The sequence below is a fragment of the Candidatus Izemoplasmatales bacterium genome (assembly GCA_041649275.1).
Lineage (GTDB): Bacteria > Bacillota_I > Bacilli_A > Izemoplasmatales > Hujiaoplasmataceae > UBA12489.
The window spans coordinates 1-45,335 of sequence record JBAZNL010000013.1 but is presented as its reverse complement, the minus strand read 5'-3'; the positions used below and the strand labels follow the sequence as shown (position 1 = coordinate 45,335).

Below are 45,335 nucleotides of genomic sequence, written 5' to 3'. Positions count from 1 at the left end.
GCGGCGTGCCGGCCGCCCGTCGAACCCCTCCGAACAAGAATGAAAGACCCGCACGATAATCATTGACACACCTCGACGTGTGGTGTATAATGTTGTTGCTGCAAAAATAGGAAAATGAGGTTGCGTAAGCAGCCTTATAAAAATGAGACCCTCGCACCACCTGGGTGTGTGGGCACGAAAGGAGGAAATGTTTCATGCCAACAATCAATCAGTTGATCAAGAATGGCCGTCATGACAAAGTCCGCAAATCGAAGGCCCCGCAGCTCAACGTCGGCTTCAACACGCTGACGAAGCGCTACAGCGACCTGCACAGCCCCCAGAAGCGCGGCGTCTGCGTCCGTGTCGCCACGATGACCCCGAAGAAACCGAACTCGGCGTTGCGCAAGTACGCCCGTGTCCGTCTCTCCAACGGCGGCGAAGTCAACGCCTACATCCCCGGCGTCGGCCACAAGCTGCAGGAGCACAGCGTGGTCCTGATCCGCGGCGGTCGCGTCAAGGACCTCCCCGGCGTCCGTTACCACATCATCCGCGGCACGCTCGACACCACGGCTCCCGCGGTCAGAAACCAGGGTCGTTCCAAGTATGGAGCGAAACGTCCGAAAAAAGCGGCTCCGGCCAAGAAGAAGTAACGTCTGAAACAACCAATACGAAAATTCCATCATACATCGAAAGGAGGAATTTCATATGCCTCGCAAAGGTAAAGTCGTCAAAAGAGACGTGCTGCCGGACCCGATCTACAATTCCAAGCTCGTGACCCGTCTGATCAATAGCATCATGCTCGAAGGCAAGAAGGGCTTGGCCCAGAACATCCTTTACAACGCCTTCAACCGCATCAAGGAGACGACCGGGAAGGAACCGGTCGAAGTCTTCAACGACGCCCTCAACAACATCATGCCCGTCCTCGAAGTCAGAAGCCGCCGCATCGGCGGACAGAACTACCAGGTCCCGGGCGAAGTCAAGAGCGACCGCCGCGTCACTCTCGGCCTCAGATGGCTGGTCCAGTACTCGCGTTCGCGCAACGAAAAGACCATGGAAGAGCGTCTCGCAAAGGAAATCATCGACGCATCGAACGGCCAGGGCGCTTCCGTCAAGAAGAAGGAAGACATGCACAAGATGGCCGAAGCGAACAAAGCGTTCGCCCACTACAGATTCTAAATTGGAAGGGATTACGTTATGGCACGTGAATTTACTCTAGACAAAACGCGTAATATCGGCATCATGGCCCACATCGACGCCGGTAAGACGACGACCAGCGAACGTGTGTTGTACCATACTGGAAAAATCCATAAAATCGGAGAAGTCCACGATGGCGCGGCGACGATGGACTGGATGGAGCAGGAACAAGAACGGGGAATCACGATTACCGCCGCCGCGACGACCGCTTTCTGGAAGAACCACCGCGTCAACCTCATCGATACGCCCGGCCACGTCGACTTCACCGTTGAAGTATCCCGTTCGCTCCGCGTTCTGGATGGTGCCGTAACGGTCCTCGATGCCTCCTCGGGCGTCGAACCGCAGACCGAAACCGTCTGGCGGCAGGCCAACGAGTATGGCGTCCCGCGCATCGTCTACGTCAACAAGATGGACAAGACCGGCGCCGACTTCGCCTATTCCGTCGACTCGCTTCTCAAGCGCCTCGGCGCGAATGCGGCCGCGATCCAGTGGCCGATCGGCGCGGAAGACACTTTCGTCGGCCACGTCGACCTCGTCGAGATGCACGCGAAGCTCTTCGACGGCGGCCAGGACGAGGACTACAAGATCGTCCCGATCCCGGCGAACCTCGTCGAGATCGCGAGGGCGAAGCGGGCGGAACTCATCGAGAAGGTCGCCGACTTCGACGACGATCTGATGAACCTCTACCTCGACGGCGCCGAGATCGACGTCAACACCCTCAAGCAGGCGATCCGCAAGGCGGTTCTCACCGTCACCTTCTTCCCCGTCATCTGCGGTTCGTCCTTCAAGAACAAGGGCGTCAAGCCGATGCTCGACTGCGTCATCGATTATCTGCCCTCCCCCGTCGAGGTCGCCCAGATCAAGGGCTTCGACAAGTACGGCTCGGAGATCGTCGTCGAACACGACGACCAGTCCGACTTCGTCGCCCTCGCGTTCAAGGTCATGACCGACCCGTTCGTCGGCCGCCTCACCTTCTTCCGCGTCTACTCGGGCATGGTCGACAAGGGCTCCTACGTCCTCAACACCTCCAAGAACAAGAAGGAACGCGTCGGCCGGCTCTTGCAGATGCACGCCAACAACCGTACCGAGATCGACCAGGTCTACTGCGGCGACATCGCCGCCGCCGTCGGCCTCAAGGACACGATCACCGGCGACACGCTCTGCTCCGAAAAGCACTTCGTCGTCCTGGAATCGATGAACTTCCCCGAACCGGTCATCTCCGTCGCGATCGAACCGAAGACGAAGAACGACATGGACAAGATGGGCGTCGCCCTCCAGAAACTCGCCGAGGAAGACCCTACCTTCAAGACCTACACCGACAAGGAGTCAGGCCAGACGATCATCTCCGGCATGGGCGAACTCCACCTCGAGATCATCGTCGACCGCATGCGCCGCGAATTCAAGGTCGAGGCGACCGTCGGCCAGCCGCAGGTCTCGTACCGCGAGACGATCAAGCAGGAAGCCGAGTGCGAAGGCCGCTTCATCCGCCAGTCCGGCGGTCGCGGCCAGTACGGCCACTGCTGGATCCGGTTCGAACCGAACCCCGGCAAGGGTTACGAGTTCGTCGACAAGGTCGTCGGCGGCGTCGTCCCCCGCGAGTACATCCCGGCCGTCGACAAGGGTCTGCAGGAGGCGCTCGCCTCCGGCATCATCGCCGGCTACCCGATGCTCGACATCAAGGCGACCCTCTTCGACGGGTCCTACCATGACGTCGACTCCTCCGAAATGGCGTTCAAGATCGCCGCTTCGATGGCCCTCAAGGCCGCGAAGGAGAAGTGCCGTCCGACCCTGCTCGAGCCGATCATGACCGTCGACGTCGTCAGCCCCGAGGAATACCTCGGCAACGTCATCGGCGATCTCGTCAGCCGCCGCGGCCGGATCGAAGGCCAGGAGGCCCGCGCCGGCGCCCAGAAGATCACCGCGAAGGTTCCGCTCGCCAACATGTTCGGCTACGCGACTTCGATGCGGTCGAACTCCCAGGGCCGCGCCACGTTCGTGATGCAGTTCTCGCACTACGAGGAATGCCCGAAGTCGATCTTCGAGGAAATCGTCAAGAAGCGCAACGGCTGAGCCGCCGCTTGGCAGTTAAGACTTGCTTTATCGATTGCATTGTTATACAATAATATCGACTGAAAACCCCAAGAAAACATAAAAAATCTGTAAAGGAGAATATCAAAAATGGCAAAAGCTAAATTTGACCGCAGCAAACCGCACGTCAACATTGGCACCATCGGCCACGTCGACCACGGCAAAACCACCCTGACCGCCGCCATCACCAAGGTGCTCGCCGAGAAGGGTCTGTCCGAGTTCCATTCGTACGACTCGATCGACTCCGCTCCGGAAGAGAAGGCCAGAGGCATCACGATCAACACCGCCCACATCGAATATTCGACCGCGACGCGCCACTATGCGCACGTCGACTGCCCCGGCCACGCCGACTACGTCAAGAACATGATCACGGGCGCCGCCCAGATGGATGGAGCGATCCTCGTCGTCTCCGCCGCCGACGGCTGCATGCCGCAGACCCGCGAGCACATCCTGCTCGCCCGTCAGGTCGGCGTTCCGAAGCTCGTCGTCTTCCTGAACAAGGCCGACATGGTCGATGACGCCGAACTCATCGAACTCGTCGAAATGGAAGTCCGCGACCTCCTGAACGAGTACAAGTTCCCGGGCGACGAGACCCCGATCATCGTCGGATCCGCCCTGAGAGCCCTCGAAGGCGACCCGAAGTGGGTTCCCTGCATCATGGAGCTCATGAACGCCGTCGACTCCTACGTCCCGCTGCCCGTCCGCGAGACCGACAAGCCGTTCCTCATGCCCGTCGAAGACGTCTTCACGATCACCGGCCGCGGCACCGTCGCCACCGGCAGAGTCGACCGCGGCATGATCAAGGTCGGCGATGCCGTCGAAATCATCGGCATCAAGGACACGAGAGCCTCCGTCGTCACCGGCGTCGAAATGTTCCGCAAGCTGCTCGACTACGCGCAGGCCGGCGACAACGTCGGTCTCCTCCTCCGCGGCGTCGACCGCGATCAGGTCCAGCGCGGCCAGGTCATCGCGAAGCCGAAATCCGTGACCCCGCATACCAACTTCACCGCGCAGGTCTACGTCCTGTCGCAGTCCGAAGGCGGACGCCACACCCCGTTCTTCTCGAACTACCGTCCGCAGTTCTACTTCCGGACCACCGACGTCACCGGCGTCATCAACCTCCAGGAAGGCGTCGAAATGGTCATGCCGGGCGACAACACCGTCATGAACGTCGAACTGATCCATCCGATCGCCCTCGAGCAGGGAACGAAGTTCTCGATCCGCGAAGGCGGCCACACGGTCGGCGCCGGCTCGGTCGTCACGATCGTCAAGTAACGAATTCTATACACGGAAGGATGCGTAAGCATCCTTTTTTGTTTTCCTTCGCGGGCGCGTGATATAATGGAAGGCGAAGGAGGTGGCGCCATGTACTTCGATTCGCACGTGCATCTGAACGACGACCTGCTCTACACCGACATCGAGAACGTCGTCTCTTCCGCCCGTGCGGCGGGCGTCGTACGCATGGTCTGCGTCGGCTACGACGCCGCCTCGAGCCGGCGCGCGGTCGAACTCGCCGAGCGCTTCGAGGGCGTCTACGCCGCGGTCGGCCTCCATCCGGAAAACGCCCATTTCGTCGGCGAGGCCGATTTCACCGCGATCGAAGGCCTCCTCGACCACCCGAAGGTCGTCGCCGTCGGCGAGATCGGATTCGACCGTTACTGGGACAGGACCAAGGTTGAGATCCAGACCGAAGTCTTCGTCCGTCAGATCGGGATGGCGGCGCGGCACCACAAGCCGATCGCCGTCCACATGCGCGAGGCGACCGCCGAGACCCTGGCGGTACTCGCGAACGTCAAACCCGCCGAGATGGCTGGGGTCATGCACTGCTACGGCGGATCGGCGGCGTCGACGACCGATTTCCTCCGCCTCAACATGTCGATTTCGCTCGCCGGTCCGGTCACCTTCAAGAACGCGCGGATCGCGAAGGAGGTCGCCGCGGTGGTTCCGCTCGACCGGCTTCTGATCGAGACGGACGCGCCCTATCTCGCGCCCGACCCCTTCCGCGGAACGCGGAACGAATCGAAGTACGTCCCCTACGTCGCCGCCATGATCGCCTCGATCCGCGGTGTCGATCCGTCCGTGGTCGAGAAGGCGACCTTCGCGAACGCCTCGCGTCTCTTCGGCCTGCCCCTCGCGGACTAAAACGTTTTCATCAAGATTCTCCTTGCGCGCTCCGTGAAACTTGGTATAATGGTGTCAAAGCGTTGAACGGGAGTAGTAAGGCCGTGTTTCATTCCTAGCGAGTCGGGGACGATGGAAGCCCGATAACGGAACGGCTTGAACGTGCCCTGGAGCTTTTGGACCGGATTTCCGGTTCGGACGCATGCCGGCGTTATCGGCTCGAGAGCCGGAGAAATCCGGAATCAAGGTGGCACCGCGAGAAATCGTCCTTGGCTTTTTGCTGGGGACTTTTTATTTTCTCGCATCCGAACCAGATCCGTTTCAGACGCAGGCGGGCGTTATCCGCATCGAGCGCCGGACGTTTTTACGCCCGGAATCAAGGTGGCACCGCGGGAAACCGTCCTTGGCGAACGTCCGTTCGCCAAGGACTTTTGTTTTCGCGGACGTCCGTAACGATAGAACCTACCCTGAAAGGAAGGAACAACCATGTTCAAGAAGACACTCGGCATCATCCTCGCAACCCTGGCGGTCGCGGCGCTCGCCGCCTGCGCCGACACCGCATCCAACGTCTACACCTACGTCATCGACGAAGCCTACGACGAATATGTCGTGATGGGCACCTCCGCCGACTACCCGCCCTACGAATGGCCCCTCGAGGTCGACGGCAAGACGACGATCGTCGGTCTCGACATCGAGATCGCCAAACACATCGCCGCCGCCCTCGGGAAGAACCTCAAGGTCGTGAACAAGGGCTTCGACTTCCTCCTCGAGGACCTCGAGGCGGGCAAGGTCGACTTCGTCATGGCCGGCATGACCCCCACCGAGGAACGCGCGCTCCGCGTCGACTTCTCCCCGGTCTACTACGAGTCGATCCAGGTCGTCCTCGTCCGCAACGCCGACCTCGCCGCCTATGCCTCGGTCGAGGCGGTGAACGTCGCGACCGTCAAGGTCGGCGCCCAGCTCGGGGCGATCCAGCAGGAACTCGCCGATGCGACTTTCCCGCTCGCCCAGCGCCAGTTCATCCAGCAGGTCCCCGACCTCGTCATCCGTCTGATCGACGGCCAGCTCGACGCCGTGATCATGGAGAAGGCGGTCGCCGACGGCTACGTCGCCAACAACCCGGAACTCGCGATCTCCTCGATCGCGATCGGCGATCCCGACGGCGGATCCGCCGTCGCCGTCCAGAAGGGCGACGCCGAACTGCTCGCGGCGATCAACGCCGTGATCGCGGATTTGCTCTCCGACGGCACGATCAGCACGATCGTCGCCGACGCGATCGCCCTGAACGAATCGACCGCGGAGTAGCATGGATTTCTCGTTTCTCCTGAACGGGCGCTACGTCGGGATCCTCCTCGGAGGACTCTTCCTGACGCTGGTGCTCGCCGTCATCGCCGTCGGGCTCGGGACCGTCCTCGCGCTGGTCCCGGCCTTTCTGCGTCTGTCGAAGAACCGCGTCCTCCGTTTCCTCGGGACGAGCTACGTCGAGGTGATCCGGGGGACGCCGCTGTTGGTCCAGGTGCTCATCATCTACTCGTTCTTCCGGATGCCGGTGACACTCGTCTTCGGCATCGACATGTCGAGTTTCATCCCCGGCATGATCGCGCTCTTCGTCAACTCGAGCGCCTACGTCGCCGAAGTCATCCGCGGCGGGATCCTCTCCGTCGACCGCGGCCAGTCGGAAGCGGCCGCGAGCCTCGGGATGACGCGGGGGCTGGCGATGCGGAAGATCATCCTGCCGCAGGCGGTGAAGAACATCGTCCCGGCGCTCGGAAACGAGTTCGTCACCCTGATCAAGGAGACGTCGATCTTCATGTACCTCGGCATCGCCGAACTGATGTACGCCGCGACGATCGTCCGGACCTCGACCTATGCGGTCAAGGAATCGTACATCGTCGCCGCGATCCTCTATTTTCTGCTCACGTTCCCCACCGCGAAGCTGATGGGGCTCCTCGAAAGGAGGCTGAAGCGGTCCGATGCGCGATGACGTCATCGTCCTGAAGGGACTCACGAAACGCTTTTCCGACGGCACCGTCGCCGTCGACGGGGTCGACCTTGCGATCGCCGGAGGAACCGTCACGGTCGTGATCGGCCCCTCCGGATCGGGGAAGTCGACGCTCCTCCGGATGATCAACCTGATCGAGGAACCCACCGCCGGCAGCGTCCTGTTCGACGGCGTCGACATGCGCGGGAAGGACGTCGACCCCTGCGCCCACCGGCGGCGCATCGGGATGGTCTTCCAGCACTTCAACCTGTTTCCGCACCTGACCGTCCTCGAAAACCTGACGATCGGACCGATCCACGTCCTGAAGAAGTCGAAGGAGGATGCGGAAGCGGCGGCGCGGACGATGCTTTCGAAGGTCGGCCTGTCCGGCAAGGCGGACAACTATCCTTCCCAGCTGTCCGGCGGACAGAAGCAGCGGATCGCGATCGCGCGATCGCTCTGCATGGAACCGGAAGCGATGCTCTTCGACGAACCGACGAGCGCGCTCGATCCGGAGATGGTCGGCGAGGTTCTCGCCGTCATGAAGAATCTCGCCGCCGAGGGGATGACGATGGTCGTCGTCACCCATGAGATGGACTTCGCGCGCGTCTTCGGCGACGAGATCGTCGTCATGGATGGCGGGAAGATCATCGAACAGGGACCGCCCGAAGTCATCTTCGGTCATCCGACGCAGCCGCGGACGCAGGAATTCCTGCACCGCGTCCTCGATCGGATCTGAGGCGACGCCCTCTCCGCTTCGCGGGGGAATTCCGACATGAATTCATGAAGTTCGAACGAATAGATTTTGAAAGCGCTTGACATCGTCATGCGCTTTCTTTTATAATGATGTTAAGAAACCGATTTCCTATTGACTCTCGGAGGTTCATTTCATGAAAAAGATCATCGCGCTCCTCTCCATCGCCCTGACCGCGCTTGCGTTTCTGGCCTGCGACGGGACGACGACTCTCACGACGCTTCTCACGACGACCGGCCTTCCCACCACCGGTTCCACGACGACCGGCGCCACGACGACGCTGCCGACGACCGGCTCCGACACGACGACGGAAGTCACGACCGTTCCCGTCGTCGACGACCGGATCACGCTCAAGGACGGCAAGAACTACATCATGACCGACACCGGGGTCGCCGTCGACCTGTCGGGGTACCTCTACAAGGGGACGTTCGGCGAAGTGGGGCTCGATGAAGGCGCGTTTTCGGACCTGCCGGATTCGGTTACGGTCGCGGGCGGCACGCTCACGGCCACGGAGAAGGGCATGTTCGATCTCTCCTTCACCGTCGGCGACACCACCGTCTCGATCATGCTCTTCACCAAGCTGGCCGAAGAGGACGCCTACGTCGTCTTCCAGGACTCCTACGGCGACCTTCCCGACGGCGCGCTTCCCGAAGGGTATGTCATCCAGACGGGAACCGCCGCGATCAGCGGCGGCAAGCTGCGCCTCGACGGCGTCACGACGACGCCCACCCGGGTGCTGCTTCCCGACTACTTGAAGATGTTCAAGAACTACGTGATCGAGACCGACTTCTCGATCCTTTCCGCCAAGGAACCGACGCGCTGGGCGTCGGTGATGTACCGCTACGGCGCCGAGGGATACTTCCAGATGTGCGTGCGCCAGAACGCGACCGCGACCAACGGCGTCGAGTTCGCCAAGTGGATCAACAACGGCTGGAACGTGCCGAAGACGGTCGCCTTCACCGAGATGATCGATGCCGCCGAGACGTACCGCCTCCGCATCGAACTGAACGGCGACGTGGTGAACGAGTACATCGACGGCGCCTTGCAGCTCACTTACGAGAACGCCAGCGAATTCAAGAACGGCAACATCGGCATGCAGGCGAGCGGCGCGGTCGCGGTCTACGACAACGTGATCGTGACGATCCCCGAGGACTACGTCGACACCTCGTCGGTCGAGTTCACGACGATCGCCGAACTCTATGAACCCGAAACCGGCATCCAGCTCCCGCCGACGGCGATGAAGTTCGCCGCCTCCGCGCAGGACATCCTGTCGATCGCCACCGAGGAAGTCCGCCCGCAGGCTCTCATCCTGACGATCGACAACATGATGAACGTCGTTACCCCCGGCGGCCTCAGGATCATGTCGATCCTGGAAGCGCTGCTGGCGATCGACGGCCGGGTCATCCCGGCGTTCTATGTCCGCAATCGCGACGTCGCCGTCTCGCTCGCGGGCCTTCTGAAGGACTACGGGATCCGCGACGTCTTCATGATCTCGCGCAACACGACCGCGATCACCGACGCCCGGACCGCCTACTCGATGCTCCGCTGCATCCTCGAGATCGACTACGATTCCGCCGTTCCCACACTCGACGACGCGGCCCTGCTCGCGATCCGCGACGAAGTCAACACCGTCGGCGCGATCGGCGCCCTCCTGCCCGAGGAATACGTCTCCCGCGACAACGCCGACTATCTCCAGCGCCGTCTCGTCTCGGTCTACGCGAACACCTACGGCGCCGATGAGGAAAGCGTCGCCCGGAGCGTCCTTTCCGGCGTGAACGGCGTCATCGTCGAGGACGTGGAGTCGCTCTACGGGTTCTACGGCACGTTCCCCGAGAACTCGCTGATCCGCACGCCGCTCGTCATCGGCCACCGCGGGATGTCGACGCGCGCCCCGGAGAACACCGTCGAAGGATCGATGCTCGCCTACGAGGCCGGCGCCGACGTGATCGAGCTCGACATCTATCTCACGACCGACAACCGGCTCGTCGTCATGCACGACGGGACCACGGCCCGGACGACCAACGGAACCCTGACCGTCGAGGAATCGACGCTCGAGCAATTGAAGGCGCTGACCATCCTCGACACCACCGGCAACTTCCCGAACCTGAAGATTCCGACGCTCGACGAGTACTTCGAGACGTTCGGCGACCTCGACGTCCAGATCTTCATCGAGATCAAGAGCACCAAGCTGGAGATCGTCCCGGTCCTCGCGACGCTGATTGACACCTATGGCGTCAGCGACCAGGTCACCGTGATCGCGTTCAGCACGGCTCAGGTCGAGAACATGCGGACGAACCTGCCGAACATCTCCGTCGGCTATCTGAACTCGGGATTCGCGAATGCGAGCAACCTCGAAGGCAGCCTGCTGGTCATCATGAATTCCGTCGTTCCGATCAAGACGACCTTCAATCCGAGCTACAGCGGATTGACCGAAGCGCTGATCGAACAGCTCCATTACCGCGGGATCACCACCTGGCCGTGGACCGTGAACGACGCCGAAGTGCAGTACGAGTACTACTCCATGGGCGTCGGCGGGATCACCACCGACTATACCTGGCGGCTGACGAACGACTGGCTCCGGATGGAAATGAACGACAGCCGGTTCACCGTCGACCTCGCGAACCCGGTCGCGCAGCTCCAGCTTCGCGGCGTCATCGGGACCCCGGGCGGACTCAGCTACAACTACGTGCCGCGCTTCCTGCTGATCGATGACGGCGGCACCGGCATCGCGATCGCGAACAACGCGGTCGTGACCGGCTTCTCGCATGTCGGCTCCGCACTCGTCGCCGTCTGGTTCGAATCGACCTTCGCCGACGGGACGCCGTACCGCATCTTCGACGATCTGGTCGTCATCGACGTCGTCGACAGCCGGCTTTCCGCGACGGCGCCTTCCCCGTGGGTCGGCGCGCTCGCGGTCGCGGTCCTGCCGCCGGCGGCGATCTTCGCCCGCCGGAAGGAACAATCATCCAAAGGATGCAAGGAAACAAGAGAATAAAGTACAGAGGTAACGGGAGGAAAAAATGAAGAAAACGATTGTGACCATGTTCAGTCTGTTGCTTGCGATCCTGTTCGTCTCCTGCGAGACGATCACGACCGCGACGACGGTGTCCACGACCGCCACGACGGCGGCGACGACCACGTCCACGACGACGCAGCCGACGACGACGACCGTCCCGACCACGACCACCGAGGACATCGTCGATCCGCTGATCCTCGGCGCGAACGACCAGGTCATCTTCCAAGGTGACGTCTGGGATCCGATGGAAGGCGTCTCCGCGATCGACGACGTCGACGGCATCATCACGTCGGAAATCGACGTGACGGGAACCTACGACGTGAACGTCGTGGGATACTACACGATCACCTATACGGTGTCCGATGCCGCCGGCAACGAGGCGACGACGTCGATCACCCTACGCGTGAAGGCGGTCGAACTGTCCGGCTTCAACATCGTGAACGGCGACTTCTCCGAAGTTCTCGAACTGCCGTGGGGACACTGGGCGGGCGACGGCGGAGCGAGTTCCGCCACGATCGTCGACGGCGTGCTCAACTATGTCGTCACCGCGATCGGCAACCTCACCTACTCCAACCAGTTCTCGCAGACGGGCAGAACCGTCGAGAACGGCAAGATCTATCAGCTGACGTTCCTCGCGAAGGCGGACGATCCGCGGCCGATGATCATCATGCTCGAGGATCCGGGCAACGGCTACCTCAAGTATTTCCAGACGACGATCGACCTCACCACCGATTGGGTGACCTATTCGATGTACATCGTCGTCACCGGGCCGACGACGTCGACCGGCAAGCTCGGCTTCTTCCTCGGACGGATCGGGACCACCAGCGTCCCGACGACGGTCTACATGGACGACGTCGTCATCACCGAACTGACCGAAGCGCCCGACGACATCACCGCCCCGGTGCTCACCGGCGTCGATGCATACGTCGTCGAACTCGGCAACGTGTTCGATCCGCTCTACGGCGTCACCGTGACGGACGACCTCGACAGCACCCTGACCCTCGACGACATCGTCATCACCGGCACCGTCGATCCCGACACCCTCGGCGTCTACAACCTGACCTACAGCGTGACCGACGCCGGCGGCAACACCGCGATGGTCAACCGTCAGGTCACGGTCTCCGACGTTCCGCCGGCATCGACCTGGATCATTCCGAACGGCGACTTCTCCGTCGATGCGGCCGAACTGGCCGACAACCGCATCTCCGACAACTGGGGATGGCACGCCAACACCGGCCAGATGACCGGCAAGGTCACCGGCGGCACCGCCGTCATCAACATCATCAACGTCGGCAGCGTCGAGTACGGCGTGCAGTTCTATCTCCTGAACCGCGTCATCGAGCACGGCCGCACCTACGAGATCACCTTCCGGATGCGCGCCGACGCAGCCCGCAACGTCAGCCTCGTCCTCGAGAACGGCGTCGGCGGAACCCGAATGTTCGACAACGACTACTCGATCACCACCGAGTGGCAGACGTTCACCTTCACGTACTACCATGCGGGCGCGACGATCACCGCCGGCAAGTTCGCGTTCTTCGCGGGCTACTTCGAAGGCCTCGGCAGCGCCGTCACGACCGTCTACCTCGACGACGTCGCGGTCACTCCGGTCACCACCAGCCCCGACACCGAAGCGCCGGTCCTGACCGGCGTCGAGGACACGCTGGTCGTCATCGGCGACGTGTTCGACCCGCTCCTCGGCGTCACCGTCACCGACGCCCGCGACGCGAGTCTGACCGTGTCCGACATCGTCCTCACCGGGCTCGACCTGTTCGATCCGAACGTCGAGGGCGAATATCTGATCACCTATACCGTCACAGACGCCTCTGGCAACGAAACCAGCATCGTCCGCAAGGTCACCGTCGCGATCGGCGTCGGCGAATCGTCCCTGGTTCTCGCCAACGGCGATTTCACGAAGGATCAGCTCGTTCCGTATCCGCAGCCGGCGACGGCGGGATGGGGCTGGCACGGCAGCGGCCAGTTCGACATCACGATCAGCGGCGGCGTCGCGAAGATCGACGTCTACGACACGTGGAACCTCTACTACGGAGTCCAGTTCTACCAGCAGAACCGCATCCTGACGCAGGGCCAGGTCTATCGCATCAGCTTCCTCGCGAAGGCCGACGCACCGCGTCCGATCCAGCTCTCGATCGAACCGACGGCGTCCGCGTTCGTCTCCTATTTCGACCTGACGACCGAATGGACGCTCTACACCTATGAGTTCGAGATGACGGCGGCGACGATCACGAACGGCAAGTTCGCGTTCTTCGTCGGCAACGTCCACGGCCTGTCGGCCGCGACGACCGTCTGGCTCGACGACGTCAAGGTCGAACGCATCCAGCGTCTCGGCGACGACGAGACGGCTCCCCAGATCTGGGGAACGGAATCCACCGCGATCGTCCTCGGCGCCGACTTCGACCCGATGTTCGGTCTGCGCGTCTACGACCACCGGGACAAGACGCTTCTCCCCGAGAACGTGGTCGTGGTCTCCAACAACGTCGACACCGCCACGGCGGGCGACTACGAGGTCGTCTACGAACTGACCGACGCCTCCGGCAACAAGGTGACCGTGAACCGCCTCGTCCGCGTCATCGCCCCCGAGGACGCGGTCGACAACCGCATCCAGTTCATCGACGGCGACTTCGCGCTCTCCTCGCCGATCACGAACCAGGATTCGAACGTCGGCTGGACCCTCAAGATCAGCGGCTCCGGCGCCTTCGATCCGGCCATCTTCGAGGACGGACACGTCAAGATCAACGTCACCGCGCTCGGCACCGTGCCGCACGGCGTGCAGTTCTTCCAGCGCAACGGCTTCACCGCGGAAGCGGGCGGGATCTACCGTCTCACCTTCCGCGCCAAAGCCGACGCCGCCCGTAACATCCGCGTCAGCTTCGAAGAAACCATGGCCTTCACCGTCCTGCAGTACAACATCGTCGCCGTCGGCACCGAATGGGCCGACTACGAGGTCTACCTCTACAACTACCTCGGCGGCGAAAAGGACGTCAAGGTCGGCTTCTTCCTCGGCCTCGTCGATCCCGAAAGCGTCGTCACCGCCTTCTACTTCGACGACGTCGCCGTCGACCTCGTCGGGTACATCATCGACGAAGCGGCGCCGCGGCTCTCCGCGCCGACCGCCATCGTCGCCAAGGACGCCGTCTTCAACCCGCTGACCGGGATCAAGTACGGCGATCTGCAGAAGAACGTGTCGATCGCCGTTTCAAGCGCCACCGAAGGCCTCGTCACCTACAACGCCGAGACCAAGGTCTACGCCGTGAACACCGCGACCGCCGGTACCTACGTGCTCGTCTACACGCTCGTCGACAGTTTCGGGAACGAACTCGTCCAGGAGCGCACCCTGGTCGTCACCGACGGATCCGAAACCGGAACCTTCGGAATCCTCAACGGCGACTTCGCCGTCGACCAGTTGACGCCGATGGCCCAGCCGGCCACGACCGGTTGGGGCTGGCACGGCAACGGCTCGTTCCTCGTCTCGATCACGGAAGGCGTCGCGAAACTCGACGTCTACGACGACTGGAACCTGTTCTACGGCGTCCAGTTCTACATGCAGAACCGCACCGTCACCCAGGGCGAGATCTACCGCATCACGTTCCGCGCGAAGGCCGATGCACCGCGTCCGATCCAGATGCAGCTCGAACCCGTCGCCTCCGGCTTCACGACCTACTTCGACCTCACGACCGACTGGGTCACCTACACCTACGAGTTCGCGATGACGGCCGCGACGATCACGAACGGGAAGTTCGCGTTCTTCGTCGGCGACATCAACGGCGAATCGGTGCCGACGACGGTCTACCTCGACGACATCGCGATCACCCGGATCTTCGCCAAGGGCGCCGACACGACCGCCCCCCAGATCTGGGGAACGGGCGAGATGAACCTGCTTCAAGGGACCGCGTTCGACCCGCTCTTCGGTCTGCGCGTCTACGACCATTACGACAAATCGCTCAAGGCCTCCGACATCGTCGTCGTCTCGAACGACGTCGATCCCATGACGCCCGGCACCTACCACGTCGTCTACACGCTCGCCGACTCCTCGCGGAACACGGCGACCGTGACCCGGACCGTGAACGTCGTCGCGGCCGAGGACATGGCCGACAACCGGATCGAATTCATCGACGGCGACTTCGCGCTCGAAGCGCCGATCACCAACCAGGATACCAACCTCGGCTGGACGCTCAAGATCAGCGGCACCGGCGCCTTCGCGAACCAGGCCTTCGAGGACGGCTACTACAAGTTCACCGTCACGAACGTCGGCACCGTCCCGCACGGCATCCAGTTCTTCCAGCGCAACGGCTTCGTCGCCGAAGCGAACGGACTCTACCTGCTCACCTTCCGCGCCAAGGCGGACGAGGCCAGGGACATCCGCGTCAGCTTCGAGGAGACGAACAACTTCACCGTCATCCAGTTCAACATCGTCTCGCTCTCGACCGAGTGGGCCACCTACGAGGTCCTGCTCTACAACTACCTCGGCAGTCTGAACGACGTCAAGATCGGCTTCTTCACGGGTCTGATCGATTCCACCCAGCCGGCCCGCAGCGCCCTGACCACGGTCTACTTCGACGACGTCTCGGTCGAGCTCGTCGGCTACCGCGTCGATGCGACCGGCCCGCGGATCTACGCTCCCGACGCATCCGTCGTGCAGAACGCCACGTTCGACCCGCTCGCCGGCATCAAGTACGGCGACGCCGCGAGAACCCCGGCGCTTGCGATCACCAGCACCACCGAAGGCTTCATCACCTACAACGCCGAGACGAAGACCTACACCGTCAACACCGCGACGGTCGGTTCCTACGTCCTCGTCTACACGCTGACGGACCATTACGGCAACGTCACCGTCGAGGAACGCACCGTCACCGTCACCGAGCCGGTCTGATCGGCGTCCACCGCCCGGGAAAGCGGGACGAAATCCCGCTTTCCCAACCGCGCGGAATCTGTCAATGCGGATCGATTCATACGATATCGGATGCGAGGGAACGGACCATGAAAATCACGATCTATGATGTGGCGAAGGCGATGAACCTGTCGCCCGGAACGATCTCGAAGATCCTGAACAACAACGGCTCGATCGGCGAAGAGACGCGCGATCGCGTCCTGCGCTACGTGAAGGAAGTCGGATACGTCGCCGAATCGAGCGCGCGCATCCTCAAGTCGAAGTTCAGCTACACGATCGGCGTGATCTTCTCCGACATCTCCCTCGTCGGTCTCGAACATCCCTTCTTCGGCAGCATCATCCAGCACTTCAAGACCTACGTCGAACGCGAAGGCTACGAGATCGTCTTCATCACCAGCAAGATCGGCACCCACGAGATGAGCTATCTCGACTGGTGCCGGAACAAGAAGGTCAACGGCGTCTTCATCGTCTCCGGCAACATCAACAACGCCTACATCCTCGAACTCGTCGCAAGCGACCTGCCGTGCGTCTCCTCGGACATCATCATCCCGGGGATGCACTCGGTCATCAGCGACGACGCGCAGGGGATGCGGCTCGCGTTCGAGCATCTGCGTTCGCTCGGCATCGACCGGATCGGCACGCTCGTCGGTCCGCAGACGTCGAGGGCGTTCGCGGAGCGCTTCGACAACTACAAGGCGCTCCTGGCCGAACACGGCCTGCCGCTCCGGCCGGAATGGATCTGCGAGTCGCACGGATTCGGATACACCTCGGCGGTCGCGGCGTCGGAAGAGTGGTTCGCGACGATCGGGGACATGCCGCGGGCGATCCTCGCCCAGTCCGACGACATCGCCTACGGCCTGATTCACGCGCTCCAGCGACGCGGCTACCGCGTTCCCGAGGACGTCGCCGTCGTCGGATACGACGACATCTCGTTCTCCCGGCTGTTCACGCCGCCGCTCACGACGATCCGGCAGGACCGCCGGGCGATCGGCGAACGGTCGGCGGCGATGCTGATCGACTACATCGTCCGGGGCAACGGCAAGGGCACCTCGGTCGACCGGGTTCCGGTCGAACTCGTCGTCCGCGCGTCGACGCCTGCATCGCACGTCTGATCGATCATGGCTCCCGATTAAATCGGGAGCTTTTTTTGAGGGCGTTCGATGCTCGGATCGCCCGGGGGACGAAACGGATAGACCGGAAGCACGAAACGAACTCGTCGATGGGGCCGATTTTCGAAAACGGGTTGCGTTTTGGCGAAGCGCGCATATAATGAAAACAGAACAATCAACGGAGGTCGTGTATGAAAAGCAGGATTCGCATGATGGTCATCATTCCCCTGTTCATCATCATCGTGGTCGTCTGGATACTGTACGTCTACGAGAACACGCATCTGGAACAGACGGTCGCCACGTTCGCGGCACTCGGCGGACTGGTCGGCATCTACCTCGAATTCCGTCGATCGAAGCGCATGGCGGAAGCCGAATTCATCACGCGGCTGAACACCGATTTCAACCAGACCGATCGGATTCTGGGCCTCTACGAGAAATTGGAAGCCTATTTCCGCCATCCGGCCGAGAATTCCAACATCTTCGACAAGACCGTCTGCGCCGACTTCGTCGTCTACCTGACGTTCTTCGAGACGCTCTACAACCTCATCAGCCGCAACATCATCGGGATCGATCGGATCCACGATCTGTTCGCATACCGGTTCTTCATCATGGTGAACAATCCGATCATCCAGAAGATCGAACTGGAAAAGTACGACTATTCCTACGTCAACATCTTCAAGCTCTATCGCCTCTGGCTGAAGCACGCATATGAAAAGAGCGGCCGATCGGGACGCACATGGTGGAAGTTCTGGTATCGTCTTCCCGCCAACATCGACGTGATCCTGAAGGAACCGGGAGCCCCGAAACTGGTCGTGCTGCAGAAGCATACGCTGCCGATCATGTCAGAACATTATGTCAAGCTCACCGGCAAGTGAGTTTACGGTCGCGGACCGCGCCGGGAGGACCGCATCCTTCCGTCTGCGCCGCGCCATGCCCGCGGACGTCCCGGCGATCCTCGCGCTCCAGGATCAGGCTGCGGGCGACATGCCGGAACGCGTCTTCGTGCGGACGAAGGAAGCGGAACTGGGGATCCTCGGGGAGGACGGCATCGGTCTTTGGATCGAGGCCGGGGACGGGAGTCCCGCCGCGTTCGGGATGGCGGTCACGGATCGCGGGACCGTCGCCACGCTCCATCGCGACGTCCTCGGACACCTCGGGGATCCGGCGGACGTCTGGATGATCGACACCGTCTTCGTCGCCCCTTCATGGCGCGGCTTCGGTCTGCAGCGTCATCTCCTCGGCCGGTTCGTCGCCCTCGCCCGGGAGCGGGGGATTCCCCTCCTGCTTGCGACCGTCTCGCCGGAAAACCGCCACAGCCTCGACAACTTTCTGGCCATGGGGTTCGCGGAGGTCGGCCGGGGAGCCTACTACGGGGGTTACGAACGCTGCGTGATGGCGAAAAGGATCTGACCGGAGCGTCCTCCGCGCTTGTGAAAAAGACTCCCCTATAGTACAATAGATGGGTAGCCACAAGGGAGTTGAAACGATGGGACTGACTGCAGGCATCGTCGGCCTTCCCAACGTCGGGAAGTCGACACTGTTCAACGCGCTGACGAAAGCGAACGCCTTCGTCGCCAATTATCCGTTCGCGACGATCGACCCGAACGTCGGCGTCGTCGAGGTGCCCGACGCCCGCGTCGACCGGCTCGTCGCGATGTATAGTCCGAAGAAGACGATCCGCACCACGTTCGAGTTCACCGACGTCGCCGGACTCGTCCGCGGCGCCTCGAAGGGCGAAGGACTGGGCAACCAGTTCCTTTCGCACATCCGCAGCTGCGACGCCATCTGCCAGGTCGTCCGCTGCTTCGACGATCCGAACGTCTCCCACGTGGACGGATCGGTCGATCCGCTGCGCGACATCGAGACGATCCGGATCGAACTGATCTTCTCCGACATCGACGCGATCGACAAGCGCCTTCCGAAGATCGAGAAGCGCGCCCAGCTGAAGACCGACAAGGAAGCCATCGCCGAATACGACGCGCTCAAAAAGTGCGCCGCGGCGCTCGCTGCGGAACAGCCGATCCGCGCCCTGAGGCTTTCCGACGACGAGAAGAAGGTCATCAGGAACTTCAGCTTCCTCACCGCCAAGCCGATGATGTACGTCTGCAACGTCGCCGACACCGACCTCGCCGACCATTCGGGAAACCATTACGTGAAGCGCGTCGAGGAGCTCGCCGCCAAGGAAAACGCGGTCACCTGCGTCATCTCCGCGAAGATCGAGGCCGAACTTGCGCAATTGCCCGAGGACGAAAGGGCGATGTTCCTCGAGGAGCTCGGCGTCAGGGAATCGGGACTGCTCGACCTGATCCGCAAGAGCTACGACATGCTCGACCTCAAGACCTTCTTCACCGCCGGCGAGAAGGAAGTCCGGGCCTGGACCTACCGCAAGGGGATGAAGGCGCCGGAATGCGCCGGCATCATCCACACCGACTTCGAGAAGGGCTTCATCCGCGCCGAGATCTTCGCCTACGAGGATCTGGTCGCGGCCGGTTCGGAGGCGAAGGCGAAGGAACTGGGCAAGTTCCGTCTCGAGGGCAAGGACTATCCGATCGCGGACGGTGACGTCGTCCATTTCCGCTTCAACCTCTAGGTGGGCGCCATGAAGGACGAGATCCGTCTCAAGGCGGAACGCCTGGTCCGTCTGTTGCGCGCGCGCGACCAGCGGGTCGCGACCGCGGAATCCTGTACCGGCGGGCTCGTCGCCGGCGCGATCACGGCCGTGCCGGGAGCGTCCGACGTCTTCGGCGAAGGGTACGTGACCTATTCCGACGAAGTCAAGGCGCGGGTCCTCGGCGTCCTTCCCGAGACGCTCGCGAACCATGGGTCCGTGAGCGGCGAGTGTGCCGGGGAAATGGCGAGAAATCTGGAAAAACTGACACATTGCGACCTTGCGCTCGCGATCACCGGATACGCCGGCCCGACGGGCGGGACGGACGCTTCTCCGATCGGTACCGTCTGGTTCGGGGTGAGTCGCGTGGGGCGGACCGAGACTTTCGTCGAACGCTTCGAGGGCACCCGCGACGAGATTCGCGAGAGAGCCGTCCTCAGGATCCTGCTTCACGGACTCGAGGCGCTCAGGAAACAGCCGTGAAACATGCCGGAAGGACGCGAAACGCCCCTTCCGGCGTTTATTTTCGTTTACAACATCATGACGTTATGATATAATACCTTCGCGTGAGAATTTCTCACCCCTTGTCGCGGGAGAGCCGCGGCCAATAGACCATAAGGAGGAACCACAATGAGAAAGTACGATGTGATGTACATCATCCACCCGTCCGTCGAAGCCGAAGCCAGAAAAGCGCTGATCGAAGAACTCAACGCCATCATGACTTCGCGCGGCACCGTGAAGCTCGCGGTCAACGAATGGGGCATGCGGGATCTTGCCTACGAAATCGCCGATCAGAAGAAAGGCTATTACGTGGTGCTCGATGTCGAGATGGAAGCCGATGCCGTCAAGGAACTCGATCGTGTCATGGGGCTCAAGGAAACCGTCCTGAGACACATCATCGTCAACCGGGAAGAAAGATAAGCCGGGAGGGATGCGGACATGTTGAACCGAGTCGTGCTCGTCGGCCGTCTGGTCAGAGATCCTGAACTCCGCTACACCACCAGCAACAACGTCCCCGTCGTTTCCTTCACCTTGGCGGTCAACCGCCCGTTCTCGAGCGGCAACAACGCCGGCGGGAACGACAACAACAACGCCGACTTCCTGCCCTGCATCGCGTGGCGCAAGCAGGCCGAGAACGTCAGCAAGTACGTCCGCAAGGGCCACATGGTGGCCGTCGACGGACGCATCCAGACCCGCGACTACATGGACAACACGAACAATCGCCGGTACGTGACCGAGATCATCTGCGATTCCGTCGTGTTCCTCGAATCGAAATCCCAGACCGACGGATCGCGCCAGAGCGAACCGAAGGAACCCGTCAACAACGACAAGGACGTCGCTCTTCCCAACATCGAAGACGACCTGCCATTCTAAAACCAGGAGGATCCACCGATGTACAATCCCGCTCAGGGCAGCACCAGACCGCAAGGGTCTTCGCAAGGCAACAGAGGATACCGCAAGAAGAGCAAGAAAAGATGCTACTTCACGGACAACAAAGTCACCTACATCGACTTCAAGGACTACCAGCTGCTCACGAAGTTCATCTCCGAGCGCGGCAAGATCCTGCCGCGTCGCGTGACCGGCACGAAGGCGTACTACCAAAAGCACCTGGCGGCGGCGATCAAGCGCGCCCGCTACATGGCGCTTCTGCCATACGTCAAGGAATAGCCCGAAAGCCGCCGAAAGACTCTGTCACAGAGTCTTTTTTTTCGCCCGCGGGGGACTGATTTTGCTTTTCGGGCGGAATATGATATAATTTTCATGATTCATCCGGAAAGGGGGGATGGGCTCTTGAGGAAGCATCCCGTCATCGTTTCCCTCGTCCTCTGGTTCCTGCTTCTGGCCGGCTTCGCAGCCGGTTATTCCTATCTGTCCACCCTCGGCGACCCGATCTATCTCGTCCTTTTCGGCGGCCTCAACCTGGCTGTCGTCGTTTCCATCATCGCCGCGCGCGCCAAGCGCCGTCACCACTTCGGCGCGATCAAGAACCTCGAACTCAAGATCCGCGAAGCCAACCTGCTTTCCAAGCGTCTCCGCAACAGCGAGGACATCGCCCTTTCCTATCTTCCCGTCGGGATGATCCTCTACGACGAGACCCAGACGATCGTCTGGGCGAACGCCGCCGCCAAGGAATACTTCTCGAACATCCTCGTGGAACGCAAGCTCGCCTTCGTCCACGAAGGCCTGAACGCGATGGTGCAGAAGCGCGAGGGCAAGTTCCTCCTCGACGTCTACGGCAAGCGCTTCGAGTTCGTCCACTATCCGAAGAACTTCTGCCTCTACATGTTCGAGGTGACCGAACGCGAGGAGATCAGGCAGCGTCTCCGCGACAATACCGATGCGGTCGGCATCATCAACCTCGACAACCTCGACGAGGCCACCGCCCATCTCGACCTCCAGGTCAAGACCAACCTGCAGGGCAAGTATCTCGGCGCGATCGACAACTGGTGCCGCAAGTACGACGCGTACTTCCTCAACCTCCGCCCCGAGAAGTCGATCCTGTTCGTCAACCGCAGGCAGCTCGAGGCGATGATCAAGGACGAGTTCTCGATCCTCGACGCCGTCAGCGACCTCTCGAACCAGAACGAGGTGCGCGTGACGATGTCGGTCGGCGTCGCCTGTTCCGACCTGCCCCGCAACCAGCTCGGCGAACTCGCCGAGGAAGCGCTCAAGCTCGCGCTCGGCCGCGGCGGCGACCAGGTCGTCGTCAACATCCAGAACCAGCCGGTCAAGTTCTTCGGCGGCAGGTCCAACACCGTCGAGAAGCGTACCAAGATCACCGCGAAGATCAACTCGCGGGCGATCGCCGAACTCATCGACAAGAACGAGCGGACCTACATCATCCCCCACAAGTCGACCGACATCGACGCCTTCGGCGCCTCGATCGGAATGCTCCGGATGGCCCTCGCGCAGAACAAGTACGCCCGCATCGTGCTCGACTTCGACGCCATCGACCAGACCTGCGCCAAGGTCATCAACATGCTCAACCGCGAGTACGTCAAGCTGCTCGACTCGATCATCGACGTCCGCGACGCGCTCGAGGAGGTCAACCAGAACAGCCTCCTGATCGTCGTCGACCACCACAGTCCCGTCCAGACGCTCGAGCCGAAGCTCTTCGAGAAGACCAAGAACATCATCGTCATCGACCATCACCGCCGGATCGACAACCTGCTCACGGAAGTCGCGCTCAACTACGTCGAACCGTACGCCTCGTCGTCGGTCGAGCTCGTCACCGAGATGCTCGATTTGTACAGCCGCGAGATCGACCTCGACGCCTTCGAAGCCACCGTCATGCTCGCCGGGATGATGATCGACACCAACAACTTCACCTACCGCACCGGCGTCCGCACCTTCGAGGCGGCGGCGATGCTCAAGCGCTCCGGCGCCGATCCCTTCAAGGCCCGGCTGATCCTGCGCGAGTCGCTCGACGACATCAAGACCAAGTCGAACCTCGTGAACGCGGCCCAGATCGTCGCCAACCGCTATGCGATCACGGCGCTCTCGCCGGAAACGAAGACCGACCGCGTCCAGCTCGCGAAGACGGCCGACGAACTGCTCGAGATCGACAACATCGTCGCCTCGTTCGCCGTCGGCAACCTCGGCGGCGACCAGATCGGGATCTCCGCGCGTTCGATCGACAAGTTCAACGTGCAGGTCATGATGGAACAGTTCGGCGGCGGCGGACACCTCAACAACGCCGCGGCCCAGATCCAGGGCGGCAACATCGCCGACATCGTCGCGAAACTCGAAACGCTGCTCAAAACGAACATCAAGGAGGAACAGGACATGAAGATCATTCTCGTCAAGGACGTCAAGGGCAGGGGCAGGAAGGGCGACGTGCTCGAAGTCGCCAACGGCTACGGAAACTACCTCCTCACCTCGAAGCAGGCGATCGAGGCCTCGACCGCGAACCTGAAGTCGCTCGAAGACGAGCGCGACCGCACCGAGCGCGAGGCCGAGGCGGAACTCGAGAACGCGAAGCGACTCAAGGCCGAACTCGAGGACAAGCCGATCAAGCTCTACGTCAAGGCCGGCGAATCCGGGAAGCTGTTCGGCGCCGTCAACACCAAGCAGATCGCCGAGGAATACAAGCGCCTCTACAACCTCGACCTCGACAAGCGCAAGATCATGCTCGAGGACAACATTCACGCCCTCGGCGTCTACAAGGTCCCGGTCCGGCTCCACAAGGACGTCACCGCCGAGATCAACCTGCAGATCATCGAAGAGAAATAGCGGATCGCCGCCGGAAGGAGGGACACCATGGAGCAGAAGATACCCCAGAACATCGAAGCCGAACAGGCGGTGCTCGGATCGGTCTTTTTCGAGCAGTCGTCGCTCAAGGCCATCGTCGACAAGCTGAACGACGAGGATTTCTACGCACCGGTCCACCGCGTCATCTTCCAGACCATGAAGGAACTCTTCCAGGAGCACGTGGCGATCGACTACACGACCCTCAAGGACCGCCTCGAGAGCAAGAACCTGCTCGCGAAGGCGGGCGGCGTCGAATACGTCGTCGGCCTCGTCGAGGCCGTGCCGTCCACGGCCAACCTGATCAACTACATCAACATCGTCAAGGACAAGTCCGTCCTGCGCAAGATCCAGGACGCCTGCCGCAACATCGTCGAGGACTCCTACGCCGTTGAGAACGCCCCCGAGTTCATCGACGACGTCGAGACCAGGATCGTGAACATCACGAAGGAGAAGCGCACCACCGACTTCAAGAACGTCGGCGAGGTCGCCGGCATCCTGATGGGGAAGATCGCGGAGCAGTCGCAGGTGAAGTCGACGGTCACCGGCCTCGACACCCGCTACCACGAGCTGAACCGCTACACCCTCGGTCTCCAGAAGTCCGACCTGCTCATCATCGCCGCCCGCCCGTCGATGGGCAAGACGGCGTTCGCGCTCAACATCGCGCTCAACGTCGCGAAGCAGGAGAACCATCCGAACGTCGCCTTCTTCTCGCTCGAAATGGGCGTCGACCAGCTCGTCATGCGTCTGCTTTCGTGCCAGGCCCAGGTCGACAACTTCAAGCTCCGCCAGGGCAACCTGACGAACCAGGAGTGGGAGAAGCTGCAGTTCGCCGTCACCTCGCTCTCCGACCTCAACCTCTTCTTCGACGACTCGGGCACCGTCAAGGTCACCGACCTGCGCTCGAAGTGCCGCAAGCTCGCCGCCGAGGACAAGCTCGAGCTCGTCGTCGTCGACTACCTCCAGCTGCTTTCCGGTTCCCAGGCCAACCAGGGCAACCGCGTCCAGGAAGTCTCCGAGATCAGCCGCGTCCTGAAGGAAGTCGCCCGCGAACTGAAGGTTCCCGTGATCGCCCTGTCGCAGCTGTCCCGCAACGTCGAGAACCGTCCCGACAAGCATCCGGTCATGGCCGACCTCCGCGAATCGGGATCGATCGAACAGGACGCCGACATCGTCATGTTCCTCTACCGCGACGACTATTATATGAAGGAAGAGTCGACGAAGAAGAACGTCGTCGACATCTCGATCGCCAAGAACCGTTCCGGTACGATCGGCGATTTCCAGCTCCTGTTCAACCGCAACATGTCCACCTTCAGCAACATGTCCCAGACGTCCGCCGAAGCCTACGCGAGAGAACAGTCGAAACTGGACTAAGGTCCCGACTGTTTTTTCTTTGAAAGACCACCCCGCATTGGAGGGATCCCCATGATCCAGGAACGACTCGAACAGATCGAACGACGCTATCTCGCCATCGGCGAGCTTTTGCTCGACCCGGCGGTCTCGACCGACATCCGCCAGCTGACGGCGCTCGCGAAGGAACAGCGCGCGCTCGAGAAGATCGTCGTCGTCTACCGGAGCTACCGCACCCTCGCCGCCGAGATCGAAGACCTCCGGGGGATGGTCCGCGAGGACGATCCGGAGATCCGGGCGATGGCCGAGGCCGAGCTCGAGAGCGCCGTTCCCATGGCCGCCGCGTACGAGGAGAAGCTGAAGACGCTGTTGATTCCGAAGGATCCCGCCGACGAGAAGAACGTGATCGTCGAGATCCGCGGCGCCGCCGGCGGCGACGAGGCCAACATCTTCGCGGGCGACCTCTTCCGGATGTACGTCAAGTACGCCGAGGGCAAGGGCTGGAAGGTCGAGGTCCTGAACGCCGAGGCCTCCGAGGCCGGCGGCTACTCGCAGATCGAGTTCATGGTTTCGGGCGATTCGGTCTACTCGCTCCTCAAGTACGAGTCCGGCGTCCACCGCGTCCAGCGCGTCCCCGCCACCGAGGCGGCGGGCCGGATCCACACCTCGACCGCGACCGTTCTCGCCCTCCCCGAGGCCGAGGAACTCGACTTCGAGATCGACCCGGCCGACGTCCGCGTCGACACCTTCTGTTCGTCGGGTCCCGGCGGCCAGTCGGTCAACACGACCAAGTCGGCGGTGCGCCTCACCTACATGCCCACCGGTCTGATCGTCCAGTGCCAGGACGGCAAGTCCCAGCACGAGAACAAGGCGTCCGCCTACCGCATCCTGCGGTCGCGCCTCTACGACCTCGCGATGCAGGAGAAGCTCGAACGCGAGGGCGAGGAGCGCAAGTCCAAGATCGGCACCGGCGACCGCTCCGAGAAGGTCCGCACCTACAACTATCCGCAGAACCGCGTCACCGACCACAGGATCAACTTCACGATCCAGCAGCTCGACCGCGTCATGGAGGGCAGGCTCGATCCGGTGATCGAGGCGCTGATCGAGGAAGCGGAGCGCCGCAAGCTCCAGAAGACGGAGGAATGACCTTGGCCACCTACCAGGACGTCCTCCGCGCCGCCGAGAAGACGGCGCGGTCGCATCGCCTCGAAGCGTCCGCCGTCAAGCTCCTGCTCCTTCATTTCGCCGGTCTCTCGCCAACGGAGCTCTATACCTCGCTTGACCGCGAGATGCCCGAGGAGAACCGGATCGCCTTCGCGCGCGCCGTCGACCGGCACGTCCTCGAACACGTTCCCGTGCAGTACCTCGTCGGCCACGTGTGGTTCTACGGCTACAGGTTCCTCGTCGACGACCGCGTCCTGATCCCGCGCTTCGAGACCGAGGAGCTCGTCGCCAACGTCCTCGTCCAGTACGACGAGACCTTCCATGGAAAGCCCGTCGACCTCGTCGACGTCGGCACCGGCTCGGGCTGTCTTGCGATCGCCCTCGCCAAGGAGGAGCCGCAGATCCGCGCGACCGCGACCGACATCAGCGAGGAGGCGCTCGCCGTCGCGAAGGAGAACGCCGAGGCAAACGACGCGGACATCGAGTTCCTCGCCGGCGACATGCTTTCGCCGCTTCAGGGCAGGAAGTTCGACGTCCTCGTCTCCAATCCGCCCTACATCCCGGCGGGCGAGGAACTCTCGCCGGTGATCGCCGGACACGAACCCGACGTCGCCCTCTACGGCGGCGACGACGGCCTCAAGTTCTACCGGATCATCCTCGCCGGCGCCGCCAAGATCCTGAATCCGACTTCCTTCATCGCCTTCGAGCACGGCTACGACAAGGCCGCCGCGCTCCGCGAAATCGCCCGCATCCACTTTCCTTCCGCGCGCATCTACACGCTCGCGGACATGCAGGGGCGAGACCGCATGACATTCATCGTGAACGGATGAATGTCGTGTTTTTTTTCAAAATCTTTTGGTTGACATCCTCACACGATAAGGGCATAATGGTATATTGAAACGGGGTCCTAAGCCATGGCAGACAAACTCGTCATCGTCGAATCGCCGAGCAAATCGAAGACGATCGAACAGTATCTGGGAAAAGAATATACCGTCAGATCCTCCAAGGGACACGTCCGCGACCTCGCGATCAAGGGCGCCGGCGGGCTCGGCATCGACGTCGAGCACGACTTCAAGCCCGAGTACGAAGTGATCGCCGAGAAGCGCGCGATCGTGAAGGAACTGAACGACGCCAGCCGTACTGCGAAGGAAATCTACCTTGCGACCGACCCGGACCGCGAGGGAGAGGCGATCAGCTGGCATCTCTCGCAGGTGATCGAGACGAAGAAGAAGCTCGTCAAGCGCGTCATCTTCAACGAGATCACGAAACCGGCCATCCTCGAGGCCTTCGCCCATCCGATCGACATCGACGACCGTCTCGTCGCCTCGCAGGAATCCCGCCGGATCATCGACCGCATCATCGGCTTCAAGCTCTCGAAGCTCCTCCAGAGCAAGATCAAGTCGAAGTCGGCCGGGCGCGTCCAGAGCGCCGCGCTCAAGCTCGTCGTCGATCGCGAGAAGGTCGTCGCCGCCTTCGTCCCCGAGGAATACCACGAGGTCTATGCCAAGTTTCCGACCTTCACCGCTCAGCTCGCCAAACTGGATGGGAAGAACGCGAAGCTGCCGGACGGCGCGTCCGCCGCGAAGGCGATCGCCTCGCTCCCCCGCGCCTTCGCCGTCGCCTCGCGCGAGAAACGGCCGAAGCACGTCGAATCGAAGCCGCCGTTCATCACCTCGACCCTCCAGCAGGACGCCTCCAACCGCCTCGGCTTCACCTCCTCGAAGACGATGCAGATCGCGCAACGGCTCTATGAAGGCGTGAACATCGGCGCCGAGAGCGTCGGTCTGATCACCTACATGCGCACCGACTCGATCCGTCTGTCGGCCCAGTTCGTCGAGCAGGCTTCCGCCTGCATCGCCGCGAACTACGGGAAGAACTACCTCGGCGGCAGCCGCAAGGCCGGTCCCAAGAACGGCGTCCAGGACGCCCACGAGGCGATCCGTCCGACCGATCCCTGCCGGACCCCCGAAAGCCTCAAGGGTCTCCTTCCCAAGGACGACCTGGCCCTCTATCAGATGATCTACGCCCGGGCGATCGCCTCGCTCATGAAGCCGACGATCCTCGAGGTCGAGACGCTTCTGCTCGACGCCGGACCCGCGCTCTTCCGGGCGGTCTCGTCGAAGCAGGTGTTCGACGGCTACCTCAAGGTCTACGGCCGGTTCGAGACCGACGACGAGGAAAGCGCCGGCCAGTTCCCGGACTGCGTCGCCGGCGACACCCTCGTCCCCGACGAGGTCACCTCGAAGCAGTGCTTCACCCAGCCGCCGCTCCGCTATAACGAAGCCCGGCTGATCAAGGAGATGGAGGATCTCGGCATCGGCCGCCCGTCCACATACGCCCAGACGATCACGACCCTCAAGGACCGCAAGTACGTGACCCTCGTCGAGAAGAAGTTCGTCCCGACCGAGCAGGGGACGATCACGATCGACCAGCTCGACCGCTACTTCGGCGAGTTCGTCGGCGCGAACTACACCCGCGAGATGGAGGACGTCCTCGACAAGATCGCCGACGGCACGGCCGCGCAGCTTTCCGCGATCCGCGACTTCTACGCCTATTTCGAACCGCTCTACGAACATGCCCGCGTCCACATGGAGAAGCTCGCACCGCGCGAGACCGGCGAGACCTGTCCGCGCTGCGGGAAGCCGATGGTCTTCCGCCAGGGCCGCTTCGGCGCCTTCGAGGGCTGCGGCGACTATCCCAACTGCGACTACATCAAGCCGCGTCCCGGCGCCGAAGCCCCCAAGCCGAAGGCCGAGGACACCCATGTCCGCTGCCCGCAGTGCAACCGGGGCACGCTCGTCGTCCGCGTCGCCACCAAGGGACCGAACAAGGGCAACCGCTTCTTCGCCTGCGGCAACTACCCGAAGTGCAGGTACATCGCCCCCGTCAAGGACGCCGGGCGTCCCTGCCCCCGCTGCGGCAAGCCGCTCGTCAAGGACGAGGCGGGCGTCGTCCGCTGCATCGACGCCGAGAAGTGCGGCTTCATCCAGAACGACTGATCGCGATCCGCTCCTTCGGGGGCGGATTTTCCTTTCCGCTTTTCCGATGATTTCAGGTTCCATATGATATAATGTTTCTGCACAGGCAGGTGATTCCATGGGCATCTTCGCGAAACTCTTCGGCACGCGCGAGACGCGGCTCCAGAAACAGAAATACAAGATCGGCATGGCGAAGACGCGCGGCGGATCGCTTGCGAACCTGAAGGCCGCGCTGACCCAGGCGAACAGGATCGACGAGGCGCTCTACGACCGCCTCGAGGAGATCTTCATCATGGCCGACATCGGCGTCGACACCGTCGTCAAGTTCACCGCGGCGCTCAGGGCCGAGGTGAAGAAGCGCGCGATCGAACGGCCGCGCGACCTCGAGAACGTGATCGTCGACAAGATGTTCGAACTCTACCTGCAGGGCCAGATCGTCGACGCCAACATCCGATACGTCGAGGGCGGCCTCACCGTCATCCTCGTCGTCGGCGTGAACGGCACCGGCAAGACGACCTCGATCGGGAAACTCGCGTACCGGATCAAACACGAAGGAAAGAAGGTCCTGCTCGCGGCCGCCGACACGTTCCGCGCCGGCGCGATCGAGCAGCTTTCGATCTGGGGAGAACGGGCCGGCTGTCCGGTCGTCTCCAAGGGCGAGGGCGCGGATCCCTCCGCGGTCGTCTTCGACGCGATCCGAAGGGCGCGCGCCGAAGGCTACGACGTCCTTCTCGTCGACACCGCCGGGCGCCTCCAGAACAAGGTGAACCTGATGAAGGAACTCGAGAAGATCGACCGCACGATCCGGCGCGAACTGCCGGGGACGCCGTTTGAGACGTTCCTCGTCGTCGACGCCACGACCGGCCAGAACGGCCTTGCGCAGGCGAAGGTCTTCCACGAGGCGACCGGGGTCACCGGCATCGTCCTCACCAAGCTCGACGGCACCGCCAAGGGCGGGATCGTGCTCGCGATCCGCGACGAACTCGGGATTCCGATCCGCTTCGTCGGTCTCGGCGAGAAGATCGAAGACCTCGACTACTTCGACGTCGAGGGATACATCTACGGGCTGTTCGCCGATTTCTTCGACCAGGAGTGATCCGATGGAAAACGCATTCGACGAGAAGATCCGGATCAACGGACTCTACGACGCCTACGGCCTCCTGCTCACGGAGAAGCAGCGCCGTACGATGGAATACTATTACCGCGACGACTACTCGCTGTCCGAAATCGCCGCCCTGTCGGGCGTGAGCCGCACCGCGGTCCACGAACTGATCAGGGTCGCGGTCGGGCATCTCGAGGACTACGAGGCCGCGCTCGGCGTCGTGCGGATGCGAACCCGCGCGGAAGACATGAAGCGCCGGCTCGAGGAGCTCGGCGTGAAGGACGCCGCGCTCGCGCGGCTCTTCGAAGAATTCGACAAGACGGAGTGAAACCATGGCATTCGAGAACCTGACATCGAAACTGCAGATGACCTTCCGGCGGATCGCCGGCAAGGCCCAGCTGAACGAGCGCGACATCGACGAGATGATGAAGGAGGTCCGCCTCTCCCTGCTCGAGGCGGACGTCAACTACAAGGTCGTCAAGGACTTCACCGACGAGGTGAGGGAACTCGCCCTCGGAGAACGGATCCTGAAGGGCCTGAATCCCGGCCAGCAGGTCGTCAAGGTCGTCAACGACGAACTCGTGAAGCTGATGGGCGGCGACACCGCCCTTGTCAACTTCACCTCGACGCGGCCGTACACGGTCGTGATGATGGTCGGCCTCCAGGGCGCCGGCAAGACCACCACCGCCGGCAAGCTCGCCGGCTTCCTGCGCAAGAACCACGCGAAGAAGCCGCTCCTCGTCGCCGCCGACGTCTACCGTCCGGCGGCCGTCGACCAGCTCGTGACGGTCGGCGGGAAGCTCGAGATCCCGGTCTTCGAGATGGGGACCGGCACCGACCCGCGCGAGATCGTGAAGCGCGCCCTGAAACACGCCGAGGCCGAAGGCTTCGACCTCGTCGTGATCGACACCGCCGGTCGCCTGCACGTGAACGAGACGCTCATGGACGAGCTCGTCGACCTCAAGAAGATCGCGAAGCCCGAGGAGATCCTGCTCACCGTCGACGCGATGACCGGCCAGGACGCCGTCAACGTCGCCACGGCCTTCCATGCGGCCCTCGAGGTCACCGGCTGCGTCCTCACCAAGCTCGACGGCGACACCCGCGGCGGCGCCGCGCTCTCGATCCGCAAGGTCACCGGCGTCCCGATCAAGTTCTCCGGCACCGGCGAGAAGCTCACCGACATCGAGACCTTCCATCCCGAGCGGATGGCCTCGCGCATCCTCGGGATGGGCGACGTGCTCTCGCTCATCGAGAAGGCGACGGAGGAGATCGACGAAGCCGAGGCGATGTCGATGATGGAGAAGATGATGTCGGGGAAGTTCAACTTCGACGACCTCCTGAAGCAGATGCGGATGATCAAGCGCATGGGCGCGTTCTCCGGGATCCTGAAGATGCTTCCGGGTATGGGGGCGCTCGCCGACTCGCCCAAGGTCGATGACAAGCAGCTCGCCTACATCGAGGCGATCATCCATTCGATGACCCTCGCGGAGCGCAGGAACCCCGAACTGCTCGAACGCTCGAGTTCGCGGCGCAACCGCGTCGCCTCCGGCTCCGGCCGAAGCACGACCGAGGTCAACCGCCTCATCGGGATGCTCGACAAGCAGCGCCAGATGATGAAGCGCATGTCCCAGATGAACCCCGAGACCGTCGAGAAGGCGCAGTCGGGGATGCTTCCGGGGCTCGGCGGCACGATCCGCCAGACGCCCGGCAAGGGCAAGGGCAAGGGCGGATTCCGGATATGATGGACGATCGGGAGGCGATCTTCGCCCGCATATCCCGACGGAGTTACCGTCCCGATCCGCTCGATGCGGCGACCGACGCGAAGATTTGCGACCTCGTCGCCGCAGCCGACCGCGACGGCGGCCTGTTTCTCGCCTACGTCAAGGATCGGCCGGACCTCTTCGGCGGAATCAGGAAGACCTATGGCCTGCTTTCCGGGGTCCGGAACTTCATCGTCCTCGCCGGAGCGGAAAGCGACCCCGACGCCGCCGAGAAGTGCGGCTATTTCGGCGAACGCGTCGTCCTCGAGCTGACGAAGCTCGGTCTCGGCACCTGCTGGGTCGGCGGATCGTTCGACCGCGGGCGCGTCGGGGAGCTCCTGGCTCCCGGGAGGACCCTCTTCGGGGTCATCACCCTCGGGAAGGTCGACGCCGCTTTTTCCCCCCGCGAGCGGCTCGTCCGCTTCTCGACCCATCTCCGCGCAAGCGGCGAAGGACGGTTCCACCGGACCGACGGCACCGAACCCGACTGGTTCTTCGAGGCGGTCGCGCGGCTCGCGCTCGCACCGTCCGCGGTCAACCGCCGGCCGGTCTTCCTGAACGTCGAACACGGTGTCGTGCGCGCCGTCCTCAGGATCCGCGACGCCTTCACCCCGATCGACCTCGGGATCGCCAAGTTCCACGTCGCCACTGCTTTTCCCGACGGCGTCTGGGAATGGGGCGACGGCGGTCGATTCCTGAATCCCTGAAATGAAATGAGCGACCTTCCGCGGAAGGTCGCTCATTCTGTTCGATGGTCTCAGGCGGGGATGCCGAGGAATTCGGAGAGGAAGCGCACGACGCCGTTGTCGATCGGATCGTAGGGGACGATCCGGGCGGCGATCCGGAGGAGATCCGGATGGCTGCCCCGCATCGCCGCGCCGACGCCGGCGTAGGCGATCATCTCGAGGTCGTTGTGGCCGTCGCCGATCGCGATCACGCGGTCGGGCGGCACGCCGAGCCATTCGGCGACGTATTTCAGACCCTTGCCCTTGTTGGATTCGGGGGTGTAGATCTCGACGATCGAGTCGTACTCGCCGGAGAGGTTCCAGACGCGGGCGAGGACGAGACCTTCGTAGCGGTTCTTCACGTACGTCTCGATCGCCTTGCCGGTGCCGGGCTTCCCGATGATGATGAAGCCGTTCGGATCCTGCGTGAGGATGTCGCGGAGCGGTCCGACGAAGAGGCGCGAGTCGGGGGTGCGGTGCAGGAGCGGCTCGATCGCCGTCTCCTCGCGGTAGAGGTAGATCGTGTCCCGGACTTCGGAGAAGGCGTTGCGGATGTGCTCGAGGTTGTGGTCGAAGATGTCGATGATCCATTCCTTCCGGAGGGTGTAGTCGACGATCGGGAAGGACGCATCGAGCGGATGGGTGATGAGACCGCCGTTGTAGTTGATGATCGGCGTGTCGAGGCCGAAACGCTCGTAGACGAAGCGGCTGCTCCGGTAGGGCCGCCCGGTCGCGATCACGATCCGGTGGCCGGCGGACCGGACCTTGCGCATGAACGCGCAAACGGACTCGTCGAGCGAGTCGAAGTCGTAGAGCAACGTTCCGTCGAGGTCGAGAGCGATCAGATACTTGTCCATGGTTTCACCTTTGTCTTATTATCTCACAAAGGCGGGGCGGATGCAAACGTTACATGAGTTTGATTTTCAGGGGTGGATAGGGTATAATCTTCACGATGGGAAGGTGTCCGAAGATGATGATCCAGACCGTTTCGCAAGTCTTCCTGGCAGCGCTGTGGCCCCCCGATTTCCGTGCCGTCTTCTATTTTCTGACCGGCACCGTTTTCGGCTTCACGCTCTGCAGCCTTTCGATCGCCGCGATCTTCCTCGGCCGCGAGAAGAAGCGCGACAAGGCGCGCGTCGCCGCCGGCGCCGTGCTCACCGACGCCGAGGTCAAGGCGCTCATCAGGAAGAAGCAGGACCTGCTTCCCGAACTCGCCGGCGCCGCCGGCAACTCGTGGTTCCGCGCCGCCTTCGAGTCCTCCGTCGAACTGATGTACGAGATCGCCGCGCACTACTATCCCGACAAGCGCTATCCGATCTACGAACTGACCCCGCAGGAACTCATCGACCTCGACCGCTACGTCGTAAGCGAGATCGAGAAGATCCTGAACGGCAAGATCGTCCGCCGCTTCAAGCGGTACCGGATCTCGACCATCGTCGAGATCGTGAACCGGAAGAAGCAGCTCGACGACCTCAAGTTCATGAAGATGAACAAGCAGTACCAGATCTCGAAGATCCTCGGCACCGTCTCGACGATCATGCATGCGGCCAACCCCGTCACCTGGATCAAGAAGGCGGCGATCAAGCCGCTTACCGAATACGTCACGCGGGAAGCCGCGAAGCAGGTCGTCGCGATCGTCGGCAAAGAGGTCGACAAGCTCTACAGCCGCAAGATGTTCGCGCCCGCGGACGACGCCGCCAAGGTCGAGGCCGCGATCGAAGAAGCCGCCGCGGACGCCGAAGGCGAGCTGCCGGCGGAACCCGATAGCCCCGCGCAGAAGGAGGGATGATCATGCTGTTTCGGAAAAAACGCGTCCTGGAACGGATCGTCCCCGGCGTCGAACGGACGCCGGACACCCGCACCTTCTTCATCCCCAAGATCGCCGACCTCGAGGACAAGGAGACGATGAAGCGCCGCTTCGTCTCGCCGATCTTCGGCAAGCAGGTGAAGGACGACGTCGTCGTCCCGCACGACCGCTCCCAGTCCGGCGACATCGACAAGAAGTACGACGCCTTCCGCACCAAGAAGGTGCTCACCAAGGAAGAGGCCAAGAAGCGCTACGGCGATTCCTACTACGAGTTTCAGACCATCAACAACGCCGACAAGCATCGCCTCCTGAAGGGCGAGATCACCCCCGAATACCTCGCCGCCCGCAAGAAGGAGGCCATCGCCGAGGAAGCGGCGCCGACGCCGGCGCCCGCCCCCGAGGAACACGTCTCGATCGACGCCTTCTTCAGCGCCGTGAACAAGCCCAGGACGGACGATCCGTACGCCGGACCGGACGCTCCCGAGGACTTCACGATGGAACATCCCGAAGGCGACCTCGGCGCCGACCGCTTCGGTCCGATCGACGAGGAGGAGCAGGACCACGTCCTCTTCCCCGAACCCGGCAGAGCCGAACCGGAATCCGCACCCGCGGCTCCGGATTCACGGGAACCGATCGTCCCGATCTTTGCGGACGAACGTCCCGCAACCGCCGATGACGCGCGCGCCGAGAAGGCGCGGGCGAGCGTCGTCACCGACTTCGACGACTTCCGCCTGCCGCCGCTCGCGATTTTGCGCAAGGCGCCGCCGAAGAAGGAGGGCACCGACGCCTGGATCGCGAGGAACATCGATACGATCAACCAGACCCTGATCGCCTTCGGCATCGCCGGATCGGTCGTCGCCCATACCAAGGGACCGTCGGTCACGCGCTACGAGATCGCCCTCGACGCCGGCGTCCAGACGAAGCGCATCACCGCCATCGCCGACAACTTCCAGATGAGCCTGCGCGCACTCTCGATCCGCATCGAGGCGCCGATTCCGGGCAAGAACACGGTCGGCATCGAAGTCCCGAACGAGATCCGCGAACCGGTCTATTTCGGCGACGTCGTCGACAACCCGAAGTTCATCCATTCGACCGACCCGCTCTTGCTCGCGATCGGTCTCGACATCGACGCCAATCCCGTCTACACCTCGATCGAGGGCATGCCCCACGGGCTCGTCGCCGGCAGCACCCAGTCGGGCAAGTCCGTCTGCATCGCCGCGATCATCGCAAGCCTCATCTTCCGGAACAAGCCCGACCAGGTGAAACTGCTCCTGATCGACCCGAAGAAGGTCGACCTCCAGCAGTTCGCCGACCTGCCGCACCTCGTCACGCCGATCATCGACGATCCCAAGCTCGCCGTCGAGGCCCTCAAGTGGGCCGTCGGCGAGATGGAACGCCGCTACGACGTCCTCAAGCATTTCCGCACCGTGAACGTGAAGGACTACTACGAGCGCCGTTCGAACGATCCAGAGTTCGAGAAGATGCCGCGACTCGTGGTCATCGTCGAGGAAGCCTCCGACCTGCTCATCAGCGGCGGTCCGGAGGTCGAGGAGAACGTCCTCAAGCTCACGCAGAAGTCACGCGCCGTCGGGATCCACCTGATCCTCGCCACCCAGCGCCCCTCCGCCGACATCCTCAAGGGTTCGATCAAGGCCAACATCCCCACCCGCTTCGCCTTCAAGGTCCCGTCCTCGACGGACTCGATGGTCGTGCTCGACACCACCGGCGCCGAGAAGCTCCTCGGCAAGGGCGACATGCTTCTGTCGGAGAACGGCCTGATCCGCCGCCTCCAGGGCGCGTTCCTCTCGACCGAGGAGATCGAATCGATCACCTCCTTCATCAAGGACCAGGCGTACCCGGCGTACCTCTTCACCCACGAATCGCTCGTCAAGAACGGCAAGGACGCGGAGAGCGCCGCCGAACTCGACGACCTCTTCGCTCCCGTGGCGCGCTTCGTCGTCACCGAGGAGAAGTGCTCCCTGAACAAGATCACCCAGGAATTCGCCGTGGGCTTCAACCGCGCCACCCAGATCGTCGCCTCGCTCGAACTCTACGGCATCGTCTCCGCCAACGTCGGCACGAAGCCGCGCGAAGTCATCGTCACCCCCCAGAAGCTCGAAGAGATCCTGGAGAAGCTGGGCCGCCGATGATCCCCGTCGAAAAGATCGAGGAACCGGTCCTCGAGCCTGTCGTCCCGGCGGAGACGCCGGTGCGTTCCGCCGCCGAGATCGCGCTGATCCGCAAGTCCGAGCGCAAGCTCGTCCGCTTCACCGTCGCCGCGGCGATCGTGATCGTGATCGCGATCCTGCGTCAGGGGCAGCGGCTCTTCCTCTTCAACTTCGCCGCGACGAACCTGAACGTGACCCCCACGAGCCTGTTCTTCAGCTATCTCACCTACGCCTTCCTCCTGTTCACCGCCGGATACGCGCTCTACTTCCTGAAGGCGGTGAGACGCCGCAAGACGGTCGATCCGGCCGCCGCGTCGTCGTCCTTCGAATCCTTCCGGAAGCAGTTCGACCTCTTCGACCTGCTCGCGGTGATCCCCTCGTTCCTCGCGGTGGTGGTCGTCGCGAACGCCTTCCTGATCTCGCCGGCGGTCGTCGACGGACCCTCGATGGAACCGACCTTCTACGAGAACGACGCCGTCCTCGTCTACCACGGTCCGGCGCTCGTCTACGAAGCCGACGACATCGTGATCCTCGCCCGCGAGGACAAGCTGCTCATCAAGCGCCTGATCGGCCTGCCGGGCGACCACGTCACGGTCTCCTCCGACGGCGTCTGGCTGAACGGCGATCTGATCGAGGCCGACGTCGCCGACTTCCACATCCCCCTCGACCAGGAGATCCCCGAAGGGTTCTGCTTCGTCCTCGGGGACAACCGTCCGCATTCCAACGACAGCCGCTACTTCGGGCTCGTCCCGACGGACGACCTGCTTGGCAAGGTCGTCGTCAAGATCGATTTGTTCTGATTCCATTTCCGCCCGAGGAGGCATGCATGAAACAGATCCAATGGTTCCCCGGGCACATGGCCAAGGCCAGGCGTCAGGTGGAGGAGAAACTCGGGCTCGTCGACATCGTCTTCGAGCTCCTCGACGCCCGCATCCCCTTCTCCTCCGCCAACCCGATGCTGTCCGACATCCTCAAGAACAAGCCCCGGCTCGTGATCCTGAACAAGGCCGACCTCGCCGATCCCGCCGCGGTCGCGGCCTGGATCGCGCTTTTTCGCGCGCAGGGAAAGGCCGCGATCGCGACCAACTCGCTCGAAGGCGATCCGAAGCCCGAGGTCATCCGCGCATCGCGGATCGTCCTGAAGGACGCCCTCGAACGCGAAGCCGAGCGCGGGATGAAGACCCGGCCGATCCGCGCCCTCGTCGTCGGGATCCCCAACGTCGGGAAGTCGCAGTTCATCAACCGCCTCGCCGGCCGCGCCGCCACCCAGACGGGCGACAAGCCCGGCGTCACGAAGGCCCAGCAGTACGTGCGCGTCGCCGACGAGCTCGAACTGCTCGACAATCCCGGGATTCTCTGGCCGAAGTTCGAGGATCCGTCCGTCGGCCTCCACCTCGCCCTCGTCGGTTCGATCAAGGACGACATCCTGCCGCTCGAAGAGGTCGTCCAGGGAGGCATCCGCTTCCTCTCCGCGACCTATCCCGGCGTCCTCGAGAAGCGCTACGGCATCGACAGGGTCGATCCCGAAGACTTCGTCGGCACGCTCGAAGCGATCGGCCGCCGCCGCGGCGCCCTCATCGCCGGCCACGGCGTCGACTACGAGCGCGTCATCCGTCTCTTCCTCCACGACCTCCGCAACCAGAAGTTCGGGCGCCTGACGCTCGAGCAGGCCCCCGTCGATGACCAAATACGACCATGAGCGTGCGCTCCATGCACGGGGCATCGCGCTGGTCGCCGGCGTCGACGAGGCCGGTCGCGGACCGCTCGCCGGTCCGGTCGCCGCGGGTGCGGTGATCCTCGATCCCGACGACCCGATCGACGGCATCGACGATTCCAAGAAGCTCTCGGCGAAGCGCCGCGAGGAACTCGCCGTCCAGATCAAACAGCGATCGCTCGCGTGGGCCGTCGCGATGGTCTCGGAAACCGAGATCGATTCCATCAACATCTACGAAGCCTCGCGCAAGGCGATGACCCTTGCCCTGGCGAAACTGTCGACCCATCCCGGCCACGTCCTCTCCGACGCGATGCCGCTTCCAGGAATCGGGATCGGCTTTACCGCGATCATCCACGGCGACGCTCTCTCGGACTCGATCGGGGCCGCCTCGATCCTCGCCAAGGTCGCAAGGGACGAATACATGGTCCGGATGGACGCGCTCCATCCGGGCTACGGCTTCGCCCGCCACAAGGGATACCCGACGCCCGAGCACCTCGCCGCGCTCGACCGCCTCGGGCCCTGCCCGATCCACCGCCGGACCTACGAACCGGTCCGCGCCGTCCTGCGCCGCCAGACGGCGCTCGACCTCTGAGAGGAGACGCCATGTCCACCATCCAAGCCGTCGTCTTCGACCTCGACGGAACCCTGCTCGACACGATCGACGACATCGCCGACTCGATGAACCGGACGCTTTCGCTGTTCGGTTTCCGAACATTCGACGTCCCGACCTACAAGCGCTTCGTCGGAAACGGCGTCGACATCCTCGTCGAACGCGTCCTTGCCGGCACCGGCGCCCCCGCCAAGACCCACGAGGCCGTCCGGCGCATGTATCTGAAGACCTACGCCGAATGGTCCCGGCGGAAGACCCGTCCCTACCGCGGGATCGTCGAGACCGTCGCCGCGCTCAAGGCCCGGGGCATCCGCGCCTGCGTCCTCTCCAACAAGCCCGACCCCGACACCCGCGCCGTGGTCGCGCACTACTTCGAGGAAGGCTCCTTCGCCTTCGTCGTCGGCCAGAAGCCGGGGATTCCGGTCAAGCCGGACCCGACCTCGGCGAACGCGATCGTCGCCGCCCTCGGCGTCCCGAAGGACGCGATCCTCTACGTCGGCGACACCGCGACCGACATGGAGACGGCGCAGAACGCCGGGCTCGAGTCGATCGGCGCGCTCTGGGGCTTCCGCGACGAAGAAGAACTCCGCCGCGGCGGCGCAAGCCGCGTCATCGCCCGTCCCGAGGAACTCCTCGATGCGATCGACCGGAGGGCGTCCGCATGATCCTCACCCTCGAAGAACTCCTGAAGACCGACCTCCGCGGGAAGACCGTGGTGTTCGAGACCGACACCGTGTACGGGCTCGGCTGCCTGCTTTCCGACCGCGAGGCGGTCGAACGCATCTACCGGATCAAGCACCGCGAACCGAACAAGCCGATGGCGATCCTGGCGGCGAACGCCGCCCAGGTCGCGCCGCTCGTGCTCGACTTTTCCCCCGCGGCGGACGTCGCCGCGAAATACTGGCCGGGGGCGCTCACGATCGTGCTCGCGAAGTCGCCCCTGGTCCCCGACTACGTCACGAGCGGCCTGTCGACCGTCGGGATCCGGATCCCGGATTCCCCCGTCGCCCGCGCCGTCCTCGAGCGCTTCGGCCCGATGGCGGTGACCTCGCTCAACCTCTCGAGCGAACCGTCGATCCTTTCCTGGGCCGACGCCGCGCGCTACGACGGCGTCGCCGACTACCTCGTGCAGGGGCCCGACCTGACGGGCGTCGCCTCGACGGTGTACGATCCCGTCCTCCGGAAGACCCTCCGCCAGGGCGCCGTCGTGATCGGCTGATCGAAAACGTCCCGTTGTTTTCCGCTTCGTTTCTGCTATAATGGTTGTGATGGTCGCGCGGACGGGTCCGTGCGCCCGGAAAGAGGTGCGAACATGAAGATCGCCATCGGTTCCGATCACGCCGGCTTCCCCTACAAGGAACCCGTCGCAAAACGGCTGAGGGAACGCGGGATCGACGTCGTCGACGTCGGCACCGACTCGACCGCATCCACCGACTATCCGCTCTACGCCTTCCGGGTCGCAAAGACGGTCGCGGCGAAGGAAGCCGACCTCGGCGTCCTGATCTGCGGCACCGGCGTGGGCATGTCGATCGCCGCCAACAAGGTGAAGGGGATCCGCGCCGCCGCGGTCCAGTCCGCCTTCGCGGCATCCGCCGTGCGCGAGCACAACGACGCCAACGTCCTCTGCGTCGGCTCCCGCACGAACACCCTCCCCGAGGTCCTTTCGTTTCTCGACGCCTGGCTCGACGCCGTACCGGCTTCGGGCGAACGGCACCGGAAACGCATCCAGATGATATCCGACTTCGAAGGGGGCAAATGACATGGGAAGACTGACGATCATCAACCATCCGCTGATCGAGCACAAGCTGGCGATCATCCGCAACAAGGCGACCGACACGAAGACGTTCCGCGAGAACGTGAACGAGATCGGCAGCCTCGTCACCTACGAGATCACCCGCGACCTCACGACCCGTCCGGTCGAGGTCGAGACGCCGATCACGAAGACGATCTGCCAGGTCCTGGCGAAGGAAGTCGTGATCGTGCCGATCCTGCGCGCCGGCCTCGGCATGGTCGACGGCATCCAGCTCGTGATCCCGACCGCGAAGATCGGCCACATCGGCCTCTACCGCGACGAGAAGACCCTGCTTCCGCACGAATACTACGTGAAGCTTCCGGACATCATCGCGACCGCGACGGTGCTCGTCGTCGATCCGATGCTCGCGACCGGCGGGTCCGCGATCGTGGCGATCAACCACATCAAGGCGCGCGGCGCGAAGGACATCCGCTTCGTCGGCCTCGTCGGCTGTCCCGAAGGGATCGCCGCGCTCCAGAAGGCGCACCCGGACGTGGACATCTACCTCGTCAAGCAGGACCTGCGGCTGAACGAGGTGGGCTACATCGTCCCCGGCCTCGGCGACTGCGGCGACCGCCTCTTCGGAACCCGCTGACAGACGGAAACGACATCTCGCATCGCCGGAAGCACAAGACTTCCGGCGATGTTCTTTTTCTGATTCGGAACAATCCCGGTCTTCATTGCTTTCAATCCGCGTAGAAGTGCTAATTTATTAGCAATTATTGACAAATATGAAAAAAAATGCTAATATTTAAGCACTATGGAAAACCATTTCGACATCAATCAATTCGTATCGGTGCGCACGGAACTCGCCGTCACTCGGGGGCTTTCGTCCCGTTTCGTCATGCGGCGGAAGGAAGCGGGACTGACGCAGAAGCAACTCAGCACGCGCTCCGGCGTCAGCTACGGTTCGATCCGGAGGTTCGAGTCGCAGGGGGAAATCTCGCTTGCGTCGCTTGTGAAGATCGGTTCGGCGATCGGTTGCCTTGAGGATTTCGAATCCTTGTTCGCACGACCCGTGATTCGGACACTGAGGAACTTGAAATGAACCTCGCCGACATCACGAAGCTGTTCGTCAGGTACAACGGCAGAAACGTCGGAATTCTGGCGGAACTCGCCGACCGTCGGATCGCGTTCCAGTACGACGAACGATGGGTCGCGGAAGGGTTCAGCATCTCGCCGTTCTCGCTCCCGCTCGGCGACCGCGTCTTCATCTCCGGATCGCGCCATTTCGACGGTTTGTACGGCGTCTTCCACGATGCGCTGCCCGACGGATGGGGGGAACTGCTCGTCCGACGGTACCTGCGATCGAAGGCGATCGAGTTCGACCGCCTGTCGCCGCTCGTCCGTCTGTCGCTCGTCGGTCAAAACGGACTCGGCGGCTTGTCCTTCGAGCCGAGTCGGGCTGTCCGCGGTGAATCGGAATGGAGCGATCTCGATCGTCTGGCCTCGGACATTCGCGCGCTCCTCGCGGAAAAGGACGGCGCCGTCGACCTCGATCGGCTCGTCCGCATGGGTGGATCGAGCGGCGGCGCGCGTCCGAAGGCGCATCTGCGCATCGATGGCGAAGACTGGATCGTCAAGTTTCCGTCGTCCATCGATTCCGCCGACATCGGTCTCGCGGAATTCGAGACGAACGAACTGGCGGAACGTGCCGGAATCCACGTGAACGAACACGCGCTGTTTCCGTCCGCGACCTGTCCGGGCTATTTCGGAGCGAAGCGTTTCGACCGGAGGAGAGAATCACGCATCCACATGGTTTCGCTCTCCTCGCTTCTGGAAACGTCGCACCGCATCCCGAACCTCGACTACGTCCACCTGTTTCAGGTCGCGCAGCAGATCTGCGTCGATCGGACAGACGTCGAGGAGGCCTACCGCAGGATGTGTTTCAACGTCCTGATCGGAAACAAGGACGATCACGGCAAGAACCACTCTTTCCTCTATGACGAGGAACGTGGAGGCTACCGCCTGTCGCCGGCATACGACCTGACCAGGACTCCCGACAAGGTCGAGCACGAGATGACCGTGAACGGAAAGGGGAACCCGACGGATGTCGATCTGACGGCGATCGCGGAGACCATGAAATTTTCGGTGAAGCGATGCGCCGACATCCTGAATCAAACGAAGGACGCCGTCATGTCCGGAATCGGACGACGACGGGAGTGAAACCGCGGGCGCGTTCCGGCATTCGAACCCGTTCGTGCGAAGGCTCCGGTTTACATTCGCGACCGGCGATGGTATAATCCTCGCGAACGGAGGGATCGACATGCATGCATCCATGAAGAACCGGGGGAGCGGCGCCTGATGCGCGGCTTCAAGATCGTGTCCGCCTATGCGGAGAAGAACGTGAAGCTGCCGGAACGGTCGACCGCCGGGTCGGCGGGATACGACATCGCCGCCGCCGAGGACACCGTGATCCCGCCGAAGGGGACGGCCGTCGTCCCGACCGGGATCAAGGCGTACATGCTGCCGGACGAGGTCCTGCAGGTCTACGCCCGCAGCTCGCTTTCCAAGAAGAAGGGGCTCATGCTCGCGAACTCCGTCGGCATCATCGACGCCGACTACTACGACAACGCCGACAACGAAGGCCACATCCAGCTGCACGTGTACAACTTCAGCGAAGCGCCGGTGACGCTTGCCAAGGGCGAGCGGTTCTGCCAGGGCGTGTTCCAGAAGTTCCTCGTCGTCGACGCCGAGGCGCCGGTGACGAACGTCCGCAGGGGCGGCCACGGATCGACGGGTTATTGACCCCGGCATGCGGATAATGCTTGCTTTCTCGGGGGATATTTGTTAAAATATTCACGCCGCAAAAAATACACACACCGACGAGCGATTCGCCCCGAGCCGGATGATTCCGGCGGCGATAGCGTTGACCTCGGTGGAGGCAAAATCAAACAAACAGGAGGATTCACAAAGCAATGGGCGTCATTTCCATGAAGAGCCTGCTCGAAGCAGGCGTGCATTTCGGACACCAGACGCGGCGTTGGAACCCGAAGATGGCCAAGTACATCTTCACGTCGCGCAACGGGATCCACATCATCGACCTGCAGAAGACCAGCGACTGCCTCGACATCGCCTACAAGGCCATGTTCGACATCGTCCAGAACGACGGCAAGGTCCTGTTCGTCGGTACCAAGAAGCAGTCCCAGGAACCGGTTCGCGACGAAGCGAAGCGGTCCAACCAGTACTACGTCGACAAGCGCTGGCTTGGCGGCACCCTCACCAACTTCAAGACCATCAAGAAGTCGATCAAGCGTCTGCAGGACCTCTACAAGATGGAAAAGGACGGCACCTTCGCGGTTCTGCCGAAGAAGGAAGTCATCGGCCTCCGCAAGGAGATGGAACGTCTCGAGAAGTTCCTCGGCGGCATCAAGGACATGAAGAACCTCCCGCAGGCGCTCTTCATCATCGACCCGCGCAAGGAAGCCAACGCGATCCTCGAAGCCCGCAAGCTCGGCATCCCCGTCTTCGGCATCGTCGACACCAACTGCGACCCCGACGACGTCGACTACATCATCCCCGCGAACGACGACGCCCTCCGCTCGGTCAAGCTGATCGTGACGAAGATGGCCGACTCGATCGTCGAAGCCCTCGGCGGCGCCGCCGGCGGCGTCGCTCCGGTCCTCGTCGAAGCCGCTCCGGAAGCGAAGCCCGCCGAACAGAAGCCCGTCGAAGCGAAACCCGTCGAAGCGAAGCCGATCGAGGCGAAGCCGGTCGCGGCCAAGCCCGCCCCGGCGCCCGCTCCCGCTCCCGCCCCCGCCCCGGCGCCCGCTCCGGCTCCGGCCGAAGACCTCGCGGCGAAGACCGTCAAGGAACTCCTCGAGATCGCCCGGACCCGCGGCGTCACGATCACCAAGGAAATGCGCAAGGCCGACATCCTCGCCGCGCTGAAATAACCCTGTTGGGGAGCTGGCGACAGCTCCCCTTTTTCAAGGAAAAACCGTCCGCGGATTGTGGACGGGAAGGATTTATGATAAACTAACTATAGAATTTCCAGGAGGAATCACGATGGACATCACTGCCAACATGGTCAAGGAACTGAGAGACAAGACCGGCGCCGGGATGATGGACTGCAAGAAGGCCCTCACCGCCGTCGATGGAGATATGACGAAAGCGATCGACTGGCTCCGTGAGAAGGGCATCGCCAAGGCCGAGAAGAAG

41 protein-coding genes and 1 other annotated feature are annotated in these 45,335 nt (G+C 62.7%); of the genes, 40 read left to right on the top strand and 1 reads right to left on the bottom strand.

The annotated features are described in order from the left end of the window. Positions 1-194 precede the first annotated feature (194 nt). The 27 genes from rpsL to WC509_07015 all read left to right on the top strand — a co-directional run bounded on the left by rpsL (position 195) and on the right by WC509_07015 (position 33,065). A complete protein-coding gene (gene rpsL / locus WC509_07145) occupies positions 195-629 on the top strand; it encodes a 30S ribosomal protein S12 (protein MFA5007227.1) in 435 nt (144 codons plus the stop codon). A gap of 55 nt (positions 630-684) precedes the next feature. Continuing rightward, entirely contained in the window at positions 685-1,155 is a 471-nt protein-coding gene (rpsG, locus tag WC509_07140; GenBank protein ID MFA5007226.1) for a 30S ribosomal protein S7, read from the top strand. An 18-nt stretch (positions 1,156-1,173) separates the two neighbouring features. Further along, positions 1,174-3,243 carry an elongation factor G gene (gene fusA / locus WC509_07135; GenBank protein MFA5007225.1) on the top strand — a complete coding sequence of 690 codons (2,070 nt, stop codon included), beginning with the start codon at positions 1,174-1,176 and terminating at the stop codon, positions 3,241-3,243. A gap of 108 nt (positions 3,244-3,351) precedes the next feature. Then, positions 3,352-4,536, top strand: coding sequence for an elongation factor Tu (gene tuf, locus WC509_07130; protein ID MFA5007224.1), 1,185 nt, complete (start codon positions 3,352-3,354; stop codon positions 4,534-4,536). 90 nt (positions 4,537-4,626) lie between these two features. Then, positions 4,627-5,403, top strand: a complete 777-nt coding sequence (locus WC509_07125) for a TatD family hydrolase (protein MFA5007223.1) — start codon at positions 4,627-4,629, stop codon at positions 5,401-5,403. A gap of 53 nt (positions 5,404-5,456) precedes the next feature. Then, positions 5,457-5,656, top strand: a binding site (T-box leader). Positions 5,657-5,868: 212 nt separating this feature from the next. Continuing rightward, positions 5,869-6,687, top strand: a complete 819-nt coding sequence (locus WC509_07120) for a transporter substrate-binding domain-containing protein (GenBank protein MFA5007222.1) — start codon at positions 5,869-5,871, stop codon at positions 6,685-6,687. 1 nt (position 6,688) lies between these two features. Then, complete coding sequence (locus tag WC509_07115) at positions 6,689-7,366, top strand: amino acid ABC transporter permease (protein ID MFA5007221.1); 678 nt, start codon at positions 6,689-6,691, stop codon at positions 7,364-7,366. Next, on the top strand, positions 7,356-8,102 hold the full coding sequence (locus tag WC509_07110; protein ID MFA5007220.1) for an amino acid ABC transporter ATP-binding protein: 747 nt from the start codon (positions 7,356-7,358) through the stop codon (positions 8,100-8,102). The genes WC509_07115 and WC509_07110 overlap by 11 nt, the downstream gene beginning before the upstream one ends. A gap of 151 nt (positions 8,103-8,253) precedes the next feature. Continuing rightward, a complete protein-coding gene (locus WC509_07105) occupies positions 8,254-11,112 on the top strand; it encodes a glycerophosphodiester phosphodiesterase family protein (protein ID MFA5007219.1) in 2,859 nt (952 codons plus the stop codon). Positions 11,113-11,137: 25 nt separating this feature from the next. After that, complete coding sequence (locus WC509_07100) at positions 11,138-16,021, top strand: immunoglobulin-like domain-containing protein (protein ID MFA5007218.1); 4,884 nt, start codon at positions 11,138-11,140, stop codon at positions 16,019-16,021. A gap of 107 nt (positions 16,022-16,128) precedes the next feature. Further along, positions 16,129-17,151, top strand: coding sequence for a LacI family DNA-binding transcriptional regulator (locus tag WC509_07095; GenBank protein ID MFA5007217.1), 1,023 nt, complete (start codon positions 16,129-16,131; stop codon positions 17,149-17,151). Positions 17,152-17,339: 188 nt separating this feature from the next. Then, entirely contained in the window at positions 17,340-18,023 is a 684-nt protein-coding gene (locus tag WC509_07090; GenBank protein MFA5007216.1) for a hypothetical protein, read from the top strand. A 55-nt stretch (positions 18,024-18,078) separates the two neighbouring features. Further along, a complete protein-coding gene (locus WC509_07085) occupies positions 18,079-18,558 on the top strand; it encodes a GNAT family N-acetyltransferase (GenBank protein ID MFA5007215.1) in 480 nt (159 codons plus the stop codon). Positions 18,559-18,634: 76 nt separating this feature from the next. Next, on the top strand, positions 18,635-19,738 hold the full coding sequence (ychF, locus tag WC509_07080; GenBank protein ID MFA5007214.1) for a redox-regulated ATPase YchF: 1,104 nt from the start codon (positions 18,635-18,637) through the stop codon (positions 19,736-19,738). 9 nt (positions 19,739-19,747) lie between these two features. Next, positions 19,748-20,239 (top strand): CinA family protein, encoded by a 492-nt coding sequence (locus WC509_07075; protein ID MFA5007213.1) that lies wholly within the window; start codon positions 19,748-19,750, stop codon positions 20,237-20,239. Positions 20,240-20,386: 147 nt separating this feature from the next. Beyond that, the gene (rpsF, locus tag WC509_07070; protein MFA5007212.1) at positions 20,387-20,677 is read left to right on the top strand and encodes a 30S ribosomal protein S6; all 291 of its coding nucleotides are present in this window, start codon (positions 20,387-20,389) and stop codon (positions 20,675-20,677) included. A gap of 18 nt (positions 20,678-20,695) precedes the next feature. Beyond that, positions 20,696-21,130: a single-stranded DNA-binding protein gene (gene ssb, locus WC509_07065; GenBank protein ID MFA5007211.1), complete on the top strand. Its 435-nt coding sequence runs from the start codon at positions 20,696-20,698 to the stop codon at positions 21,128-21,130. Between the two features lie 18 nt (positions 21,131-21,148). Continuing rightward, positions 21,149-21,424 (top strand): 30S ribosomal protein S18, encoded by a 276-nt coding sequence (gene rpsR, locus WC509_07060; protein MFA5007210.1) that lies wholly within the window; start codon positions 21,149-21,151, stop codon positions 21,422-21,424. Positions 21,425-21,547: 123 nt separating this feature from the next. Then, entirely contained in the window at positions 21,548-23,989 is a 2,442-nt protein-coding gene (rplI, locus tag WC509_07055) for a 50S ribosomal protein L9 (protein MFA5007209.1), read from the top strand. A gap of 27 nt (positions 23,990-24,016) precedes the next feature. Further along, positions 24,017-25,378 (top strand): replicative DNA helicase, encoded by a 1,362-nt coding sequence (gene dnaB, locus WC509_07050; GenBank protein ID MFA5007208.1) that lies wholly within the window; start codon positions 24,017-24,019, stop codon positions 25,376-25,378. Between the two features lie 45 nt (positions 25,379-25,423). Next, positions 25,424-26,500 (top strand): peptide chain release factor 1, encoded by a 1,077-nt coding sequence (gene prfA, locus WC509_07045; protein ID MFA5007207.1) that lies wholly within the window; start codon positions 25,424-25,426, stop codon positions 26,498-26,500. A gap of 2 nt (positions 26,501-26,502) precedes the next feature. Next, the gene (prmC, locus tag WC509_07040) at positions 26,503-27,348 is read left to right on the top strand and encodes a peptide chain release factor N(5)-glutamine methyltransferase (protein MFA5007206.1); all 846 of its coding nucleotides are present in this window, start codon (positions 26,503-26,505) and stop codon (positions 27,346-27,348) included. An 84-nt stretch (positions 27,349-27,432) separates the two neighbouring features. Then, entirely contained in the window at positions 27,433-29,517 is a 2,085-nt protein-coding gene (gene topA / locus WC509_07035) for a type I DNA topoisomerase (protein MFA5007205.1), read from the top strand. A gap of 97 nt (positions 29,518-29,614) precedes the next feature. Then, positions 29,615-30,592 carry a signal recognition particle-docking protein FtsY gene (gene ftsY / locus WC509_07030; GenBank protein ID MFA5007204.1) on the top strand — a complete coding sequence of 326 codons (978 nt, stop codon included), beginning with the start codon at positions 29,615-29,617 and terminating at the stop codon, positions 30,590-30,592. A 4-nt stretch (positions 30,593-30,596) separates the two neighbouring features. Next, positions 30,597-30,926, top strand: a complete 330-nt coding sequence (locus WC509_07025) for a sigma factor-like helix-turn-helix DNA-binding protein (protein MFA5007203.1) — start codon at positions 30,597-30,599, stop codon at positions 30,924-30,926. Between the two features lie 4 nt (positions 30,927-30,930). Beyond that, positions 30,931-32,340, top strand: coding sequence for a signal recognition particle protein (gene ffh, locus WC509_07020; GenBank protein MFA5007202.1), 1,410 nt, complete (start codon positions 30,931-30,933; stop codon positions 32,338-32,340). Beyond that, positions 32,340-33,065, top strand: coding sequence for a nitroreductase family protein (locus tag WC509_07015; GenBank protein ID MFA5007201.1), 726 nt, complete (start codon positions 32,340-32,342; stop codon positions 33,063-33,065). The genes ffh and WC509_07015 overlap by 1 nt, the downstream gene beginning before the upstream one ends. Before the next feature lie 50 nt (positions 33,066-33,115). Here the strand turns inward: WC509_07015 and WC509_07010 are convergent, their stop codons facing one another. Continuing rightward, complete coding sequence (locus WC509_07010; GenBank protein MFA5007200.1) at positions 33,116-33,940, bottom strand: HAD hydrolase family protein; 825 nt, start codon at positions 33,938-33,940, stop codon at positions 33,116-33,118. A gap of 116 nt (positions 33,941-34,056) precedes the next feature. Here WC509_07010 and WC509_07005 point away from each other — a divergent pair, with 116 nt between their 5' ends. The 13 genes from WC509_07005 to tsf all read left to right on the top strand — a co-directional run. Beyond that, on the top strand, positions 34,057-34,872 hold the full coding sequence (locus WC509_07005; protein ID MFA5007199.1) for a hypothetical protein: 816 nt from the start codon (positions 34,057-34,059) through the stop codon (positions 34,870-34,872). 2 nt (positions 34,873-34,874) lie between these two features. Next, positions 34,875-37,040 carry a DNA translocase FtsK gene (locus WC509_07000; GenBank protein ID MFA5007198.1) on the top strand — a complete coding sequence of 722 codons (2,166 nt, stop codon included), beginning with the start codon at positions 34,875-34,877 and terminating at the stop codon, positions 37,038-37,040. Then, complete coding sequence (gene lepB, locus WC509_06995; GenBank protein ID MFA5007197.1) at positions 37,037-37,858, top strand: signal peptidase I; 822 nt, start codon at positions 37,037-37,039, stop codon at positions 37,856-37,858. Before WC509_07000 ends, lepB begins: the two co-directional genes overlap by 4 nt. A gap of 26 nt (positions 37,859-37,884) precedes the next feature. After that, on the top strand, positions 37,885-38,757 hold the full coding sequence (gene ylqF / locus WC509_06990) for a ribosome biogenesis GTPase YlqF (protein ID MFA5007196.1): 873 nt from the start codon (positions 37,885-37,887) through the stop codon (positions 38,755-38,757). Beyond that, positions 38,738-39,364 (top strand): ribonuclease HII, encoded by a 627-nt coding sequence (locus WC509_06985; GenBank protein MFA5007195.1) that lies wholly within the window; start codon positions 38,738-38,740, stop codon positions 39,362-39,364. The genes ylqF and WC509_06985 overlap by 20 nt, the downstream gene beginning before the upstream one ends. Positions 39,365-39,375: 11 nt before the next feature. Next, positions 39,376-40,047 (top strand): HAD family hydrolase, encoded by a 672-nt coding sequence (locus WC509_06980; GenBank protein MFA5007194.1) that lies wholly within the window; start codon positions 39,376-39,378, stop codon positions 40,045-40,047. Then, positions 40,044-40,601 carry an L-threonylcarbamoyladenylate synthase gene (locus WC509_06975; protein ID MFA5007193.1) on the top strand — a complete coding sequence of 186 codons (558 nt, stop codon included), beginning with the start codon at positions 40,044-40,046 and terminating at the stop codon, positions 40,599-40,601. The genes WC509_06980 and WC509_06975 overlap by 4 nt, the downstream gene beginning before the upstream one ends. Before the next feature lie 93 nt (positions 40,602-40,694). After that, entirely contained in the window at positions 40,695-41,141 is a 447-nt protein-coding gene (rpiB, locus tag WC509_06970) for a ribose 5-phosphate isomerase B (protein ID MFA5007192.1), read from the top strand. 1 nt (position 41,142) lies between these two features. Further along, entirely contained in the window at positions 41,143-41,769 is a 627-nt protein-coding gene (upp, locus tag WC509_06965) for a uracil phosphoribosyltransferase (protein ID MFA5007191.1), read from the top strand. 449 nt (positions 41,770-42,218) lie between these two features. Then, entirely contained in the window at positions 42,219-43,340 is a 1,122-nt protein-coding gene (locus WC509_06960; protein ID MFA5007190.1) for a type II toxin-antitoxin system HipA family toxin, read from the top strand. A 138-nt stretch (positions 43,341-43,478) separates the two neighbouring features. After that, the gene (gene dut, locus WC509_06955) at positions 43,479-43,922 is read left to right on the top strand and encodes a dUTP diphosphatase (GenBank protein ID MFA5007189.1); all 444 of its coding nucleotides are present in this window, start codon (positions 43,479-43,481) and stop codon (positions 43,920-43,922) included. Positions 43,923-44,092: 170 nt separating this feature from the next. Beyond that, positions 44,093-45,070: a 30S ribosomal protein S2 gene (gene rpsB / locus WC509_06950; GenBank protein MFA5007188.1), complete on the top strand. Its 978-nt coding sequence runs from the start codon at positions 44,093-44,095 to the stop codon at positions 45,068-45,070. A gap of 112 nt (positions 45,071-45,182) precedes the next feature. Then, positions 45,183-45,335: elongation factor Ts (tsf, locus tag WC509_06945; protein MFA5007187.1), on the top strand; the 153-nt coding region annotated here is incomplete at its 3' end.

Excerpts from the sequence above, each read along its gene's own strand:
- rpsL (MFA5007227.1), top strand. The coding sequence starts at position 195 with ATGCCAACAATCAATCAGTTGATCAAGAATGGCCGTCATGACAAAGTC.
- rpsG (MFA5007226.1), top strand. The coding sequence starts at position 685 with ATGCCTCGCAAAGGTAAAGTCGTCAAAAGAGACGTGCTGCCGGACCCG.
- fusA (MFA5007225.1), top strand. The coding sequence starts at position 1,174 with ATGGCACGTGAATTTACTCTAGACAAAACGCGTAATATCGGCATCATG.
- tuf (MFA5007224.1), top strand. The coding sequence starts at position 3,352 with ATGGCAAAAGCTAAATTTGACCGCAGCAAACCGCACGTCAACATTGGC.
- WC509_07125 (MFA5007223.1), top strand. The coding sequence starts at position 4,627 with ATGTACTTCGATTCGCACGTGCATCTGAACGACGACCTGCTCTACACC.
- WC509_07120 (MFA5007222.1), top strand. The coding sequence starts at position 5,869 with ATGTTCAAGAAGACACTCGGCATCATCCTCGCAACCCTGGCGGTCGCG.
- WC509_07115 (MFA5007221.1), top strand. The coding sequence starts at position 6,689 with ATGGATTTCTCGTTTCTCCTGAACGGGCGCTACGTCGGGATCCTCCTC.
- WC509_07110 (MFA5007220.1), top strand. The coding sequence starts at position 7,356 with ATGCGCGATGACGTCATCGTCCTGAAGGGACTCACGAAACGCTTTTCC.
- WC509_07105 (MFA5007219.1), top strand. The coding sequence starts at position 8,254 with ATGAAAAAGATCATCGCGCTCCTCTCCATCGCCCTGACCGCGCTTGCG.
- WC509_07100 (MFA5007218.1), top strand. The coding sequence starts at position 11,138 with ATGAAGAAAACGATTGTGACCATGTTCAGTCTGTTGCTTGCGATCCTG.
- WC509_07095 (MFA5007217.1), top strand. The coding sequence starts at position 16,129 with ATGAAAATCACGATCTATGATGTGGCGAAGGCGATGAACCTGTCGCCC.
- WC509_07090 (MFA5007216.1), top strand. The coding sequence starts at position 17,340 with ATGAAAAGCAGGATTCGCATGATGGTCATCATTCCCCTGTTCATCATC.
- WC509_07085 (MFA5007215.1), top strand. The coding sequence starts at position 18,079 with ATGCCCGCGGACGTCCCGGCGATCCTCGCGCTCCAGGATCAGGCTGCG.
- ychF (MFA5007214.1), top strand. The coding sequence starts at position 18,635 with ATGGGACTGACTGCAGGCATCGTCGGCCTTCCCAACGTCGGGAAGTCG.
- WC509_07075 (MFA5007213.1), top strand. The coding sequence starts at position 19,748 with ATGAAGGACGAGATCCGTCTCAAGGCGGAACGCCTGGTCCGTCTGTTG.
- rpsF (MFA5007212.1), top strand. The coding sequence starts at position 20,387 with ATGAGAAAGTACGATGTGATGTACATCATCCACCCGTCCGTCGAAGCC.
- ssb (MFA5007211.1), top strand. The coding sequence starts at position 20,696 with ATGTTGAACCGAGTCGTGCTCGTCGGCCGTCTGGTCAGAGATCCTGAA.
- rpsR (MFA5007210.1), top strand. The coding sequence starts at position 21,149 with ATGTACAATCCCGCTCAGGGCAGCACCAGACCGCAAGGGTCTTCGCAA.
- dnaB (MFA5007208.1), top strand. The coding sequence starts at position 24,017 with ATGGAGCAGAAGATACCCCAGAACATCGAAGCCGAACAGGCGGTGCTC.
- topA (MFA5007205.1), top strand. The coding sequence starts at position 27,433 with ATGGCAGACAAACTCGTCATCGTCGAATCGCCGAGCAAATCGAAGACG.
- ftsY (MFA5007204.1), top strand. The coding sequence starts at position 29,615 with ATGGGCATCTTCGCGAAACTCTTCGGCACGCGCGAGACGCGGCTCCAG.
- WC509_07025 (MFA5007203.1), top strand. The coding sequence starts at position 30,597 with ATGGAAAACGCATTCGACGAGAAGATCCGGATCAACGGACTCTACGAC.
- ffh (MFA5007202.1), top strand. The coding sequence starts at position 30,931 with ATGGCATTCGAGAACCTGACATCGAAACTGCAGATGACCTTCCGGCGG.
- WC509_07015 (MFA5007201.1), top strand. The coding sequence starts at position 32,340 with ATGGACGATCGGGAGGCGATCTTCGCCCGCATATCCCGACGGAGTTAC.
- WC509_07010 (MFA5007200.1), bottom strand. The coding sequence starts at position 33,940 with ATGGACAAGTATCTGATCGCTCTCGACCTCGACGGAACGTTGCTCTAC.
- WC509_07005 (MFA5007199.1), top strand. The coding sequence starts at position 34,057 with ATGATCCAGACCGTTTCGCAAGTCTTCCTGGCAGCGCTGTGGCCCCCC.
- WC509_07000 (MFA5007198.1), top strand. The coding sequence starts at position 34,875 with ATGCTGTTTCGGAAAAAACGCGTCCTGGAACGGATCGTCCCCGGCGTC.
- lepB (MFA5007197.1), top strand. The coding sequence starts at position 37,037 with ATGATCCCCGTCGAAAAGATCGAGGAACCGGTCCTCGAGCCTGTCGTC.
- ylqF (MFA5007196.1), top strand. The coding sequence starts at position 37,885 with ATGAAACAGATCCAATGGTTCCCCGGGCACATGGCCAAGGCCAGGCGT.
- WC509_06985 (MFA5007195.1), top strand. The coding sequence starts at position 38,738 with ATGACCAAATACGACCATGAGCGTGCGCTCCATGCACGGGGCATCGCG.
- WC509_06980 (MFA5007194.1), top strand. The coding sequence starts at position 39,376 with ATGTCCACCATCCAAGCCGTCGTCTTCGACCTCGACGGAACCCTGCTC.
- WC509_06975 (MFA5007193.1), top strand. The coding sequence starts at position 40,044 with ATGATCCTCACCCTCGAAGAACTCCTGAAGACCGACCTCCGCGGGAAG.
- rpiB (MFA5007192.1), top strand. The coding sequence starts at position 40,695 with ATGAAGATCGCCATCGGTTCCGATCACGCCGGCTTCCCCTACAAGGAA.
- upp (MFA5007191.1), top strand. The coding sequence starts at position 41,143 with ATGGGAAGACTGACGATCATCAACCATCCGCTGATCGAGCACAAGCTG.
- WC509_06960 (MFA5007190.1), top strand. The coding sequence starts at position 42,219 with ATGAACCTCGCCGACATCACGAAGCTGTTCGTCAGGTACAACGGCAGA.
- dut (MFA5007189.1), top strand. The coding sequence starts at position 43,479 with ATGCGCGGCTTCAAGATCGTGTCCGCCTATGCGGAGAAGAACGTGAAG.
- rpsB (MFA5007188.1), top strand. The coding sequence starts at position 44,093 with ATGGGCGTCATTTCCATGAAGAGCCTGCTCGAAGCAGGCGTGCATTTC.